The sequence below is a fragment of the Archangium minus genome (assembly GCF_044360475.1).
Lineage (GTDB): Bacteria > Myxococcota > Myxococcia > Myxococcales > Myxococcaceae > Archangium > Archangium minus.
This window is the reverse complement of record NZ_CP043494.1, coordinates 1-54,180: the sequence shown is the minus strand read 5'-3', so window position 1 is coordinate 54,180 and position 54,180 is coordinate 1. Positions and strand designations below refer to the sequence as shown.

The following is a 54,180-nucleotide window of genomic DNA, read 5'->3' as shown; positions in this document are numbered from 1 at the left end:
CAGACGTAGGACTGGCTTCCGTGCTCGAGGGTGCCTGTGCCTGGGGAACTGCTTCAGTCGTTGGGTGCGGTGGCGAGACGGACGCCACAGGAGAAGCAAGTTGCACCCTGGCCGCCAGAGGCATTCGCGTTGGTACGTCCTGTGGCGGCACCTCAGCGGGCGGGCGCTCCGACACAGGTGGCTGTGCTTGGGTCAGTGCCGGGTCGCGCCTCGCCTGCGCAACTTCCTTAACAAAGGACGGGGGCGCGGCCTCGGTTGCCTGGAGGCGCTGGGATGCGGACACGGTGGAAGGCTCAGGTTGCAACTCGGCGAGAGGCTGGTTCACTGAGAGGTCTTGCGGCTTGACCTTGACGGGCGAGTGGTCCGCTGCAGGGACCTGCGTGTGGGCTCCAGGGTTGCGCACTGCCTGCTTCGCCATTTCGCGCTGCACCTGTTGGCGCACAGACTCGAACGCTTTTTCAACCTTGGGTGCTACCTTCAGGGGCAGCTTCGCGTCAGGCTGGAGGAAGAGAGCCGCTTTGAAGGCTGCGGAGGATTCATCCGCCTTGCTGAGGTCTGCCAGGATGACCCCCTCATACAGAGAGAGGAGCACATCCTCCGCTTTGGTACGGGAGAAATGCTTGGCGCGGGAAATCTGCTCTAGCGCGTGTTCAAACTCAAGGTCCTCATAGAGGCGGCGCGCGGAGAGGATATAGATTTTTACCTCCTCGTGTTCCTGGGCGTGTGCCGCCAGCGGTATGAGAGAGAGACAACCCAACAGCACCAGTACGAGAAACACTAGCTGGCGCGAGGTTTCAGAGGAGCCCATAGGTAATGCGGGTGACGAATCTTTGTGCATGGGCTAGCCCCCTTAGCATCGCCAGACGCAAGGCCGGAAGTGACATCTGTTCGGGCATAGAGCTTGTTCCGACGGGAGCCAACGCGATCAAGCCACGTTTGGAGGGAACGGTCTGAAATCTAAGCGGGAACAGGTTCCAAGCGTGAGCAAGACATGTCGATCAGGACTCTGGGGCGCAATGTGCCTGAGGACCCACGCGTTCGGAGTTCGTGGTGCACACCTGCTGATCTCCTGTCGGTCGCAGGGGCTACGGATGAGCAGTTCGTGGAACCAGGTGGTGCACACGTCCTACCCTGGCGCCACGCAGTGCTACTCGGGACATGGCCGCCAGGAGCTGTAACTAGGAGTTGTAGAGCTGCATGAACAGCGAAGCGCAGGTGCTTCGGGCTCTCCTGCACCAGGAGCGCGAGTAGTCGGTTGTACTCGCGAACTCCTGCGTTGAACCACTGGATGTAACGGGGAACCTCGGGGGCTTGGACATTCGGGCGACATCTCGCGCAGCACGCGGCCGCTGCCACCATCCGGATTTGGATGCTTCACGCCCATGAAGTCGACGGTGGTTGCCATCACGCCAATCACCTTACCCCGAGCGATCCCTGGCCCGTGGAAGAGCAGCGGAATCTGCTCAGAGTCCTCGAACCCCCTTCTAATGACCCCATGAGACGAGGGGATTTCCACGGAGTTTGGAAGCGGACGCGGACTTCTGAGTGAAGTGGCGCGGGTCTCTGGTGACGGGTGTCACCACCCCGGTGACGCTTGTCATCGGTCAGGGCGAGGGCTCACGCTCACCAGGCTTCGTCGGAGCGTGACTCAACTCCTTTAAATCCAGGGGTTTGGAATGAGCCCGGTTCCCGCGGGGAGGTTGGAACGCCCCATGCAATGTCCCGCATCAGGCGCACACATTCCAAAGGACCCCGCGATGAAGCTCTCTCGCTCTTTCTCCAACCCCCTTTCCTCCCTCTCCCGGATCGACACCCCCTCGCTCCCGAGGTCCCCGAGCACGCCCAACCTGTCTCTCCGCTCCCCGAGCACGCCCCCTGCCATCCGGGACGGCTTCGACGCCCGGCCCAAGGCGCCCACGGTGGAGCAGCTCCAGCAGGGGCGCGCCAACCTGAGGCCCACCGACTACGGCATGGTGCATCCGGATCTGCCGGGGATCCGCACCCGCCGCGATGGGGCGTCGGCGGCTCAGTTCACCGATCTCACGCAGGACGCCCGGGCCTCCGTGCACGAGCTGATGGCGAAGGACAACGGCCGGCTCATGCTGCAGGACATCAACAGCCGCACCTCGCACCTCAACCCTGGCAGGGTCGGCACGCCGAACCAGCCGCTGACGGCGGTGGACATCTACTCGGGCCGCAATGCCCAGATGCCGATGGCCCACAGGCCTCGTCACGACGGCACCATGGACTCCATCCGCAACGCGTACCGCTACGACGGCGTCCCTGGCGCCGGGCAGGCCAGCCGCATCACCTACGACGAGACGGCCCCGAGCGCGAACCGGTTCAACAGCCTGGGCCACGAGGGAGTCCACGCCTGGCGCGCGGCCAATGGCCTCCAGGTCAGCCCGCTGGAGATCAGCCCGAAGGCCAATGCCCCCGTCATCCGGGACAATCCCCCGATCGTCGGACAGGCCATCGGCCACCACTCCCACATGCAGGAGGAGTTCGAGACCGTCGGCCTGCGCCCCACCCCGCACGCGCCCCACGGCTGGGCTCCCAACGAGAACCTCATCCGGCAGGAGCATGGCCTCCCGTTGCGCAACGACTACTCGGGACAGACCCCCGCGAAGACGAATGAGATCCTTCGTCCCATCGACGAGGGGACGGACAATCGCTCCTGGTTCGCGCAGAGGTTCGGGAATCAGCCCTCGCCCGTCGGCGACCTCATCCACCACCTGGAGGGCTAGTAGGTAGGACCCGTCTCCGCGGCGAGCTGCTGGAGCGCCTTCTCCCAGGTCGCTCCGCGCTCATCGTCCTGCCAGCTCGTCACGGCGCTGCCGCCGCGGCTCACCAGGCTCACGCGAGCGATGGCCTGCGCGTGCGCGGGGCTGCCGACGAACTGGTACATGGCTTCTTCGTCCTTCCAGATGGTGAACGTGCGTTTGACGTTGCAGCGCGTGGATTGAGCGAACTGGACCGCCACGAGCCCCTGTTGCTGCTGGAGGGTCTCGTCGATGGGGCCCATGAGCTGCTGGAACTCCGCTTGGGCTTCCTGTGAGTGCCCCATGCGCAGATAGGTGCTGCTCATGATGTAGGTACCGGGCGCGAGCTTGCCCTGGGCGTCGACCCCTGGGCCCTGGAGGGGACTGGATTGGAAGTCGGACTCCATTGTGTCGCGCGTGCAGCCTTCGTCACTGGGGAGCTCAGGGGGTGGCTCCTTCGGGGGCGGTGGGGACTCCGAACCACCACATGCGGCGACAGAGAAAGAGAGCAGCGCTGCTGCGAGGGTACGCTTCATGATGTGACTCCTTGGAGTGAATGGGGACTGCGGGACGTCAGGGAGTGGCGGGCGCCGCGGACCGGACGGTGCCGAACAGGAGCGGGGAGAAGTCGCGGCCCAGGCGCTTGGAGTGGAAGTCCTCGGAGCGCGCGAAGATCCGCACCTGGACCTCATCCGCCGCCGAGGCGGTGGAGCTCAGCGTGGCGACCCAGTGCCGCGCACCGGCCGGATCCCTCACGCGGAGATAGAGATAGGAGCCGGCGGGCAGGCGCTCCTCGACGTGACCGGTGAAGCCGAACCTCGCCGACGGCTCGAGCGTGTAGTGCTCCAGGGGATTGCCGGAAGGCTCCTCGGACCCGAGCGTGTGGGCCGCCGCGAGCCCTGTGGTGAGCAGGACCCCGCAGACAATGACCGTTCGTCGCAGGCCGAGGAAGCGACGGTCCCTCCCGTTCGCCTCCGGCCCGAGCTTCTGCGCTGCGTTCATGGTTTCGCCCCCAGGTGTCCTGCTTCAACACCCCGGGCTCGCGAAACTGTTACCCGACAGCGCTCTTTGGAGGTTCGGTGCGTCGTCTTCTCATGTCGCATGCCCGGGAAACTACGGTCCACGCCGTTCGTCTCCGGCTCGAGCCGACACACGGCACGCGCGAGCGGACGAGCGGCACGTGCTGGCGGATGAGTGGTCCGGCGCCTCGAGGAGGCCGAGCTACTCCTTGAGACCCAGCGCCGCCTTCACCGCGGACAGGGAGCGACGGCTCACACGCGCGGACTGGCCATCCTCGAGCTCGACCTCGTGGATGCCCTCGTTGCTGCGCAGGGCCTTCACGCTGCCGAGGCGGATCAACTCCCCCCGGTGCACGCGCAGGAAGCCATGGGAGCGCAGCCGCTCCTCAAGCAGGGACAGCGGCTCCTCGGTGCAGTGCTCGTCCTGGTCCGCGCGGAAGAGCGTGTATTTGTCGCTGCTCCAGAAGCGCGTGATGTCGCGGGCGTCGAAGAAGCGACTCACCCCGCGCGTGACGGTGATGATGCGAGTCGATGGTCCCCCGCGATGGGCCACCACCTCCAGCGCTCGGGCCGCCGCCTCCTTCGTCGCGAGGAGCCGCTGGCGTGCGCGCTCCACGGCCGCCATGAGCCGCTCGGGCCGCACCGGCTTGAGCAGGTAGTCGACCGCGCTCACCTCGAAGGCCTGTACGGCGTACTCGTCGTAGGCGGTGATGAAGATGAGCGGCGGCAGATCCGTGTAGCGCTGTGCGAGCGAGAGCCCATCCAGCCCGGGCATTCGGATGTCTAGCAGCATGAGCTCGGGGTGCAACGTCTCCACCTGCCGGAGCGCCTCTTCCCCATCTCCGGCCTCTCCCACGACCTCGGTGCCCGGGATGCCTCCCAACAGGCGGATCAGCCGCCTGCGCGCTGGTTCCTCGTCGTCGACGACCAGGATCCTCATGCCGCCACGCCCTCCACCGGAATGGCCATCCGCGCGAGGCAGCCTCCCCCCGGTGCCGTCTCCAGGGCGAGCACTCCGCGCTCCCCATAGAGCAGGTGCAGGCGCTCGCGGAGGTCCTCCACGCTCGTCTGGCTTCCGCGGTGCTCCGAGGCGCCGGGCCCCGGCCCATCATCGAGCACCTCGAGGGAGACCCGCTCCCCCTCGTGCCGCACGCGGACGAGCACGCTGCCGCTGCGCCGGTGGGCCATGCCATGCAGGATCGCGTTCTCCACCAGGGGTTGCAGGATGAGCGGCGGGACTTCGAGCCCGGCGGCCCGTTCGTCGAACTCGACCCGCGTGCTCAGGCGCGAGCCGTACCGCGCGGATTGGATCTCCAAATAGTCACGCACCATCTCCACCTCGCGCTGGAGCGTGACGAGCCGTGTCTTCGAGCTGTCGAGCGCATAGCGGAAGAGATCGGCCATGCGCTCGAGGGTGCGCTCCGCGAGCTCGGGGTTCTCGGGGATGAGGCTCGCCACCGTGTTGATGCTGTTGAACAAGAAGTGCGGGTTCGTGCGGCCCTGGAGCGCCTTGAGCTGGGCCTCGAGCGCGGCCTGCCGCTCCAGCTGCGCCATGCGCTCGATGTTCCAGGCCTTGTTCCTCAGGCGCTGCACGACGAGCGCCGGGAGGATGTAGATCCACGAGATGATGATGCACTCGATGATGAACGTGGGCCGCGCCACGCCCACCACCAGATCGGACATCCTCTTGGAGAGCAGCTCCTTGAGCTCGAAGATGCTCGGGGCGAGCAGGAGCGGAACCGCCGTCGTGACGACGACGTGCAGCGTGCCGCGAGCCAGGGGGGTGCTCAGGCGTGGCACCACCTTGGGCAGCACCCAGAAGTAGAGCGCGTGGAAGACGGCCGAGAGCAGGAGGAAGGGGACGTAGACCCCCGCGATGCGCAGGAGCGCGGTGTCCAGGGGCAGCTCGAGGAGGTTCTCGAGGAGCAGTGGCGCGGCCGCGAGCGGCGCGATCGGGTAGAGCCAGGGCAACTCGCGAGGCAGGAGGTCTCCCCCGCCCGGTGGGATGAGCTCGAGACGGCTGCTTCGGCTGCTGGCGGAAGGCCTCTCCATACGAGGCGGAGCGTAGCGGGCCTCGCTTCCAGGGACCAACCTGCCCCGATGGATGGTCCCTCCTGGCGGATGAGCGGTCGTGGACTGGCGCAGGAGCCTCAGCTGACCATCGGCGTCCGGGCTCCCTCGAGCTCGGGCGCTCCCGTGAGCCGCCGGGCGATGCGCCGACGGACGATGTCGATGTGCTCGCGGAAGAAGTAGAGGTTCTCAGCGTACGAGAGGGGAATGGGGATGCGGTTCACCTCGCGCTCCGTCTCGTCCAGCCGCTTCATCATGTCCTCGAGCATCGGCCGATCCGGATTCTCCTCGAGCTGGATTTCGAGCTCCTTCAGGCGCGCGTACCAGCGGAAGATGCGCGAGCGGACGCGCCACAGCAGCAGCGCCGGCACGGCCCGCCCCAGGGGGACCAGCACGGCGATGATGGGCACGAGCATCACCCAGAGCCGGTCGACCAGGTTCGCGGCCCAGAATGGCAGGTAGCGTTGCAGGAACGGGGCACCGGCCTGGTAGTAGCGGCGGGCTTCGCTACTGAGCGGGAAGCCCGTCTCGAGCGGCGCGGGGAACTCACCCGCCCGGTCGAGCAGCCCGGAGCTGCTGTGGATCTCACTCGCGGTGCGCATGAGCAGGTACGCGAGCGCGGGGTGCAGCGTGTCACGCGCCACCAGGTTCGCGGTCGGCGAGAGCAACACCACGTCATGCTCCGGGATGTCCGCCGCGAAGTCGAAGACGCCTCGGGGGAGCACGTGCTTGGTGAGGTAGGGGAAGCGGCGGGTGTAGGCATCCGCCCGCGTGAAGCTGAGGAGCCGCACCCCGGGCACCGCGGCGAGCTTTTGAATCGGCGGCGACTCCGCAGGTGCCACGAGGAACACCGCGTCGATGTGTCCTTCCTTGAGCTGCTTGATGGCCTCGTCACGCTCGAGCGGCAGGAGCTCCGTGGGAGCCTTGTCGGCGCCGTTGGCCTTGAGGAGCGTGAGGGCGAGCGCACGCGTTCCGCTCTCGGCGGGCCCGACGGCGATGCGCCGGCCGCGCAGTCCGATCACGTCGTCGATCGGCTCGCCCCGGTAGAAGATCCACAGGGGCACATACGAGAGGCTCCCGAGCGACACAATGCGTGTGTCCTTGTCCCCACTCAGCGAGCCGCTCTGCACGAAGGCGACATCGACCTGCGACTGGTCGTCGGCGAGCAGCTCGATGTTGGAGAGGGAGCCCTTGGTGGTGCGCAGCTCCAGCGTGACGCCGTGCCGCGCGAGGAACTCCTGGTAGCGCTTCGCGAAGTACCGGAAGCCACCCTCGTCCGGGGCCACCGCGAGGACGAGCGTCTTCGGAGGGGCGGGTTTGACGAAGTAGAACGTGACGGCGAACGCAGTGGCGATGATGAGGGCCACGGGCGCGAGCGTGAGCCACAGGTCGCGCCGCAATGCGCGCCGGAACTGGTCCCTGAACTTGTCCTTCTGCATGGTGGGCGCGGAGTATAGGCCCCACCCCCTCGAATCCGGGCATTCGTCTCATTTCGGTGAATAACCCGGAGGGACGCTCGTCTCCTGGGAATGCGTCACTTCAAGTCCTCGCGCATTGCGCGCATGTTGTCACTGGTCGCGGCAGTGTCCCTCACCGGGTGTGTCATTGAGGATTCGCACGACCCGAGTCCCGGTGTTCCCGGTGTGCAGACGTGGTGCCGCTCCCTGGAGGGCTCCTCCAGCGGGGTCATCCCCCTCTGGGACGAGCGGGGCTCCTTCCTCTCCCTGGAGTCCTACGCCTTCCCTGGCTACTACATCCGTCACTCCGGCGGCCGTGGGGTGCTCTCGGTCATCGTGTCCGATCGGGACGAGGATGAGGCCACGTTCCGGATCGTCCCGGGTTTGGCCGACGACCGGTGCATCTCCTTCGAGGCTCGGAGCCAACCCGGGTCCTACTTGACGCAGGACGATACGGACGTCGTCCTGGCCGCGTGGCGCTCCGACCCGCGCTTCCTCGAGGACGCCACCTTCTGCCCCAGGCCCGGTCTGGCGGACTCCGATCACATCAGCTTCGAGTCCTGCAGCTACCGCGGGGAGTTCATCAACCAGTACGAGGGCCTCTTGTTCGTCAACGAGGGGTACGGGTGGGAGTACGAGGAGGATGCGACCTTTACGCTCGATTACCCCTGGTCGCCTTGAGCCATTGATTCTCTCGGGGCTCGCATACCCTCACCCCGACCCTCTCCCAGGGGGAGAGGGAGGGAGGGAGGGACGTGGTTCTCAGTGGGGGTTGGCGCCGCTTCCCCCCGTGGCGCTCCCCGGCGGGGGCGGGGTGACTTCTCGCTCCGTGGGCTTCACCGTCGGCGTGGTGCTCGGGAAGAGGTTCGGCGTGTAGTCCGCCTGCCTCACCGCCAGCTGTCCCTGTCTCGCCATGTCCATCGCGATGCCCAGGATGCGCGCGGCCTCCTCCGGTGCGTGGAAGCCCATCGAGTTCTCCGCCTCCACGAAGTCCACCATGAACTGCGCGCGGCGCTGCAGCTCCATCGCCGTCTTCAGGTCCGCGTCCGTCTTGCCCGCGGCCCTCGCCGCCTTCATGTCCCCAATCAGCGCCACCACCGCGTCCATCGCCCGGTTGCGCAGCTCGAAGGTCCTGTCCTGGATGGTGTACACGCGCTGCGTCAGCTCCGCCTCCGTCCAGTTGTGGCACGTCTGGCAGGCGCGGTTCACGTTCAGCAGCGGGCTCTGCACGTGGTGGTCGCTGATCTTCAGCGCCCCTTCCCGCTTGTAGGGCATGTGGCAGTCCGCGCACGCCACGCCCGAGCGCGCGTGGATGCCCTGGTTGTACATCTCGAACTCAGGGTGCTGCGCCTTGAGCACCGGCGCCCCCGTCTCCGCGTGCGTCCAGTCCTTGTGCGGGTTCTCCGTGTAGTACGTGAGGATGTTCTCAATCTTGATGCCGTTGGCCCACGGGTACGTCAGCCGCTTCTCCGGGCCCTTGAAGTAGTACTCGACGTGGCACTGGCCGCACACGTACGTGCGCATCTCCTGGCGCGTGGCTTGCGCGTTCACGTCGTAGTTCTGGATCCCCTGGTTGGCCTTGAGAGCGCGGATGCCCTCCAGGAAGCCCGGCCGCGTCACCCGCAGCTGCAGGGTGCTCGGGTCGTGGCAGTCAATGCACGTCACCGGGTGCTCCACCAGCTTGCGCGCCTCCGCGTAGGGCATCTGGTTCATCTTCTCGAAGCCCTTGATGAGGTCGCCGTCCCCCAGCTTCTTGTACGGCACGTACAGCGAGGCGTGGCAGTGCATGCACGTGCCCGGCTGCTTCGTGACCTCCTGCCGCTCGGTGAAGGTCTGGTCCTCCAGCATGTACGCGTGGCCGCGCTCCTCGCGGAAGTCCACCGCGAAGGCATAGCCCGACCAGAAGGTCTTCAGGCGCGGGTCCTCCTCCAGCCGGGACTGGGCCGTCACCGTGCGCGGATCCTTCGCGGTGGGCGCGCGCGGCACTCCGTCACTGCCGCCGTACTTCGTGCGCGTCATGTCCACCGTGCGCTTGTAGTCGTCGTACTGGAGCGGGAAGTTCTTCCCCCAGATGGCCGGGTCCTCCGTCGTGTCGGTGAGCTCCACGACGCGGTAGAAGGGGTTACGGGCCTCCTGCTTGCGCTCGAAGATGTTCACCGCGAGGGCGGCCGCGCCCACCGCGGCGAGCGCGGCGAGAAACATCGCTCCTCCCAGGAGCATCAGGCGCCTTCGGGTGCGGGATTCATCCATACCGGTCGGGTCCGTTGTGTGTTGGGAATGGGGCTAGGGGTTGTGTCCGACGTCGCTGTGGCAGCGAATGCAGGAGAGCTCACCTTGGGTGTCCACCGCGTGCGCGTCAATGGCCTGGACGATGGGCTGGTGACAGGTGCGGCAGCGCTCCTCGGTCACCGCCCGGTTGCGCGGGCCGATCTGGATGGGCTCGTGGAAGTTGCCCGAGGTGAAGGCCACCGAGTGGTGCCAGCCATTGAGCGCCTTGGCGGTGTACTTGCCCACGAAGCCGTGCGGCGTATGGCAGTCATTGCAGACGGCCACCGTGTGATGGCTGGACTTGAGCCACCCGGAGTACTGGTCGTTCATCACGTGGCAGTTGGCGCACGCGGCGGGGTCGTCCGTCATGTACGAGGCCCCCTTCGCGTAGGCGAAGGTGAAGCCGCCGATACCAACGGCCAGGCCGATGACGACGCTCAACCCCAGGCTGAGCCATGCAAAGGTTGAGGGTCCTCGGCGCTTGGGGCCTGTGCTTGTTTCGGGAGGAGGTGTCTCCATCGCCACGCGTTCAGTCTCCGAAGCCCGTGATGGACAGGGTGTGGGTGCAGCCCTTTCCAGAAACCGCGTCCATTGTCATCAACGTGGCGGAGAGCATCCGGCGACCCTCGTGCAGGGACACTGAGCCCGAGGCGCTCACGTCCAGCGTCAGCGTCCGCTCGTCTGACGCGCTGGCGGCGCGGACCGTCCGGGTGTCGATCCGGAACGTGCCGAGCAGCTCCGGGTCCGCCCCCGGCGCCGGGGCGAAGACATCGCCCACCAGCGGCACCTCGAGCTGCGTGGAGGGATCGATGACCTCGAGCATCACCCTCCGGCCGTTGTCGGTCTGGAGGATCTCCACCGTGGGCGCGAGCAGGTAGGGGCTGAAGGAACACTGCCCCACCGGCGTGGCGTTCTCGATGGAATACACCCCGGAGATATCCGGGCAGGTGTTGGTACATGGCACCGGGTCGGTGCCGCAGCCGCTGGAGGCCAGGGCCAGGAAGACGACGGGAATGGAGAAGTGCCGGACCATGGGAAGGCCAAGCTGTGCATGTCTGCTCGTGAGGCCACCCTGGGAAGTGGCAAAGCGCACACGCCCCCCACGACTGTGAGCCGCCGGATAGAGTGAGGGCCGTCCACCCGACAATTCCCGGAGCCCTCCTTGAGTGAAACGATCGACTCCATCGGCACCGCGGGCGTGCGTGTGGTGCAGCGTCGGAGCGGTTATCGGTTCACGCTGGACGCGGTGCTGCTCGCGGCCTTCGCGGCCACCGAGGGCCGGGAGGTAGGAGGCCCCCTGCTGGAGCTCGGCGCGGGCAGTGGCGTGGTGTCCTTCCTCCTGGCGTGCCAGTTCGGCCTGGAGCCGGTGGACGCGCTGGAGCTGCAGCCCGAGGTGCATGCTCGGCTGGTGCGCGCCGTGGCGCTCAACACGTGTGAAGGACGGGTGCGGCCCGTGCTCGGAGACCTGCGCGAGGCACGCTCGCTGTTTCCGCCCGGAGCCTACGCGCACGTGGTGTCCAACCCGCCCTTCCGCCCGGTGCACGCGGGCGTGCGCAGCCCGGACGAGGAGCGTGCCCTGTCCAAGCAGGAGGTGGCGTGTGATGCGCCGTCGGTGGTGGCCGCCGCCCGGCACGCGCTGTCCCCAGGGGGACGGGTGAGCCTCGTCTACCCGGCGGCACGGGTGGCGGAGGTGCTTGGGCTGCTCATGGCGGCGAAGCTGTACCCGGTGGCCCTGCGCTTCGTGCATGCCCGGGTGGAGGCTCCGGCCACGCGCTTCCTGGTGCATGCGGTGCGGGACAGGCAGCGGGGGCTCGCGGTGCGCCCGCCGCTCATTGCTCACGGTGAGGGCCCGGGAGGCTACTCGCCCGAGGTGGCCTCGCTCATGGAGCCACCCCGGGCCGAGCGCCCGCCCTTCACCGAGCTCGAGCCGGAGGGCGGGGACTGAGAGGGATTACGGCGCCGACGAGGGGGCGGGGTACAGGTATTGGAGGACCTCGCCGAAGCGCGCGGCCCAGGCCTTCTCGTTGTGCTTGCCGCCCTGCACCTCGGTGTACTTCAGGTCGTTGTCGAGCACCCAGCCCTTGTTCACGAGCGCGTCGCGCAGCGCCTGCGCGTCCGCCACCGTCTCCGGGCTGTCGGAGCTCGCTTCCTCGGTGCCCATGTCCAACCAGATGCGCACCTGCTCCGGCTTGGCGCTCAAGGCGTTCACCCGCGAGAGGATGTCTTTCTCACCCCAGAACACCGAGGGCGACAGGACGCCCAACCGGGTGAACGTGCCCGGGTTGTTGATGCCCAGGTACAGCGACACGAGGCCACCCAGCGACGAGCCCGCCAGGCCCGTGTACTGCGCCTCCTTCTTCGTGCGGTACTTTTCGTCGACGATCGGCTTCAGCTCCTCGATGAGGAACCGGCCGTAGTTGTCAGCCTTGCCGCCGTTGGCTCCGTCCACCTTGGGGTACTTCGGGTCCGGGACCTGCGTGTACTCGTGGGCTCGTTTCGCCCCGGCGTTGTAGACGCCCACGATGATGAGCGGCTCCACCTTCCCGGAGCTGACGAGTGCCTGCGCCGTCTCGTCCACGCCCCACTCCCCCGCGAAGGCCGTGGTGGCGTCCATCAGGTTCTGCCCGTCGTGCATGTACAACACCGGGTAGCGGCGATCGGGGTTGTCCCTGTAGTCCGGCGGCAGCCAGACGATGACGTCACGCTTCTCCTGAGCGGCGTGGGTAGACGGCACGTCCCGCAGGTGCTCGATGTGGCCGGTGAGCACCGGCGTGGGCGGCTCCCCCCACATGGCCACCGTGACGGAGACGCGCTCGAAGCTGTCGCCCGTCGTGTAGGTCCGGTTGTCGATGTCCTCGCCCAGGGCGCTCTTCTCCACGTAATCCCACGAGCCGCGCGTCGCCTTGAACTCGAGCGACGTGCCTGGCGCAAAGGTGAGGGCCGTAGCATAGCTGCTGTTGACCGCCTTGTAGAGCCTCACGCCCGACGGGTTCCACTCGCCCAGCTCGGGCTGGTTTCCGGCCAGCCAGATGGTGGCGTCCGGCGGAGTGGCGTCCGGGACCGCGACGATGAAGACCGTCCGAGGCCCGGTGCTGCCGCTCTCCGGCCCCCAGCGCTCCACGGTGAATTCTACCTTCTCCTCGTTCTCGTGCACCGTGACGGTCCGTGCGGGCACCGCCACACCCGCCGCGTCGAGCGCCACGTGTGCGTCCGGCGAGGTCATCTGGATGCTGTAGGTGAGCGCCGTGTCCTTGGGCAGCCGCGTCTTCGCCGAGAAGGTGGTGCCGCCCTGGAAGACGAGCTCCAAGCCCTTTCCGGAGGGGCCGCTGAACCCTGGATCCGTACCCTTGAGCACCAAGACGGCGTCCACGGGCGTTTCGGGAGGCACCGTCACGTCGAACTGGACGTCGGAGTGGGTCTGCTCGGCCGGAGGCGTCGGGGTGGGAGGTTTGGGATCGCAGCCGGCCAGGGCCGTCAGCGCGAGCAGGAGGAGGAACGTGAACCGTGAGGGGGGTTGGGGCTTCATGTTCATGCGTGTGCCGCGGGTGGGGGGAAATCAGGTGAGGAAAATGTCCAGTGCAAGGAGGACGATCTGAATGCCCTCGCCGATCAGATCCAGGGTGGACGTCGTGCTCCGCTGCTCCTCGGATTCGGGAGGAGGAAGCTCGACCGGCGGTATGGCGTTCGAGCGGGTCTCTGCGGGCTTCAACTTCCGCCGGAAGGCTTCTGTCCCCAGATGGATCATCAGGAGCTGGGCGGCCACCTCGGGCGCCACGTCCCGGCGCGAGCCCGCCACCCTCTGCGCTTCCCTCACCGTGCTCTGCACGCACTCTGGATCCAAGATGGACACGGGCGCCTGGCAGCGAGCGCAGGCGGTCAGGCTCGCCAGCCGCACGGGCTCGCCGCAGTCCGAGCACAGCAGGGTGTCCACGTGCTTGCGCAGCTCGGTGAGCTCCTGGGGGTTCAGGCCGCGGGCGATGCCCTTCTCGCGCAGGAAGTGGAAGAAGGTGATGAAGTGCCCGTGTCCCTTCGCGCAGCGCCAGTACTGGAAGCGGTTGTTGTGCGCCAGGTCATGCGTCAGTTCCAGCTTCGAGTCGCAGCGCGGGCAGGACACGACCCGATGGCCTCCGAACTGGCGGCGGCGCTCGTTCCTGTGGCCGTGCATCTCCTGGAAGAGCCGCAGGGTGCCACTCGGAGAGAGCAGGATGCTCTCATTCCTGTCGAACCACATTCCCCGGCAGCCGTGGCACACGTCCAGCGTGACGTCGCCCCCCTGGAGTCCCTCGAAGGACTTCTCGGCCATCTGCTGCTTGCACTCCGGGCACTTCATCGCTCCTCCAATGCGCGACGCATGACGTGGAAGACGCTCTGCTTGTTGCCGAACTCGGCGATGACCTGCTTCACGGGCGCGAAGCCCAGGCGTGTCCAGAAGCGCAGGCCCGCCTCGTTGTGGTCGGACACCGCCAGGCGCAGGTACGCGGCCTCACGTTGCCGCAGCCACTGCGTCAGCGCGGAGAACAGCCGGACGCCCAGCCCCTGGTTGCGGTGGTCCGGATCCAACACCATCAGGCCCAGGTACCACTCGCGCTGCTCCGGGTAGTCGCGGATGACGTCGATGCCCCCCACCAGCCGGCCCGCGCCGTCGAAGACGCCCATGCCGAACTTGTCCTCCAGCGTCTTGTCGGGAGGCAGGTCCGAGAGCAGGTCACGAACCAACTGCGCGGGATCGGGCGGCGAGCCATAGTGCAGCTCGATGTGATCCAGACAGCGCTCGCCCAGCTCACGGATGATCGGCGCATCCTCCTCCGAGATGCGGTGCACCCGGTACTCCCCGACTTCGAACAGCGTGTCTCCCCTCGGAGCTCTCGTCCGCCACATTCGAGGCAACCCTAGCAGGAGGCGCGAGGCTCAGCCCACCCGGGCCCGGCGGGGCCGGCGCACCTTGTCGACACCACACGCCCTGGCATGGCGCGTCAGGGCCTCGTCGAGCGCCGCGTCGTCCAGCTTCACGCCCTTTTCCCTCCACAAGTTATCCACTCGGAGGACGCCGTCTCGCACCCGTGCCTCCAGCCGCCCCACGAGCTGGCCCCGGTGCAGCAGCGGACACACGTACCAGCCCCAGCGGCGCTGCTCCTCGGGCTTGTACACCTCCCACACGTACTCGAAGCCGAAGAGCTGATTCACCAGCGCGCGATCCCACAGCAGGGGATCCAAGGGGCCGAGGATGCGCATCCGCTCGTCCGGAGCCGTCACGGGCCGCGAGCGGAAGCCCGCGGGCGCCAGGTAGCGCCGGGGCGAGCCGGGCAGCGCCACCTCCTCGAGCACGCCCTCGCGTACCAGGGTGTCCGGCAGGGGCGAAGTGCGTACTGGAGACAGGGTGGACCAGTGCGGGCCACTCGCGCGGGAGAGCAGGCCCGCGGCCTCCACGCGCTCGGTGAGGGCCCAGCGCGCGAAGCCCTCTTCACCGGTGTAGCCCGGGAGGGAGCGAGCTACCTCGGGAAGAGCCCGGTGCGGCACGTCGTAGCGCTTGCCGCCGGGGCCTCGGCCACACACGACGATTTCACAGCGCGTCCACAGCACCTCGAGTGCCATGGAGGAGGCCTTCGCCGTGCCTTTCCACCCACTCCAGTCGAAGGGCTTCACGGCGCCATGGTCGGTGAGCTCGGAAGCGGAGAGGGGACCGTGGGCCTCAAGCTCTTCGAGCACGGCGCGCAGGACGTTCTCGGGCAGGCGCTCAAGGCGTGTAGCGAGACCCCTCCAGGGAGTTTCGAGCGAGCGCTCGCGGTAGTGGGGAAAGGCGCTGGCGGGGAGGATGCAGCGCTCCTTGGCCCAGTGCTCGAAGGCGTGACCCGGGAAGAGGTGGCGGTACACGTCACCCTTGGAGAGGCCCTCCACACGAGCGAGTGCCACCAGGTCCGCGTTGGTGCCGATGACGTCGAGCGGATCCAACTGGATGTGACGCAGGTGGCGCAGCAGCGCGCGCACGCCCTCGGCACCTGGTGGGTAAGGAGGAGCGGCGAGCCCGAGGTGGCTGACGAGCCAGGCGCGTGCCTCGTCGAGGGGCAACATCACGGCGGGAGGAAGGGTCTTCTTCGGCATGGCGGACGTCGCGGACTACTTGTCGAGCTGTGCGAACGGAGGGTTGTCTGTCATTCATGCCTGGAGCGGCGCAGTGCGTCCACGATGAATGTCTTGAGCGCCCGCGCCGCCGCCGTGAGGTACTCCTCGCCCCGGTGCACCAGCGCCACCTGGCGTCTCGGCCCTCCCTTCGTCACCTCCACCACGTCGAAATCTCGCGAGGCGTGATCTCTCGTCATCAGCGCCGGCAGCAGCGCCACTCCCAGTCCTCGCTCCACCATCCGTCTCAGTCCCTCCGCGCTGTCCATCTCCACTGCCACTCGGGGCTTCACGCCTTTTCCCTCGCACGCCGCCTCCAGCGCGTACGTGCCCGACATGCCTGGAATCACCACCAGCGGCTCCTCCACCACCTCCGACAACTCCACCGGACGCTTCAGTTTCGTCAGCCGGTGCCCTCGCGGTACCGCCAACACCAGCTCCTCCTCCCACAACTTCTGTGCCACCAGGTCCACCCGTCTCAAGGGCAGGGCCACAATGCACAGGTCCAGCTCACCGCTCGCCACCCTCCCCTCCAGCTCGTCGTGTAGACCCTCGCTCAGTCGTGGCAGCACCTCCGGGTAGCGGCCCTTGAAGGCCCGCACCAGCTCCGGCAGCAGGTACGTCCCCACCGATTGCAGTGCCCCCAGTGAGACCGTTCCTCTCGGTGTCGATGTCAGCGCTCCGAGCTCCGCCGTCCCTACCGCCAGTGCCTCCAGCGCTCGCCTTGCGTGCGGCAGGAAGCGCTCCCCCGCGTCCGTCAGCACCACCCCGCCCGGCGCTCGGACGAGCAGGCGCACTCCCAGCTCCGTCTCCAGCGCCTGCAGCTGTCTCGAGAGCCCCGGCTGCGACACCCCCAGCTGCTTCGCCGCCACCGTCAGGCGCCCCTCCCGTGCCACCTGCACGAAGGCCTTGAGCTGTTCCGTGTTCATGAGCTCCGCATGGACTCTATGCGCAGGATGCGGTTTTCGCATGCCTCCCGGCTCGCTCCTCATGGGGATATGGCTGTGAGTCTTCTGTAGATAGGCAGGAGATCATGTCATGCTCCGGTGAGCCAGCTTCCTACCTCAGTTGTTAGAATGGGGCTGCGAGGGCCGCATGTGCGCTAAGGTCGGAATCCACATGAAAGCGGCAGTGGCCACGAACGGCGAGGGTGTCCCCATTGCTGTTCCCGTCTGCAACGCCGGGTCATGACGGGGCTGGTCTTGAGTTCCCCTGTGATCCAGGCCCTTGGCATGAGCAGTCCGCTCGGTGCGCTCATCCAGGGTTGCGCCGCGCTTCGTGCAGGTATTTCCCGTGCGAGTCCCTCTCCCTACCTGACTTGTGCGACTGAAGGGGAGAGCCTCCCCCAGCCCATCATCACGTGCGAGATCGCTGTCTCAACGCTGGGCTTTTCGAATATCGGGAGGTTGGTGACGATCGTCACCGAAGCATTGAAGGACCTGGGGACGCGGGTGGACCTCTCCCAGATTCCCGCGGACACCCTTCTCTTCATGGCGCTGCCGGACCCATTGGAGCGTGCCATGCCGGTCAGCCCCGAGCTCGAGGAAGATGAACCCAGGAGGTTTCAGGTCCTCGGACGTCGGGTCATGGATCGGGCACTGAGGAGCCTGGGGATTCGCTGGACGGGCGGGGTCTGGCAATTCTTCGGCGGCGGGAATGCCGCGTTCGCCCAGGCCCTGAGGGCTGCCGTAGACGCTGTTTCCCATCGCCGCTGTCGCTCCTGTCTCGTCATCGCGGCCGACAGTCTGGCGGGGCCCGATGTCTTGCCGGAGCTCCTCGAGGCACGCAGGCTCAAGAAGGGGGACAGGCCAACGGGCTTCACGCCGGGCGAGGGTGGAGTAGCACTCTGGCTGACTTCTCGGAGTCATTCCTCCGCTTCTGGTGGAACGGAGCCGCGCATCGTCATCCGTGCCGTGGAACTCGGGGACGATTCGAGGTTTCGAGGTGCGGAGCTGTCGCCGGATGGGCGTGTGCTCGCGGGGTGCGTGGCCTCCGCGCTTAGGACCGCGGGGGTGGAGGGCAAGCACCTTGCCGTGATCGCAGACCTAAACGGGGAAGAATACCGGGCCAGGGAGTGGGGCATGCTGCTCGTGCAGCTTCAGGCCATGCATCTTGGCGAAAAGGTGTCCTCCTGGTTCCCCGCTGTAGGCTTTGGGGAGACCGGAGCCGCTTCGGGAGCGCTCGGGCTCTGTGTCGCGGTGCGCGGACTGCAGCGCCGGTACAGCCCTTCTCCGAGTCCTCTCGTCATCTCGATCTCGGACGGAGGAGAACGCGCAGCCATCCTCGTTTCGACGGAGACCTGAGCCCGCGGGAAAGGAATTGCTCGTGTCGAGCCTCAAGAGCCAGATCAAACAGGAGCGTAAGAAGAAGTGGAAGAATTCCAAGCCTCCGGAGGATAGCAAGTTCCCGGAGTTGAAGGCGGGCTACCCTGACTCCTTCATCAAGGAGCATTCCGACTCCAATTCCTTCCATATGGATGTATCCCAGCCCATTACCTCGATGCTCGCCATTGGAGACTACTATCAGTACCGAGGACCCAGGTTCATCTTCCAAACGGGCGCTCGGAAGAAAATATACAACGATTATGGCCGCTCGTTGTTCAAGTCCTTGGGAGTCTTCAATGGACAATCCTACAAGGAGAGCAAGCCGCCACTATACGTCTGGGCCAATGAAGTACAATGGAAACAACTGGCCATGTTTCCCGAAGCAGAGGGCAAGTTCCCTGGGGAGAAGGGAATCTTCTACTATCTGTCTGATGTTGGGCAGAGACGTCCATATCCATGGCAGGCGCATCACCTGCTGCCAGAGTCCACCTTTACCAAGGAAAATACCAAGTTCACCGACGAGCAGATGATGGTGCTTGAGCGCTCGTTCTACAACATCAACAACGGGCACAACATCATGATGCTTCCCGCTAATGATCGGTATGTCCCCGTCCACCGGTTGATCGCGCACTACTCAAGCCATCCCAATTATACCATTCGGGTCAAGTCGCGCATGGAGAGGGTTTCGGATGAGCTCCAGAAGGTCTTCGACAAGGCTAAGAAGGAGAAGGAGCACCTCGCCCCATTCAAGGCCATCCTCAAGCGGCTCTATCAGCTCGAGGACGAGTTCTGGGACTTCGTCCTCGCCATCAGCGATGCCTCTGTCGCGGCCGCTCTCGAGGATATGCAGGAAGAGGCTGTGAAGCAGCACGGCGGCACTTTCAGCTACGCAACGACCGACAGACAGGGCAATGTGATCCCGCGGCGCTTCGCAATCTTGAGATGACAGGAGGGGTTTTTGCCATGAGTTATTGGGTCCTGACCACGGGCGTGAATGGGGGAGCGGTGCTCGAGAAGCTGCCCAAGGGCAGTCCGAGCAAGCCCGACTTCTACGAGGCGATTTCCCTGAAAGACAACTTTCCCCATGGCGGGGTGATGAGTTTCTCCAATGATTATCCCGACTTCATCCGGGTCTTCGACTTCGTCACCAACACCATGAGTCTTCCCATCGTTTCGGGGAAGGTGAAGCAGGTGTTCACCTTAGTGGGGGTGGACCGGTGCGAGTTCCTGCAGGTGACTCTTCAGGACCACAAGGGCCGAGTGGCCTCCAATGACCACTTCATCGTGAACGCCCTGGATGTCCAGGATGTCATCGACATGGAGCGCTCCGAGTACGATCTCAGCCCCTTCGATGAGAGTCAGATATCCAGGATCAAGCGGTTGGCCGTTAAGAAGGAAGGGGTTGCTCCGAATGCGTTGTTCTTTCGAGCTCGGACCAGCATGAGAGAGTTGTTCATGCATGCCTCCCTCCACGAGGCTCTCGTTCAAGCTGGCGTTACCGGCCTCAAGGCCTTCCCCGCGGAGGGTTGGAATGGGTTCGATATATGATTCGGCTCGACCTGGCCAGCCAGGCAGAGCGCTCGGCCGACGCCCTCTCCTCCCTTCTTGGAGGCATTGATTCAGGAAGGGGCCGGGATAGGACGTTGAAGCAGTTCGAGGCGGTCTGCCTGCACCTGCACACGTTGGCCGCGGCGTTTTTGCTGGTCGAGGGTGAGCCCCAGGCATTCCATGAGGAGCTCTGCCGTGCGGCCTGGCAATGGCGCCGGCTGTTGCGGATCCAGCACTCCCAGGGTTGGCTTCCTCCTCCTGCCAGTCGGAACATGCCTCTGCTGGGGGCCGTCCTCGCCGGTCACTGGGACTTGGCACGCGATGTCGCCGCGTTGTCGACGACCACCTGGCAGCAAGGCGAGGAGTACGAGGACGATGCGTGTTGGGCCATCCTCCTTCAGGAGGTGGTGCTTGCCCGAGCAGATGGGCCCTCGCGCATCGACGCACTGCTCGCGAAGTTGGAGCAACTGGGCGGAGAGCAGAATGAGCACCGGTGTGCCTGGGTGCGGAGTCTATCGGCCCTCAATGCGAGTTCGCTCGCGGATTCATTCGTCGCGTTGCACGCCATCCACGGGGAGCAAATCGAGAGGCGGGTGCTCTCCATGACGGCTTCAGCGGAGAAGCTGGCTCCCTACCGGTACCTCTGGTTCGAAGGGCTCGCCTTGCTGAGCCTGTCGGCACGGGCAGGCCTTCCCGTCCGCGAGGGGTATTTCAAATATTGCCCTCCGCTCGCTCGGGTTCCCATGGAGAGGCCCTTCCGGGAAGACGAGCTCCAGCGGAGTTGAATCCGGCAGCTGGAGCTGTTCTGCGCTCATGCGATCTCCGCATGGACTCTATGCGCAGGATGCGGTTTTCGCATGCCTCCCGGCTCGCTACTCATGGGGACATGGATGCGAGTCTTTCCGAGGTTCAGCCCGCCGCTCGCCCCGGCCTGGCCCGGCGCGTGGCCACCACCGCCGTGATGCTCGGCCTCGTGGTCGCCGCCTTCGAGACCACCGTCGTCACCAGCGCCATGCCCACCCTCACCCGGGAGCTCGGCGGCCAGCACCTCTACTCGTGGGTCTTCTCCGCCTACCTCTTCGCCTCCACCGTCGGCGTACTCCTCTTCGGCAAGCTCGCTGACAACCTCGGCCGCAAGCCCGTCTTCTCCCTCGGCATGGGCCTGTTCCTCCTCGGCTCGGTGCTCTGCGGCATGGCCCAGTCCGTCCCCGCCCTCATCGCCTTCCGCGTCATCCAGGGGCTCGGCGCCGGTGCGCTCCAGCCCACCACCATGACCATCAGTGCCGACCTCTACACGCTGCGTGAACGCGCTGCCGTCCAGGGGGTCTTCACCGGGGCGTGGGGCGCCGCCAACGTCGTCGGCCCCCTCATCGGTGGATGGCTCGTCATGCACGCCTCCTGGCGCTGGGCCTTCCTCGTCAACGTCCCCGTCGGCCTGCTCGCGCTCGCGATGCTCCATGCCTCCTACCGCGACCCCGAGCGTCGCTCCTCCCGCGTCGACGTCTGGGGGCCTGCCCTCACCGGCGTCTCGCTCGGCCTGCTCCTCTTCGCCCTCGAGCACGGGGGCTCCAGCGGCTCGCGCCTGCCCTTCGCCGTCGCCGCCTTCGTGGGGCTCGTCACCGTCGCGCGGCAGCAGCGCACCTCGCCCTCTCCGCTCGTTCCCCTGGAGCTGCTGCGCGATCGCACCGTCCTCGCCGGGTTGTTCGGCAGCCTGCTCGGCGGTGGACTCCTCTACTCCTCTACCGCCTTCGTTCCCCTGTGGATGACCGAGCGCGGAGGGTACACCCCCCTCATGGCGGGGCTCGCCCTGGTGCCGCTGCTGGCCGGGTGGGCCTGCGGTTCCACCTTCGGTGTCCGCGTCTTCATGCGCGGTGGCCTCCGGGCCAGTGCCGGCGGTGGCTTCACCATCGCCCTGCTCGGTGCCTCGCTCTTCGCCCTCGGCGTCGCGCACGGCTGGGGGACCGTCGCTACCTTCGCCAGCCTCGGCCTGCTGGGGTTGGGGCTCGGGCCGGCGGCCTCCACGTCCCTCATTGGCCCCCAGACGCGCGCCCCCTGGCACTACCGCGGGATGATCACCAGCACCATCTACGCCTGCCGCATGCTCGGGGGCTCCTTCACCATCGCCGCCGTGGACCTGGTGCACGGGGGGTTCTCCTGGCGCTTCGCCCTTATCGCCGCCATTGCCGGAACCGGTGCCTTGGTGCTCTCCACCCTTGCTCCCGGTCGCGTCGTCACCGAGACGGGCGCTGCCGCCTCCTGAGCCTCCCGCCCGCTCCCCCTCCTTCCTCCCGGGCGGCGGCTCTTGGATGATGGGTTTCTTCGCACCCGGGCCTCGGACGCGCCATGATGCGCCGCCATGGGAAGTACGAGGCATTCATGGAAGCGGCTCGGGGCCCCCCTGGCGTTCCTGTTGGGGACGCTCGTCACGGGCACGGCCGCGCGCGCTCAGGAGGCGAGCACTCCGGACACCCCCGCCGCCGACGGTGCCAGCAAGGTCCAGGCGGCCCCAGCCGCGGCTCCGGTTTCCGCTCCAGCTCCGGAAGTGGAGATCACTCACTGTGGTGACAAGCAGGTCGGCACGGGCGAGGGCCAGCTGCGGCCGCTCGGGCATGGCTTCTACGCCGATGGGAACCGGGTGCGGCGCGGGTGCACGCTGCTCCTGCAGCGACCCCTGAAGAACCGTCCACCCGTGCCCTTCGCGCCGGAGTCCTTCCACCCCATCGGGTGCGGCTTCTTCCGCTACGCCACCAGCGTCTATTGGGCGCAGTCCTTGAGCGACGAGGACCACGTGAGCGAGAGCGATGGCCAGCGAGCCGACGTGCTCACCCGCTTGGACCTCGCGGATGCGGGGACCTTCGAGGTTGATGCGGACTGCCGGCCCCGGGACGCGCGCTTCCTCTATCTCAATCACACCTCCCGCCCCGAGCTCCCCGCCTTCGTCGCCGTGCCGCGCGGGGATGGGCAGGGGTACGAGGAGCTCGGGTGTGGCTTCGTCCGCTACGAGGGCCGAGTCTTCTTCGGTACGCGGAGCGTCGAGGGGGTCCATGCGCCCTCGTTCACCTCGGTGTTGGGCCGCCTGCCCTATCTGGAGTGCGGCGCCGGCATGTATGGGAAGGACAGGGCCAAGGTGTGGTGGCAGCACCAGTTGGTGCGAGGGGCCAGGGCGAAGATGTTCCGCATCCCCAAGGACGAGAACCCCGAGTACCGCGTGTCCTGCAATGGGCGCCGCTCGTTCCAACTCGCCATGCTGGACAAGAAGCCGAACCCGCTCTGCCTCGGGGCCAAGAAGCCTGGGAAGAAGCGCAAGTAGGCCTAAAGCGGATCCTCGAGGGGCTCCGGCATCACCCAGAGGGCCGTGGGCTCGCGGTAGCCTCCCTCGAACGAGTCGAGGATCGGCGGCCACCTGTCCCAGAACGTCGCCCAGCCGTAGTCCGTGGGCGGTGCGGTGAGGGGATTCCCATCGCGGTCTGGATGGGCATACGCGTAATCCGCCAGCGTCCACTCCAGCGTGCCGAAGTGCACCACGAGCATCGGCGTCATCGCCCGCATCACCTCTGGACGCGACACCTCGCCCGCGTGCGCCTCGGCCGGCATGAAGGCTGTCTGCACCGCTTCGTGCTGCTCGCGCCACGCCAGGTAGTTGTTGGCCATGGCGATGATGGCTTCTCGCTCCGAGGACTCTGGAGTGAGCCGGGCCCGCTCATAGAGCGCGAAGGCCGCCACCACCAGGCTCCTGCCATTCATGCCCGGGAAGAGTGTGTCGAAGGCGTGGGGCCTCGGCGTGTCGTGCGCACGGGAGAGCGCGTAGTCATAGGCGAGCCGCGTCTCCTCGGGCCTCGCGCCAGGCAAGGAGAATTCCGCGAGCACGCGCCCGGGTGTCACCGCTCCGGCCGACTGGCGCCACGCCAGGTACGCGTTCGCCGCGCCGCCGATGTCCGCGAAGATGGCCACATTGCCCCCGTGCAGCGTGCGCTCCAGCGTGAGCACCACCGCCTCCGCCTTGTCGAGCGGGCTCACCGCCGGTGCGCTCCAGTAGAGCGACGCCAGGCGTGCCGCGGTGGTGGTGAGCGTGCGCGGATCCGCGAGCGCCCCCACGTTCATCGCCGTGCTGAGCGCGCCGAGTGAGGCCGCCGCATCCGTGGGCAGGCCGTGGAGCACGAGCTCCAGGGAGAGCTGCTCCACGGACAAGCGCAGGACGCCCGTGAGGCCCAACCGATCGAGCGCCTCCAGGATGGACAGCGACGGCCGTCCCCGAGCCGCGTCGAGGAGGTGCCGGGCCATGGCGGCGCCGAGCATTCCCTTGCCGGCCTCGTGCGAGGCATGAGGCGCGAAGACGAACCAGTTGGGGCGCACACCGCTCGTGCCCCCGGGCTGGAAGTCCGGGTCGAGCAGCGCCTGGAACGCGTGGGCGAGCTGGATATAGCCCTCGGTGATGCGGCGGTTGTCCTCCAGCGGTGTGGCGCTTTCATCGGCCCGAGCCGGTGCGGCGGACAACACGGTGCTCAGCAGAAGCGAGGCGAGCACGTACCCGCGGTGTGGATCGCACGAGGAACCTTCGGTCATGGGGGTGCTCCCAATGGGATTCAGGGGGGCACCGACGGTATTCATCGCGAGGAGCGCTCCAAGCCACCCGGGCCGGGAGCCTCCATCAGGACGTTCAACGGACAACACGGTGGCCCTCGACGTCAGCGGGGGCCACGGGTGCTGCCGGCGCGCTCGTCACCAGACGAAGCTCTGGCAGCCGTACGCCTTCACCTGATGGCAGTTCTCGGGGTCCTCGGCGCAGGGGCCGACCTGCTCGGCTCTCGCGATGTACGTCTTGCCCGTGACGAGGGGCCGCGCGTCATAGCCCTTGCGGTCGCTCGCTGGCGTCACGCCGTATTCGACGGGTGACTCGATGAAGGGCTGCGCGAGGGCCACCTCGTGGAGCGGCTCGGAATCGGCGGCGCCCAGTCCCCACACGAGCTGGCCGGAGCACCCGCAGGCCGCATTATCCAGATCAGACGGAGGCTCCGTGCACTCGATGACCGCGAAGCGGTGGATCTTGCCTCCCTCCCAGGAGAAGAGAGCCGAGTTCGCCCCGCGCTCCATTTTCAGCGAGAGCTGCGCGAACTCGGGATCGGAGCCGAGTTGGCAGGCCGTCGCCAGGGACAAAGCAAACAGCGCGCCGAGGTTGCGGAGGACGGAGGACTTCGGGGTGTGTCGTGCGTTCATGGTTTCGCTCCCAGAGTGTCCTGCTTCAACACCACGGGTGCGCGAAACTGTTACCCGACACTGACGCGCGGACCCGAAAAGGCCCGCGCGCCGGTCACCTCAACGGCCTCTACCCGAGGATGAGGGTGCAGACGCCCTCGGAGCACTGGAGCCCGTTGCAGCACGGCAGCTCCTCGCTGCACTCGTAGCCGGAGGGCATGCACGCGCCCCCGCCGTCCTGGTCTCCCGGGTCGGTGCCCGCATCCGGCTGCGGATCCGGATCCGTCCCAGCATCCGGCTGCGGACCCGGATCGCCCGCGTCGGGCTCCGCCGTGCCGCCATCGTGGTCCGGAGGCGTTCCCGCGTCGCTTCCCTCACAGGGGCCGAGCTTGTCTCCATGCTTCAGGTGCGCCTTCACCGCCGGCTGCCCCACGGTGATGGTGTGCGCACGGGAGTGATTGCCGGGAGGAATGTGGCAGATCGTCACCCACCAGTCGTCACCCGGACGGCCCTCGCTTCCACCCCCACCGCCCGTCGATTCACCCGCACCCAGGTTGTCACCCTGGAGGTTCGGAGCGTCATCCTCCTGGGGGAGCTGGGTTCCGCCGCAGCCTCCCGCCAGGGCCACGCAGAGCGCGGCGGCGAGGAGGGTCGAGGGGATCATCGCTTTCTTCAGTGTCATGCGGAGCCTCACGCGTGGAAGTGCTGCTTTGGAAAACAGGACTCCGTGACAAAGCGGGCGGCCACAGCGCTCACTACGTTCTCACTCCGTGAGAGGATGGGCCCATGAATCGAACGGATTTCCTACAGTGGGCCGCCACCGAGCTGGCCAAGAGGCACCCGGGCCACCCGGTTGACGAAGGAGAGGGCACTCGGGCTGTTCGCTGCGCGCGGGACATGTATCTGGGCGTCGAGGCGCTGCTCGACGGCGAGATGCGGGTGCACGTCTTCACGGACCGGGCGCAGTTGATGCTGACCACGGCGGCGCCGACCCTCTTGCTGCCTCCGCCGGGGATGGCCTACTCGGTCCAGCGCGGCGCGAACCCGCCGGGCCGGCTGTATGCCAGGCTCACCTGGAGGCGCGGTGGAGAGAGCTATGTCGCTGAACAAACCCAGACGCGCGTGGCGCTGGATTGGCTCCATGCGACGGTGATTCCGGTCCTCATCCCGGATTGAGCACGTAGGTCGCGCCGGGGTCGGGTCGGGCTCAGTGGCAGGTGCCCCGGCCCTGGTCGAGCACGCTGCCTCCCACCTGGATGAACTCCCACGTGTAGGCGCCGTCCTCCAGCGTCAGCTTCATCAGCCCGAAGGTGTCGGCGAAGCGCACCTCGCTGTTCGCGAGGATGGGGCCGAAGACGTAGGGGTCCTTGCCTCCCGTCCCCACCACGAACTCCCGCAGGCCGCGCTCCGCATCCGCCACGCCCTCGGGCGTCTGGGGGGCGAAGCGCTCGTAGAAATGGTCGTGGCCCGCCAGCACCACGTCCGCTCCCGCTTCGTACAGGGCCTCCCAGGCGCCCTTCACCACCGAGTTGTCGCGGCCCAGCCCCGAGCTGAAGAGCGGCCGGTGCATGTAGGCCAGCGTGCAGCGCGCTGGGTGCGCCTTCAGGTCCTCGCGCAGCCACCGCTCCTGCTCCCGCAGTCCTTCCTCCGGCAGCTCGCTGTTGAGTGCCACCACGTGCCAGGCCCCCAGGTTGTAGCTGTAGTAGCCCTTGCCCTTCTCGCCGGCGGCCTCTCCGAAGTAATCGAAGTACGGGCCCGCCTTGGCCGAGTGGTACTCGTGGTTGCCCGGCGTGGGGCGCGTGCGGTGCTTGTGCCTTCCCCAGGACGGGGCGTAGCAGCGCTCGAAGTCCTCCGCGGTGCCGTCCGGGTAGGCGTTGTCGCCAAACGTGACGACCGTGCCCGCGATGCCGTCCAGCATCGCCGCCGTGGCCTCGTCCCGGTCCGAGTCACAGCTCGCGATGTCCCCCGCTCCCACGACGACCTCCGGTGTCGTCACCCGCGGGCCCGTTCCTGGGGCGGTTCCCGAGGAGGCTCCTGGGGTCTGGCAGGCACCGAGTGACAGCAGCAGGGTCGCGTTCCCCGCGCGGCGCAGGAGGTGCGTGAGGTTCATGGGGCTTCACTCCATCTCAGGGTGGTTCGAGCAGAAAGACGAGACGGAGCGAACGTACTCCTGGGCTCAGAGGGTCGTTCACGGCCTGGAGCGTCGCTGCCCGTGCTCGTGCTGATGGGAGCGATGACGGCGGCGGTGGCTCAGTCTGGCAGGGTGAGTGTCACGCTCTGGGAGTGGACATGGCACTTGCCATCGCTCACCGAGACGGATTGCCTCGCGGTGTGCTGGCCGTCGGCGCTCGTGGCCGTGATGACGTACTCGCCCGGCTGCTCGTACCCGGTCACCCAGGTGTCGCAGTTGCCCTGTCGCTGCTCGCTGCCATTGCACAGGGCCTGCTGCTCGGGACCGTCATCCCGCGTGAAGGTGACGCGTGCATCCTGTTGCGGGTTGCCCTGCGGATCCACCACCCGCACCTGCACCGAGGCGCGGGCCTCGAGCGTGCAGTCGGTCTGGTTGAAGTAGCCGCAGGCGGAGAGCACGGTACCGGCGGCGAGCAGCGCGATGCGGGAGAGGTGGCGCATGAGGGTCCTCATCCGAGTGGGAGAAGACCCCTACTTTAGGCCAAACGAATTCCAAGAGCAGGAGCCCCCCCTCCGGGCGCGTTTCTCGGCGACTTGTCCGACAGTCGGACAGGTTGGAGAGAAATGCGGCCGGAGGTGGCGGCACGGCCTTACTTGCAGGTGTAGTCCACCGGAGGAGAAAGCGTGAAATCACACAGCCGCGCCGAGAGCTCACCCGTCACACGGTCGTTCTGAGCGCCGAAGGAGATGTCGTAGCGCAGGTGCGCGAGGCCGTTGGCATCGGGCTCCTGGAAGGCGATGTGGCCCGAGTAGCCCAGGGCCCGCTCATCCTCCACCTGCTCGTTGCAGCTCGCGTCCCGCTTGTGGAAGTACGCCTGCGACAGCAGCGCGCCGGGCTCGAGCTCCATGTCCCGGAGGCTCCGCACGGAGTAGACGCCCGTCGGCGCGCCCAGAGGCTCCAGCTCCGGGCCCACCTTGAAGAGCGCGAAGGACAGCTCCGTCGAGCTGCTCGCCTGCTGTTGCTGCCGCAGCCGCTCGCACACCCCCTCCTGGTCGCTCATCACAACCATGAGGGTCGAGCCCGTCTCATCTCCCACCCTCACCACGGCGGCATCGCGCACGTTCAACGTATGTCCGTCCACCGAGCCGTTGAACGCCACATTCGCACCACCGAATCCCACCAGAGCCGTCGTCGCCAGGGTCGCCATCATGTGCATCTTCATGAGTCTTCTCCTCGTGGAAGGTTGTTTGGATTTGCGCTCCTTCCGATAGGAAAGACGCGGCGCCCCTTTAAAACCGGCCACGTTTTTAATTAGAAGGCCACCCCCAGATTGAATTGCAGGTCGAAGTCGAATGCCTCCTTCTTCGTATCGACTCCGTTTTCCTTCTTGAACGTCCAGGAATAGCGCTCCGCGATGCCCCCGGAGAGCACCAGCCAGTTCCACACCAGCAAGGAGTAGCCCACGCCGATGCCCACGCTGGTCATGAAGGTCTGCTCTTTGTTCACGAAGGTCTGCTCCCTCATCTCCAGCGCGATGGACGACGACGACGAGGTGACCGACACCCGGGGCATCACGAAGATGCCGCTCGGAGCACGGCCAAGGGGAAAGTACCGCCCCCCCAGCATCAGCTCGGCGAACGTCCTGCGGTCGATGTCATTTTTCACGAGCGACATGCGCGGCGAGGCGAATACAGACAGCTGCGGCAGGAGCACCCGCTCGTATTCCAGCCCATAGATGGAATGCGTGGCGATGAGCACCGGAAGGAACGTCAATGTGTTGCGCGGGCGTGACGGCTCTTCCTCCTCCAGGCCCTTGCGCTGCAACCGCGCGGTCTGCAGCGGCTCGAGCGAGGCTTCATCCAACACCTCGCGCTGGCCGGCCTCCAGCGTGAACTCGCGGGAGAAGGTGCGACCGGACTCCTTGCGCACCAGCAGGTACTTGCCCGGGGGCAGCGCCACGTACAGGGAGCGCTTGCCCGCGGGCACCTCGAGCACGCGCGTGCCCGAGGACGCGAGGATGACGGAGAGCGGGCCCGTGGTCTGCTTGAGCTCCACCCAGCTCGCGCTCGTCTTCACCCGGGCCAGCGGGAGATCCGCTCGGCCGCGCAGGTTCATGTCGAAGCTGGGGTGCTGCAGTCCCTCGCCCAGCAGCGCGGTGTCACGCAGCGTGAGCTGGCGCGCGTAGGTGAAGGCCTCCACCACGGACACCTCGCCGTCGCTCCCCTGGTCCGCCGCGCCGCGCAGCCCCGCCACCAGGTGGTGGGTGAAGAAGGAGCCCTGGAGGATGCTCGTCTCGTGCGCGTTCTCCAGGCCGGAGCTGGACGCGATGAACACCGAGCCCTCGCTCTGGAGCGTGAGCGGGATGTTCACCTCGAAGGGCGCCTCGGGTTGCAAGCCCTTGGCGCGCGTCCAGCCGCCACCGCGACATGCGTCGATGATGCCCAACCGTACCGTGGCGTCGGGGGTGTCGATGCGCCGGCGCAGCTCCTCCAGGGGCAGGGCGTGGCCACCCGGATAGAGCGCCTTCTGGTCGGCGTGCCCCGAGTAATAGAAGAGCAGCAGCGTCTCGCCCGGCTGGCCTCGCAGCGCGCCCAGCTGGGCATCCATCACGGACAGCAGCTCCTCGGGCTTGGGGTCCAGCAGCACGCGCACGTCCTTGGGTGCGAACTCGCCTACCTGCACGAGCACGTCCGCCAGGTTCCGCGCGTCGTCGTGCGCATAGCGCAGCCCGGAGCGCCCCACCGCCGGAGCGTTGGAGCCCACCACCACCGCCACCCGCTTCGGACGCCGCTCCTCCGCCGCCTGGCTCCGCCCCGCCAGCAGCAGGGCCATCGCCGCCAGCATTCCGTGCCACCACCGCACACCCCTCATGGGACAGCCTCCTTGGGAAGTACCAGCCGCGTCGTCCAAAGGGCGTCGTCCTGGGGCTCTCGGGCCGCCAGCTCGTCCAGCTCCTCCTCGGCCACCGCGGCCTGGCTGAAGATGATCAGCAGCTCCTCACGCTCCCCTCCGGATGCATCCACGCGCCAGCTCGTGGGCAGCAGCAGGTCCGTGCTCTCCAGGGGCGCGTCATAGAGAGGGACCCAGCGCGAGTCCTCCGCTCGCGTGCCCACCAGGATGTGACGGTAGCCAGCCGCCGACACGTGCAGCCGCAGCCGATCCCCCGGCAGGATGGGACTCCGCCCGTCCCACGGCTCCACCTGCTCCCCGTGCTTGATGTACACGGTGATGACCGGCGCGCCCTTCACCCCGATGTAGGGGTTCTCCGTGGGCGGCGGAGTGTTCGGGAACACCAGGAGCAGGCCCACGAACGCCGCCGCCACCGCGAACGCCGGTACCAGCAGCCACGGTTGGGGTGCCCACCAGGGTCGAGCCGGTGGAGGGGCCCGCAGCTCTCGGACCCACGTGGGCATGGGTGGTGCCAGTCGTGCCCGCTCTACGTGGGCGCGGCAGCGCTCGCAGCAGGCCAGGTGCTCGCGCAGCCCGGGCGAGTCGAGCCCCAGCACCGCACGGTCCAACTCCAGATAAGACGGGTGCCCGGTCTCCGGGTTCATGCCAGCCCTCTCTTGCGCAGTTGCTCCACGCGCTCGTCGAAACGTGTGAGGAGTCGCCTCACGGTCCGCTCGGACACCTGCGCCACCTCGGCGATCTCAAGCTGAGTCAGTCCGTCCACGCGGCTCAGGAGGACGATCTCCAGCTCGTCCGCGGGCAGGTGGCGGGCGAAGCGCTCCAGCTCCTGACGCGCCTGGACGCTGCTCTCAAGCGAGCCGACCTGCGCCACCTCTGGCATCACCTCTGGGCGCTCCGGGGCCGCCCCCGACTGCCGGCGCCGGAGCCGATCGATCGCCAGGTGCGTGCTCGTGCGGTACACCCACGCCGTCACCTGGCGCGGATCCTCCACCCTCAGCCGGCTCTGCCACAGGCGGATGAAGGTCTCCTGCGCGACGTCCTGGGCCTCGTCCGGGTCGCGCAGCATGCGACGACACTTCTCCCGGATGATGGGAAAGTACGTCGCGTAGGCTGTCTGTACGTCCATGTCCACCGAGGGGTCTCTCCGCCCTGCTACATCCGTGCGTAGCGGGAGGACGACCCCGGCGGGAAAAACCGGCCACGAAATCGACTGGGAGTGCTTCTTCACCGGGACGCGTGTTCGAAGCACGCTCGCCCGGCTGCTCCGCCGTCGAGCGCCAGACGCTCGCCCACGCATTCCTCCTGCTCACCGCCCCGCTCCCCTTAAGATGCGCGCCCTCATGCGCTCCCGCTCTCTTCTCCTCTCCGTGCTCGCGCTCTCCGCTCTCGGAGGCTGCGCGACCGCTCGCGGCCCCGTCTCCTCCGAGTCCGAGACCGCCTCCCGCTCCTCCTCCACCGAGGCCGGCGACACCACCGCCTCTGCACCCGCGGCACCCGCTGCCCCCCCGGCTCCGGCGGCGCCCGAGGCTCCAGCCGCTCCCTCCGCTCCCGCTGAGGCCGCTGCTCCTGTGGCTCCGGCCGAAGCCCCCCAGCCCCCTGAGGGCCAGGCGCCCACCGAGGATGCCGCGACCCTCTATGCCCGCGGCGTCGAGGCCCTCAAGGCGAAGGACGCCAACGCGGCCATCGCTGCCTTCTCCGCGTGCACCCGCGCCGCTCCCTCTCGCATCGACTGCCACTGGGAGCTCGGCTGGGCCTACTCGCTCGTCAACCGCTGGTCCGACGCGCTCACCGAGTGGACCCAGGTGCAGAAGCTCGATCCCAACTACCCGGACCTCGAGGACGCCCTCACCCAGGCCCGCGGTCAGTCCTCCCTCCAGAAGAAGCTCTCCACCCGTGAGCCGGCGACTTCCCGCCCCGCTCCTCCCTCGGACGCCCGCGTGCGCATCCGCGCCGTCGGTGACGTGATGCTCGGCACCGACTTCCCCGAGGGCCTCCTGCCTCCCGATGACGGTGTCGCCAGCCTCGCCGCCGTCGCTCCCCTGCTGCGCGACGCGGACCTCACCTTCGTCAACCTCGAGGGCCCTCTCTGCGACAACGGCGAGACCAAGAAGTGCCGCAAGGGGGGCAACTGCTACGCCTTCCGCTCTCCCACCCGCTACGGCAAGTACCTCCAGGATGCCGGCGTTGACCTGGCCTCCACCGCCAACAACCACTCCGGTGACTTCGGCGAGCTGTGCCGCCGCGAGACCGAGGCCACCCTCGACGCGCTCGGCATCGCCTGGAGCGGCCCCGCTGGCACCGTCGCCACCGTCGAGCGCAATGGTCTGCGCATCGGCATGGTCGCCTTCCACACCTCGGCCAACTGCAACTACGTCAACGACGTCCCGAGCGCCGCTGCCTTCGTGCGCACGGTGAAGCAGAACCACGACCTCGTCCTTGTCTCCTTCCACGGCGGTGCCGAGGGCGCCAAGGCCCTCAACATCCCCAAGGGCCCCGAGATGTTCTTCGGCGAGAACCGCGGCAACCTCCGCGTCTTCACCCACGCCGTCATCGACGCCGGCGCGGACCTCGTGCTCGGCCACGGCCCCCACGTCGTGCGCGCCATGGAGTTCTACAAGGACCGCCTCATCGTCTACTCCATGGGTAACTTCGCCACCTACGGCTCCTTCAACCTCAAGGGCCCTCAGGGGCTCGGCTTGATTGTCGACGTGGAGCTCGACTCCCAGGGCCGCTTCCGCTCCGGCCGCATCCTCCCCACCCGCCAGGAGGGCCGCGGCATCCCCCAGCCTGACTCCTCCGCCGAGGTCATCCCCCTCGTGCGCCGCCTTACCAGCGAGGACTTCCCCGAGACGGGTGCCCTCGTCGGCGCCGATGGCACCCTCTCGCCTCGCAAGGCCGTGGCCACGGGCGCGCAGTAGGACGCGCGGGACGGATACCCTCACCCCGACCCTCTCCCAGAGGGAGAGGGAGTTCTTGGGCGCCCTGGGTTTCCCCGGGCGCTTTCGTTTTTCTGGCGCTTGTCATGGTGCGTCAGACTTCCGCGTCTTCTTCCCTTGGGCCGAGCCACTCAGACACTCCGTGTGGTTCGTGGCTTGTTTGTATTCATAGGAGTCCGTCGGCATTGAATTGATGGCCAGGTGCTCGTCGGGCGAGTTGACGGACATGCACTGAGGGACGTGTGGGCGGGTGCCCACCGAGCGCGCGTCACCCGGGTGCGTTACAAGGGAATGGCCGTGCGCGCCCTCCATTTGTCTCGCTTCTCTTCGCTCCGGGCTTTCGGGCATCGGGACTTCGTTCATGTCTGGTCTGGAGCGCTCGTCTCCAACATCGGCACGTGGATGGAGACGCTCGCGCTGGGCGTCTTCGTCACCACCGTGACGGGCCGCGCCGAGGCCACCGGCAGCATCGCCGCCCTTACCTACCTGCCCGCCGTGGTGCTCTCCCCCGTGGGCGGCGCGCTCGCGGACCGCTTCGACCGCCGCGCCTACCTCGCCGTGGGCACCCTCGTGCAGGCGCTGCTGGCCGGCATCCTCACCGTGCTCGCCTTCACCGGCACCCTCTCCGTGCCCGCCGTCGCCGTCATCTCCTTCCTCAACGGCTGCACCAACACCCTCGTCAACCCCGCCTTCTCCGCCCTCATCTCCCAGGTCGTCCCCCCCGAGGACCTGCACAGCGCCGTCAGCCTCAACTCGGCGCAGTACAACCTGGGTCGCATCATCGGCCCGTCGCTCGCCGCCGTGGTGCTCGCCACCGGGGGCCCCGCCTGGGCGCTGCTCGTCAACACCCTGTCCTTCCTCGCCGTGCTCGTCGCCCTCTGGCGCGTTCAGCCCCAGGGTCGCGTCAGCACGCAGCGCCCCGAGGAGCTGTGGCCTGGCATCGTCCGCGGCGCTCGCGTGGCTCGCGATGACGCGGGCATCTTCCTCGTCATGGTGGGCACGTTCGCCGTGTCCGCGCTCGTGGCCCCCTTCATCGGCCTGGTGCCGGTGTTCGCCATCCGCGTCTTCAACCAGGGCGCCGCCGCCACCTCGCTGCTCGTCGCCGCTCAGGGCGTGGGCGCGGTGTGCGCCGCGGTGATGCTCGGCCCTGTCGTGGAGCGGCTCGGCCGTCGGCGTGTGATGGAGTGGAGCCTGCTGCTCATCGGCCCCGTGGCGGCGCTGTACTGGCTCGCCCCCACCCTGCACCTGGCCGCGCTCGCCATCGTCGGCCTCGGCGCGCTCTACATGGCCTCGCTCACCGGCCTGAATACCTGCACCCAGCTGCGCGTCCCCCGCGAGCTCCAGGCCCGCATCAGCAGCCTGTACAGCATGATGCTCGGCGTCGGGTACGCCGTGGGCGTGTGGTTCCAGGGCACCCTTGCCGACCGGATTGGGGTGCGCTTCGTCACCGCCTCGTGCGCTGTGTTCTTTCTTGCCCTGGTGCTCACGCTGCGCCTGCTGCGCCCGCGCGCCTTCGAGGCCACCGAGGCTCCCAGCGCCTTCTTCCACCCTGGGCGCCAGAGCCCCTCTGTTCATATCGAGGGCTCTGGGGACTTCTGACCTCCGCTCCCCGGCTCGCTTCCCCTCTCGGGGTGGAACACGGGGGCGGGTACCCTCACCCCGACCCTCTCCCAGAGGGAGAGGGAGGAGTGGGACGCGCGTTACTTCGAGTCCACCGTGAGGACCATCCAGCGGTCCGTCGCGTGGTCAATCTTCACGTTCGCCGCGCCCGCCTCCTGCAACTGCTGCAGCACTCGCTCCAGGAACTGCAGCTGCTCCTGCGTCGCGTCCACGAACACGTTCCTCGCGCCCGGGCCCTTCGCCTTCGGCTTCTTCGCCGCCGGCTGCGCGCTCGCGCCGTTCGTCAGCTCGGGCGCCGTCGCCACCGCCTTCAGCTTCGACGCCGCGTCCTCCACCACCGGCTCCGTCTCGGGCTCGGGCGAGGTCTCCTCGGCCTTCTCCTCCTGGCTCTCCACGTCCCGCAGCGCCTGCTCGCGCAGCTCGTTGAACGTCTTCGCGTTCAGCGACGCCCCGAACTTGTCCTTGTAGGCCTCCATCGCCTCGTTGCGGCTGATGTCCGGCTGGTTGCGGAAGAGGTCGAGCAGAAACGCGTGACGCTCCTGGGCCTGGTCGTGGGAAATCCGTGCCATCGTTGAGATCCTCGGTGTGCTGCGTACTGCGGAACTGCGGAACGCAGGGCGGCGCAAGGTACCCGAGCCCGGCGTGGAGCGGAAGTGGCCCCCCTGCCTCCCCTCGGTGCAGCTCCCCCACCTGGCGCCGCATGCGAAAAGGGCCAGTCTCCCTCGGTAAAGGAGACCGGCCCTTCGTGCTTCAATTCCTCAGCACCCGGAGGTGCCGCGCGGAATTACTTGCAGACCTGGGCGCACACGTCCGGGCGCTTGTTGGCGAGGAAGTCGGCGCACGCCATCTCCAGGACCTGGTCCGAGCAGTCCGACGCCTTGCCCAGCTGGTACTCCTTGCCGTTGTTCGTACCGTCGTTGCACAGCTCGTCGTAGTTCTCGATCGTGCCGCACTTGAGCGCCGCTTCCTGCTTGCCCTGGCACTCGTCCACGTTGGCGCCGTAGCCGGCCTTGAACGCGTCCGAGGCCTTCACCGCGTCCGGCGTGCACTCGAAGACCTTCTTACAGGCGGTCTCCGCCTTGGTCTGGCACACAGATTCCGGCGAGGGGCAGCCCATAGCGAACATCGACACGGCGGCGGTGGCCACAAGGAAGAACTTGCGCATGTGAATCTCCTGATGGGGTAACGGCGGGAAGTGGCTCCCTGGTTCACCTCGTCCCCCCCTCCAAAACGCGGGTGACCGTGTGACCGGAGAGCGGCGCCTTGTTATCATTTTGTGATGCTTCAGGCGAACTTCCCGACCCTACAAGCTATTCTTGCGCTGTGCGTCATTTCGCCCAGCTCTACTTTTTCAAGCTAGCGAAAACCAGACAGGAATTAGCGGCTCGGAGGGAACACCGCCGCCATCTGGCGCAGCTGCGCGAGCAGTTGGCCATCTGCGCTCCACAGCTCGGCGAGGTCATCCGCGTAGCCCTGCGCGGCGTGACGGGAGTGGCCGGTGCGGAGGTAGAAGGCGTCGGGCGAGGCCGAGGCGAGCGGCAGCGGCGCGTAGAAGTGCGCGGTGTAGTCCACCGTAGCGCCGTTGCAGAAGCCGTTCACCCGGGCGAGCGCCGCGGGCGGGTACGCATCCAGCAGCCCCACCACCAGCGGCGCATCGAGCGGCGTCGGGACACGCGGGCGAATCCATCCCCCCACGCGGGCCTCGTCGGCGCCCGAGAAGGGCACGGCCCCCACGCACCAGCGGTAGTCGAACTGCGCGCCGAAGGTGGGGAGCATCGAGCTGGGCACCGGGGGCACGTCGAAGGGAGGCGGCACCTTCGGGGCGCGTGCATCCGTGTAGACGAGCGGCGTCTCGCGCGAGGTCGCGAAGGTGGCGCTCGCGAGGCAGGCCACCTGACCCCCCTGCTCCAAGCGCGCGGAGAGGTGCGTCACCTGGCGGCCGGCGCGCTCAATGCGGACGGTGAGCGAGGCCTCGCCTTCGGCCACGGGCGCGCAGAAGTGCACGGTGAGCGAGCGCGGCGCGCGGGTCGGGTCGTTCAGCTCGCTCATCATCGAGCGCAGGAGGGAGCCACCGAGCATCCCGCCATAGGCACCTCGCCCCTGGAACCACTCTGGGCGGATGTGGCCGAGGTAGCGCCCCTCCCCGAGCGGGCTCCAGGTGGTGGCGGTGACGAAGGGGGACTCGGAGGTGTTCGCGGACATGGGCGAACCCTAGCCAACGTGGGCAGAGGGGGCACGCCCCGAGGCGCGTTGCTCCTGGGGTGTGCGTACGGCGTGTCTCAGTGGAATGGGCGGGTGCGTACGCGGTGTGGCAGTGAGAGGGGGTGGAGGGGCCTCTCAGCGAGGGCTTATCGTGGACGGTGGCCGTGCATGAGGGTTGCACGAGGCTCTGCGGGCTTTGCGAGCGTCCTGACTGGGATGGTGGCATGCACGGTGTCGTGGGAGTGATGACGGCTCTGGTGATGACGGTGGCCGCGGCTGAGGAGGGCGCGGCCGATGGCGCTTCCCGGAGCGCTTCGTCTTCCTGGGAGGGCCGCACGTTCGTGGGCGTGGCGGTGCCGCTGATGCCCGGTGGGTTCGCGCTGGAGGGAGAGCAGGAGCTGGATGATGGCTTCACCGCCACCGTGGGGCTGCGGGCGTCATTCAACCTGGGGCAGTGGAGCCGCGTCTTCGGCAATTCTGAGCCCGCATCCCTGCAACTGGGAATCGAGCCGGGCGTGCGCTTCTACGTGAGGGGCTCGGCGCTGGAGGGGCTGTGGTTCGGTCCCCGGTTGGAGCTGGGTCGCACGTGGAGGGACGAGCGGGGGCGGAGCTGGAACGTGGGGGGCGCCGTGCTCGCGGGCTACAGCTTGATTCTGCGTCAGGGTTTCACCGTGCAGGGCGCGCTGGGCGTGGGCGCGACGTACCGGCCTCCCCTCGCGGGGTTCAACCTGTGGACGGTGTCGATGGACTACCGAGCCCAGCTCTCCGTCGGCTGGTCTTTCTGAGACAGGGCGCCTTGAGTCCATTCAGGGGGGTGACGTTCAGACTTCCTCGTCGGGCAGGAGCGTGCGCAGCAACTCGTCGTCGGGGCCGAGCGGGCGCCAGCCGGGTGGCGGCGGCGAGGCGCGGAGCGCTTCCCTGGCTCGTTTGACGCGCTCCTCATGGGTTTCTGGGGTGTACGCGGCCCAGCGGCCAAGCGCCATGGCGACCTCGAAACGGTTTGCATCGTCCATCACTGTCGGCCAACCACTAGGGAGCCCATCGGCGAGCTCGCGCACGAGAACATCGCGCACCAGGCGCGTGACTCGCTTGCGCTGCTCCGCCTCGGCGAGTAACCCGCTGAACACCTGCACTGCGGCGATGTCATCCTCGCCAAGCTCCTCGGCCAGCAAATAGAGCGGAACGGCAGGACGCGCTTCAGCGAAGGCGGTGAGCGAATCAAAACCCAGCTCGCGGACCCGATCATACAGGCGGGCCTTCCAATTGCCCTCCCAGGAACGGTCCTCGTTCATTTTCCTCTCCAAGGGGTGAAATCCACCGGGAGCTTATAGAGCCTCATTCGATAGGCGGCGATCTTGAGGATTTCATTCCGCGTCAACATCCGGCCAGCATCGATCTCGGCTTCGAGTAGCGCCTTCATGAGCATCTGATTCCACTCGCCGGGCCATTGGCGGCCCAGGCGCCAGTTTCCACCGACATGGATCGCCTCGTGCTTTGTATTAGGCGAGAGCCAGCATTGGCTCTTAAGGGCGGAGCCGAGGCCCAAGTGACGAGCTCGGCGAGCCCGGAGCAGTGATAACGTGTTGGATATGCCCGACTTCCAGACGACGCGGTTCGGCAGGTACGAATTGCTGAAGCGGTTGAACGTGGGGGAATTGTCGCTGGGGTTCCAGGCCCGCGATACGGCGGCGTTCGGTGTTACCCAGGATGTATTCATCAAACGGGTGTACGACTACAACGCTCAGGATCCCACGTTCGTCGAGATGTTTCTCGAAGCGGCCCACATCGCGGTGAGCTTCAGCCACGACAACCTCGTGCGGGTTCTCGACTTCGGACGGGTGGCGGGCGAGTACTTCCTGGCCCTGGAATGGGTGGATGGCCATTCCCTGTGCCATGTGCTGCATCAGGCCAGGAGGGCGCGAGGCCTCAAATGGTTGCCCGCGCCCATCGCCGTGGGCATCGCCATCGAGATATGCCGGGGCCTGCACTATTTGCACACGCGGCTGGATGCGCGGGGAGCGCCTCTGGGCTTCGTCCGCAGGAACGTCTACCGCGGTGGCGTGCTGATGAGCTTCGAGGGGGAGGTGAAGATCGCCTACTTCGGCATGGACAGGGAGTGGCCGCAGTTGGCCACGGGGGTGATGCGGGGTAAGCCCGTGTATTTCTCTCCCGAGCAGGCGCGCGGACACGAGATGGACGCCCGCTCGGATATCTATGCGTTGGGCGTGTTGCTGTATCAGATGTTGTGCGGGGGCCTCCCGTTCGGTGACGCTGACTCCGATTTCGGGCGGATATCCTCAATCGTGGAGGGGCGGCTGGTTTCCGCGCGGGAGTTCAATCCCTCTCTGGATGTGGCCCTCCTGGCGATCCTCCAGCGTATGTTGGCCAGGTCACGAGATGACCGGTACCCGACCGCCGAGGCGCTTCAGCAAGCCTTGTCGGATTGGATGAGCACCCAGGCTCCGATGTCCCCCGCCGACATGCGCAAGCAATTCATGGGCGAGCTCTTCCCACAGGGACTCGACACCCACGAGCGCGTGCCGGTTCTCCCGGTTCCGGGGTTCCCCTTTACAAGGGATTGAGGGGGAGCCCGAGCTTCAGCCGCACCAGGACATACGTCCAGCCCAGCAGGCTGAGGACTCCGAGCCCCATGGCCTCGAGGGCCTGGAGCTTCTTGCCCACGGGCGGGTGCGCCTCCGGGTTCACCCGACGCAGAGCGACCCAGCCGAGCAGCACCGCCACAGGTGCCACCACGGGCAGCACGAGGCTCACCATTGCGCAGACCAGGGCTCGGCTCGCGAGCGGGTTGTTCGCTCGCGCGTCCCACAGTCGGCGGAGCGCTCCGGGTGCAGGGCGCAGGGCACGGTTTCCTGGAGGGCGGACGGAGAGGCGGAGACACTCATCGAAGGAGAGATTCGCATGAACGGGCCCCTCGTTCGTAGGCCGGGCGGGCGGGCGTTGCTCGGGTCGGAGTTCCAGAGAGCGGTCGTCCCAGGGTGCCCACCATCACCCGGCGTCTCCACCTTATGAGGTGCGGCGATTGCCACCGCGAACTGGGAGGACGGCGATGAAACGGCTCTTCTTGTTCTCCACCCTGGCGGCCTCTCTCGTCCCCGCCCTGGTGCACGCGCAGGGCGAGGGGACGTCTCTGGAGCGGCTCTACACCGTCGAGGGTGTCGTCTCCCGGGTCGAGTCGAATGAGATCGAAATCAGCACGGACGAGGGCGATCTGGACTTCGTGCTCGATGACTCGGTCCGCATCTTCCGCGACGGCAAGCGGGTGCAGCGCTCAGCCATCCAATCAGGAGACCGGGCGCGGGCCTCCTACCAGGAGAGCCAGGACGGCGCGCTGGATGATGAGGTGCTCGTCCGGCTGGACCTGAAGTCGAGTCCCACAGAGTCACCTCCCTCGGAGCCGCCCCCCTCGGAGTCGCCCTGAGCCGCTCGTGCACCGGCCGGGCGAGCCAGGGCCCGACCTTCCCTCGGGAAGCTTGGAGCGCCCCGAACGCACCCCACATTGAGTCGAGTAGGGACGCGCACCCTCGCGCGTCCGCATTCCACGAGGAGCCTCACCATGGCCGACAAGGACAAGGACAAGGGGAGGAAGTACAACCCCGTCCACCCGCATGAGCACGAGGAGGGCAAGCCCCCCTTCGCGAAGGATCGGGTCGAGCGCGGTCTCGAGGCCGATGACACCCGGCCCCTGTATGCCGCCGACTCCATCCACGCCACGAGCGAGCAGAAGTTCGCGCTCGACAGCGATGGTCCCGTGGGCGGGTACGTGCCCGACATCCGCAGCCCCATCGACGAGGCCGATGAGGAGATCCGCCTGCTCCGCGGTCAGGAGGAGCGCGACAAGGATCGGGACTGATACGGCTGGAAGGGAGGGCCGGGGACACGGGCCCTCCTTTCCGTGTCACTGCTTCCGCGTCACTTCTTCGGCGGGGCCACCGGCTCCTTCGCGGTCAGCTTGCCGAGCTCCATCGGGCCCACCTGCTGCTGGATGACCTCCGGGTCTCCCACCAGCACCACCTGCATCGCGTCCGGGCCCAGGTAGGTCTCCGCCACCCGCTGCACCTCGGCCGGCGTCGCCTTCTCCAGCCCCGCCACCGTGCGGGCGAACTCGTCCATCGGCCGGCGCAGGAAGAAGAGCTGCGCGGCGCTCGAGCCCAGTCCCTCCACCGACTCGAAGCCGCCCGGAATCGCCCGGATGAGGCCCTCGCGTGCCGCCTCCAGCTCCTTCTGTGTGATGGGGCGCTCGCGGATGCCCTTCATCTCGCGGAAGAACTCGGTGAGCGCCGGGCCCGTCACGTCCTTGCGCACCGCCGACGAGGCCGTCAGGGGCCCCACGCCCAGCCGCGCGTCCGTGCTCGCCCCCGCTCCGTAGCTGTACCCCTTGTCCTCACGCAGGTTCATGTTCAGCCGGCTGCCGAAGAAGCCGCCGAACACCGTCGTCGCCAGCTCCAGCGCGTACTCGTCCGGGTGCCCCACCGCCACGCCCGGCCGGCCCAGCACCATCACCGTCTGGTCCAACCCCGCCTTGGGCACGTACACCACCTGCTGCCTCGGCGGCGTGGCCGGCGTGGGCGGAATCGGTGGCAGCGTGGCGCTCCCCTTCCAGTCGCCGAAGTACTTCTTCGCCAGCGTCACCGCCTCGTCCAGCGTGACGTCTCCCGTCATCACCAGCGCCGCGGCCTTGGGGCCCACGTTCTTCTGGTAGAAGCCCTTCACGTCCTTGAGCGTCACCGTGTCCACGGTCGCCGGCAGGCCGCTCACCGGGTGCCCATAGGGGTGCTCCGGGCCGAACACCGCGTCCAGGTACGCCTGCTGCGCCAGGAAGCCCGGGCTGCCCATGGCGCGCACCAACTCGGCCAGCTGCAGCTTCTTGCGCCGCTCGAAGTCCTTCTGCGCGAGGTTGGGCCGGCGCACCACGTCGGACAGCAGCGCCAGCGCCGCATCCGCGTTGCGCTTGAGCACCCGTGCTCCCACGAAGGCCCCGTCCGGGCTGACGCTCACCGAGGGGGACACTCCAAGGTCCTGGAAGGCCTGGTCCAACGCCTGCGCGTCCTTCCCGGCCGCGCCCTCCACCAGCATCTTGTAAGAGATATCCGCCAGGCCCCACTTGCCCTTCGGGTCCTGCGAGCCTCCCGACGCGAAGGCCACGCCCACGAAGACGAGCGGCAATTCCTTGCGCGGGCTCACCAGCACGGTGAGGCCGTTGTCCAGCTTCGTCTGCTCGAACTTCGGCAGCACCAGCTCGGGCGGCTCGCCCGGCTTGGGGGGCTGGTTGCGGAACGCCTCGGCGTCCTCCTGGGGCGGTGTGGCGGGAGCCTCGGAGGCGGGCGGCTGCGAGGGCTCGGGGGTGGGCTCCGGAGCCGTCTTACACGCGGCGGCGAGCGCCAGGACGGACACGGCGACAAACAGACGGCGCATCAGTGGGTCTCCTTCGCGGCGGGGGCGGGGTTGTTCTGCGAGGGCACGGCGTGCAGCACCACGCGGGCGTCAGGCTTGAGGTACTCGCGGGCGAAGTCCCGCACCTTCTCCGGCGTCACCGCGTCGTAGCGCTCGAGGTCCTCGTCGAGGAAGCCCGGGTCTCCCTGGTAGTGGTTGTAGCTCTGCAGCACGTCCGCCTTGCCGCCGAAGCCGCCCACCGACTGCAGCCCCGCCAGCATCTGCGTCTCGAAGCGCGTGCGCGCCCGGTTCAGCTCCTGCTGCGCAATCCCCTCGCGGCGCACCTCCTCCAGCACCGCGTCGAGCTCCTTCGCGAGCGCGTCGCTGGTGACGCCGGGTCGGGCCACGGCCTCCAGCGTGAAGACGGACTGGGCGCCGAGGCTCTGCTGGTGGGCGCTCACGCTCTGGGCCAGCTCCTTGTCCTGCACCAGGCGCTTGTAGAGGCGGCTGGACTTGCCGGTGCCCAGCGCGTTGGCCAGCACGTCCGCCGTGGCGTCCCCTTCGGAGAGGTACGGCGGGGTGAGCCAGGACATCACCACCATGGGCAGCGTGCCCACCTTCTCGTCGTGGCGGATGACCTTCTCGCCGGACACCTTCACCGGGGCCACCTGGGGCTTGTCCGGCCGAGGGCCGCTCGGCAGCGTGCCGAAGTACTTCTCGATGAGGGCGCGCGCCTCCTTCGGGTCGAAGTCCCCCACCACCGCCAGCGTCGCGTTCGAGGGCGCGTACCACGTGCGGAAGAAGCTCTTCACGTCCTCCACGGTGGCCGCGTTCAGGTCCTCCATGGAGCCAATCACCCTGCCGTGGTACGGGTGCGACGCCGGGAAGAGCGCCTTCCACAGCTTCTCCTGCGCCAGCCCGTAGGGGCGCGTCTCGTAGCTCTGGCGGCGCTCGTTCTTCACCACCTCCTGCTGGGTGCGCAGCTTCTTCTCGTCGAGCGCGTCCAGCAGGAAGCCCATGCGGTCGCTCTCCAGCCACAGCGCCGTGGCCAGGTGGTTGCTGGGCACCGTCTCGAAGTAGTTGGTCCGGTCGAAGTTCGTGGTGCCGTTCAGGTCGTTGGCGCCCAGCTGCTCGAGCATCGCGATGTGCACGTCATCCGGCACGTGCTTGGAGCCCTGGAACATCATGTGCTCGAAGAGGTGCGCGAAGCCCGTGCGGCCTGGCTGCTCGTTGTAGGCCCCCACGTGGTACCAGACGTTGACGGCCACCACGGGCAGCTTGGGGTCTCGGGCGAGAATGACCTCCAGCCCGTTGGCCAGCTTGTACTTGTCGTAGGGGATGGCCAGTGCCTCGCGTCCCGGCCCCAGTGGCTTCGCCTCCTGCTGCTGGGCGAAGGCCGGAAGGCCGAGGGCGAGGACGGCGGCGGTGATGAGCGCTTTCATGCGGAGCGGTTGCCTCCTCGGGTGTGTCAGAGGCAATCCGCTTAGCACGCACCTTGTTCCCGACGGAGCGCGAATCCCCTCGGAATTCGGGTGAGGGGCACGGTGCGTTCGGCTTCGGACGGGCCCTTTTCTTGGAATCTGAAGAGTGGTTCGCTCCGCGGTTTCATGCGAACCGTCCTGTGGGGTCGCCTGGACGACGGGTTCCTGGTGGGGCTCACGGGCGAGCTCGGGGACGACCCTCACCCCAGCCCTCTCCCAGAGGGCTGAGGATTGCACACGCTAGGCAGGCGGGGGGGCGGCGGAAAGGAACTGGGCAAGGGAGAAGCCCGCGACGTAGTCGCGCAGCCGTTCGTAGCCGCGCTAGAGGACGAGCCAGCCCGGAGGGCGCTTCTGCGGGTTGGCCATGTAACCGCCCAGGGCGGCGATGAGCAGCAGGGCCTGACGAAGCGTCAGCGCCCCTTGCAAGGGCATGCGTGGAGAGAGTTGGGGTGCCATGGCTTGGAGCACTTGCACCTCGGCCGGAGCCAGCACTGCGTCGGCGGGCTCATCCGGGAGGGTACGGCTCAGGGTGCGCAGGCGCAGCAACTTGACGGAGGTCAGCAGGGTGAGGGCGAGCAGGTTCTCCAGGTGCTCGCGTGCCTCGTGCTGACGCCCCTCCAGTCGGCAGCCCGTCTTCAGGGCCTTGTGCAATTCCTCAATGCCCCACCTCTTCTGGTAGGCCGTCACTGCGCCCCAGGCCGCCTCCTCACTTTCAATGGGCGCGTTGCTCAGCAGCAGCCACTCCACGGCTTTCTGTCCCTGTGGCGGCGCCTCTTCGCGCACCAGTACGCCCCACACCCGCACCGGCTGCCCACCCTGGCGCCCGGGGGCAGCAGCGTGAGGGGGGCATAGCGCAGCGACAGCGTGGCGTCGCGTGCCGTGCGCGCCACCCTGTCGGCCCGGGCTGGCTGGGCCGACACGTGCAACGGCCGGCTGCCCACCACGGGTAACCCTTCCAGGGTGGCCCACAGCTTCCCCCCTTCCCCCTCCACTCGCCTGTCCTGGCCGGCGCGCACCAGCAGCTGAAAGCCCTCGCCGGTCGCGCGGGAGAGCAACTCGAAAATGTCTCCTTCGGCGTCGATGATGTGCAGCAGCCGCCCTGGCTCTCCCACGCGCTCTTCGGCCTCCACCAGGGCCCGCCACCACAAGACGCTCTCCTTCTGCTCGAAGGGCCGCTGCTTTCTGCTCTTGGCCTTGCCCCTTTGCGCGGCCGGGCGCTCCCAGGTGCACGCTCCCAGCACTCCAAAGGCGGCGCCGTCCGTCTGCACCACCAACGCCGTCTGCACGAAGAAGCCCTGACAGACGGGGTTGCCCACCTGTCCTACCCCGCTCATGGACAGGTGACTGAGTTCCACCTCGGTCCGGTCGTGCACGCACAGCGCCACTTCTCCCGCCAGCCCTTGTGCCACCGCCTTGCCCACTGTCTGGGCCGCCGGCTCCAGCAGCCTCTGGAAGCTGACGTCTTCATTCTCCACCATCCGGTAGGCCCCCATTCGCTCCGCCCGGCTGGTGCCCAATCGATTGAGGGTGACCCCAGGCTGCCCCTCCATCAGGTGAAGGGTGTGCAGCAGCCTGTCCCTCAGCCACACCTCGTCCTGGGGACCGAAACTCCCGGCCGGATAGAGAACCTCGTACGTCAGATACAATGCGGCAGCGTCCATGGGCTGCCTCCCTATCGGACCCTACCGCTCAAGTCATGCGCCTTCCTGCTTGCCCACCCCTTGCTCCCTCTCTCCCTCTGCGTGTGCATTCTTCAGCCCAGAGGGAGAGGGGGCAGACACGGGTTCAACCCCAGGGTCAGGTACCCTCACCCCGTCCCTCTCCCAGGGGGAGAGGGGTGTTTGTGTCTGTGTGTGTGTATTTGTTTTGAGTTGGCGTGGGGTCGTGCACCGGCAGCTCGAGCTTCAGTCTCGCTCCTCCCTCCGGCCGGTTCTCCGCGCTCAGTGTTCCTCCAAAGCGCTCCACCAGCTCTCGCGAGATGGACAGCCCCAGCCCCGTCCCCTTCTCCGGCCCCTTCGTCGTGTAGAAGGCCTCGAACAGCCTCGGCAGCGTCTCCGGCGGGAATCCCGGGCCGTTGTCCTCTACCAGCAGCGTTACCCGCCCCTCCCCCGCCTCTCCCCTCACCCTCACCTCGCCCCCCTTCACCTTCGCCTCCTCTAGCGCGTCCCCCGCGTTCACCAGCAGGTTGAGGATGACCTGCGCCAGTCTGCGCCTCGTCGCGAATACCTCCGGCAGCCCCGTGGGCACCTCCACCTTCAGCTTCGCCACGTTCTTCAGCCTCACCGCCGCCAGCCTCGCCGCGTCCGTCACCACGTCCGCCAGCGCGCACTCGCACGGCTCATCCGCGTCCATCCGTGAGAAGCCCCTCAGGTCCATCACGATCTGCCGGATTCGCTCCACCCCCGTGCGCGTCTCGTCGAACACCTCCCGCAGCTCCTCCTTCGACTCCTCCGGCAGGGGATGCGCCAGCACCTCCGTCCTCAGGAACTCCAGGTTCGAGCGCACGAAGGCCAGCGGGTTGTTGATTTCATGGATGACGCTGGCCGCCAGCCTCCCCACCGTGGCCAGCTTCTCCGACTGCATCCGGTGGCTCTCCGCCAGCGCCAGCTTCTCCAGCGACTCGCGCCGGGCGCGCTCCAGCCGCGCCTCGTTCTCCGCGGCCTGCACCTTGCGCAGCTGCTCCGAGCCGTACACCCCGAAGAACGTCGTCACCCCCACGATGCAGATCCACACCAGCGCGTTCGCCACGTGGCCGTTCGTCAGCAGCAACACCCCCGTGACGCCCACCGCACAGACGGTGCCGGTGATCAGCACCGGCTTCGCGTCCCGTGTGTGCACCAGGGCCATCAACAACGGCAGCGTGGGCACCATGTCCAGGTACGGGCTCTCGCTTCCTCCGGTGAAGTAGACGAGCAGCAGGAAGAAGACGCTGTTGATGCCGCTGTTGATGTGCATGAGCAGCAGCGCCCGCTGCTCTTCCAGCCGCTCCCACACCCCGAGGTAGAGCAGCAGCTCCGCCGTCCACGCCACCCGTGTCAGCAGGGTCGGCAGGTGGAGGGTCTGCCGCAGGATGAGCAAATCCATGGGATACGTCAGGAGGATGGTCGCGGCGAACACCAGCGCCGTCTTGCGCCGCTGGAGGTCCCCTCTGCTCAGGACCCGTGTTGACAGCAAGGGTTCCTTCGGAGCGGCTAACAGGCGGTGCATGGGCGCGACGGGACTCCAGACGAGATGAGGGCACCCGGGATGATACGACGTTAGCGGTAGGGCCGCACAGCCAGATCTGCTCAGCGCCGGGTGGCAATCACCACGCTCAACCCGTATCGCGCGTACGGCTCGGGCAGGGTGTCGCGCCGGGCCTCTACGGAGAATCCCTGAGCCTCCAGCAGCGCCCGAGCCCGCGGCAGCAGGAAGGTGAGGTAATACATGACGAAGGGCGGCCTCCAGAGCGCGTTGCGCACCCGCATGGCCGCGTTGAAGGCCCGCGCCACCCAGTAGCCGGGGCTTAGCCGCGAGGGCTCGTCCCCGGTGATGAAGAGGAAGCGGCCTCCCGGGCGCAGCGCCCGGTGGATGCCCTCCACCAGCCTCGGCTCGTCCTCTTCCAGGATGTGGCCGAAGGCGCCGAAGCTCGTCACCAGGTCGAACTCCTCGCGCCAGGGCAGGTCCAGCGCGTCACCGCGCACGAACTCGAACGCGGCCTCGCCCGGGGCGTCGGCGAGCAGCCTTCGCGCCTCGTCCAGCATGCCCTGGCTCATGTCCAGCCCCACCACGCGCCGGCGGCACAGCGGCCTGAGGTGGCGCATCGCCGCCCCCGTGCCGCAGCACACGTCCAACCCGCTCTCCACGCTCCCCGGCGGCCCCACCAGCTCGAGGCTCGCCTTCACCAACGCCTCGGGTGTGCGGAAGGGTGTGTACTCGAACTTGGGGGCGAGCAGGTCATACCCCCGCTCCACGGAGCTGAGGCCTTGCTGGAGGAGCTCCACGAAACTCGGTCCCTTGGGATGGAACATGCGGGGGGGCTTTCAGCGGGAGCGGGGCAGCTCGAAGAAGAAGGTGACGCCGGGGCGGCCGGGCGGGTGGCCGAGGACGCCGAGCGTACCGCCATGGCGCTCGATGATTTCGCGCGAGATGTAGAGGCCCAGGCCCAGGCCCGGCTGATGGATGGAGGAGGAGAGCCGGTGGAAGCGCTGGAAGAGGCGGGCGTGCTCCTCGGCGGGGATGCCCGGGCCCTCGTCGGAGACGGAGACGCGGAAGGTGCCATCCCAGCAGGAGAGCTGCACGGCCACGCGGGCCTTCGGCGGGGTGTACTTCATCGCGTTGTCGAGGAAGTTGGCCAGCACCTGCTCAATCCTGTCCCGGTCCGCGCCCACCCAGGCGACGCCCTCGGGCAGCTCCACCTCCACCTGGCGCTCGGGGTACTGCTGGCGGAAGTCGCCGGCCACGTCGGCCACCAGGGAGCGCAGGTCCACGGGCCTGGGGCGCATGTGGAGCTGGCCGCGCTCCAGCCGTGAGGCGTCGAGCAAGTCCCCCGCCAGCCGGGTGAGCCGGCCGGTGTAGCGCTCCATGCGCGAGACGAGGGTGACGTCGGAGACGGGCTCGTTGCGCTCGAGCTGGCGCCGGGCCTGGGTGAGCACCAGGTGCAGGGAGGTGAGGGGCGTGCGCAGCTCGTGCGAGGCGATGTTGAGGAACTCGGTCTTGGTGCGGTCAGCGGCCTCGGCGGCATCCTTGAGCTTCTGCAGCTCGGCGGTGCGCTCGCGTACGCGCTCCTCCAGCTCGTCGCGGGCCTTCTGCAGGGCGGCCTCGGCGCGCTTGCGGTCCGTGATGTCCAGGACGATGCCCACCAGGCCCGCGGGCTTGCCCTGCGCGTCGGTGTAGGTGGCCTTGTAGAAGATGACGTCGCGCACCTCGCCCGTGCCGAAGCGCACGGAGGACTCGTACGTCTGGATGCCAGGGCGGTCGAAGAGCTCCTGGTCCTTGGCGGCGTAGCGCGCGGCGAGCTCGGGCGGGGCCATCTCCCAGACGGACTTGCCGATGATGTCCTCGGGCGACTTGTTGTGCATCTCCGCGAAGGCGCGGTTGCAGCCGCCGTACCGGCCGTCGAGCGTCTTGTAGAAGATGGGGTTGGGGATGCTGTCGATGAGCGTCTGGAAGAACCGGACCTGCTCGCGCAGGGCCCGGTCGTACTCCGTCATCTCCACGCCGGTGAGCACGAGCAGGTCCTCGGCGCCGAACAGCCCGGGGGCGAGCCGGGAGGTGCTCCACGCGAGCAACCGCTCGGAGCCGGCACGGGTGCGCCAAGGGCCCTCGTGCTGCGCGGGGTGAGGGCCCTCGACGAGCCGCACCAGAGCCGCACCCTCCGTCCCCTGCCCGGGGGCCAGCGCGGCGAGCTCCTCCAAGCGCAGGCCGTGGACCTCGTGGTGGGAGTAGCCGAGCAGCCCTTCCCCATGGCGGTTGAGGTAGAGGATGTACCCCTGGGCATCGAGCACCAGGACGAGCGCGTGGATGGCGTCGAGGAGCGCGGCCGGGCCGGGTCCAAGCATCACTTCGGAGCCGGTCGGGTCTCGTGGGGGCATCAGCGAGGCCATGCTCCGCAGCATAGCGATATCAATCCCCAGAAACGGGGTGGGTTTTCTCGAAAGTGTGAGCCCGCACCGGGGCCAGGCGGCCGATTCCCCTGACGCTCAGTGCATCGTGGGGATGATGGGCTCCTCGTGGACGTAGCCGCCGACGCCCGTCCGGGCCTCGAACTCGTTGCAGCCGCTCATGCCGGAGACCTGGAGGTCGAATTCCCGCAGCTCGGGCTCCATGCATTGGGCGACGTCGGTGTCCTCGGGTTGGGGATTGTGGCTGCCGAAGTAGCGGCAGCCCTTGCAGTTGCCCCAGTTCTTGTCGGCCATGGCTTGCTCCTCTCAGGTGGGACTCTTCGGTGGGATGATTCAGTCAGCGTCTCCTTCGAGGGTGGAGGTGAGGCGCGGCGGCAACAAGCGGCGCCTGCCCTGTCCATCGAGGGAGGAGCGGGCGACTTCGTGAGAGACTGGCGCTCATGGCCTTCGCCGATGTCCCAAGCGCTGTCAGTCCCCGCTGTGCCGTCCACCCGGACGTGCCCGCGGGGGGTATCTGCGGGCGCTGCGGCGGCTTCTTCTGCGACGCGTGTGCCACCTGGGTGCTGGAGGCCGTCTATTGCACCGCCTGCTCGGCCCTCCCCGAGGTGAACTACCTGGAGACCTTCCGGCAGAAGCTGTGGGGCCGGCGGGACACGTGGGCCTGGATGCTGGGCTTCTGGGGACTCGTGGCGCTGGGGGTGGGTGCCGCGCTGCTGGGGAGCGGGGCGACCGTCGCCGGTGGGCTCGCGCTCGCCTGCTCGGCGTTGGGCCTGGGGTGCTTCTTTCGCCAGAGGTGGGCTCGCAGGGGCCTTCCCCTCCTGGCCGTGGGCCTGGGAGTGGCTGGCCTGGTGCGCGAAGGCCTCGCGCTCCTCCTTCCTGCCCTCTTCCTCTTCGGCGTCGCCCTCACCCTCCACCAGGATCCCCGGCACAAGCTCTTCTTCCGCGAGCCCCTCCCGGATGCCGTCCTGCTCCGGTTGTGGGACCGGTACGAGAACAACCCCCTGGCGAGGCTCGGTTTGATGCTCGGGCTCTACGGGGTGGTTCTGCCGGTCTTGGCGCCCGTGGCGGTGGGGCTCGGCATCGTCGCCTTGCGGCGCGTGAATCCCGAGGCCCGGCCGCCCATCGGACGCAGGGGCCAGGCGCTCGCCGCCCTCGGACTGGGGCTGGGCTCGCTCGTGCTGTGGGTGGGGTTCTTCTGGCCGCGGCTCTCTACGCTGGTGCGAGCGCTGTTCGCCGTGGGCTGAGCGGATTCCGCACGGCCCCCTCGCAGGCTTGGAGGTCCCTGGAGGGGGCCCGGGCCCGAACGGAGTGGGAAGCCACCCACCCTGTGCGGACCGGACCGCCTGGCGCGAGGCTGAGAACGCGCCAGGCGTGCCGGTTCGGGCTACTCCTTGGCCTTGCGCAGGTCGCCGCTGTTCTTGATGTTGCGCTTCACGGTGTCCTCGGCGCCGCTGCAGTCGCCCTTGGCCTGGTCATCGAGGTGCAGCACGTTGCTGGTGATTTCCAGGTCGCCCTTCTCCAGGCAGGTGGCCACGGGCAGACCCTCGAGCCACGCCTGGGGCTTGAGCAGCGCGAGCAGCGCGTCATCCGCGCCGACCTCGACACCGGTGGCGGATTCGAAGCGCGCGTCCTCACTGAAGCCGAGCTTCAGGTCCAGCGTGTTGTCGGTGTTCTCCCGGGTGAAGCGGGCCTTCACCAGCAGGCTGTAGTCCACGAGGGGCTCGCCACTGGCCACCTCGTCGGCCTTGGCCTTGTCCAGACGGAAGTCGATGCGCTTGTAGGTGCCCGCGGGCAGGCGCAGGCCGGACAGGTCCGGAGTGGTGGTGCCCGTCATCAGGTCCACGATGAGGGGGCCGGGGATGAGCACCGTCCCCGAGCCGCTGCCGGACTCGCCGCCCTTGCAGGTGGCGCCCGAGAGCAGGCCACGCACCTCGGCGCACTTCGTCCCCTGGGGAAGATCCAGTCGGATGTCCTTCAGGTGGATGCGGGCTTCGGTCAACGTGAAGGTGACGCCGTCGCTGGAGCGGAACGTGGGGGCCGTCTCGGCGGGTGCCGGCGTCTCGGCGCCCCGGACGAGCGCACTGGCGGCCGTGGACTGGGACTCGTTGACGGAGAAGCGCAGCGAGGCCCCTTCGCCACCACAGGCGGTGACGGCCAGGGCCGCGGCGGACAGCAACGTCTGACGGAGCGTAAAAGTGCGAAGGTTCATGGGCGTGGGCGGTGCCCGGGACGTCCGGCCAAGTCTTCAGGGGACCGCACCTGGATGACCCCTGAGGTCGAAGAGCGGCCACACGCTCGGGGTCCTCGTCCCCCGCCCGGGGGCGGAGGGCTCAGTCGCCGACGATGCCCACGCGCACGCGGTGGAGCTCGTTGCTGGCGGCCACCTTGAGGGTGAAGTCCGCCACGTCCTCGGGGTAGACCTGACGGCCGCCGGCGGGCAGCGCCTCCACGGCGGTGCGGTACTTGCCTGTCTTCACGCCGCTGGGCATGACGGGCGGGCACACCACCACCCAGTCCAGTCCGCTCTCCTGGAGCACGAGCAGTGCGTTGCGGTGGTCCTCGAAGGCGTAACGCAGGAAGGGCGGCAGGCCGTGCTCTCCGGTGAGGCCCCCCGCCGGGTGGGGCAGCAGTCCCGCCGCGCCGACCGTCACGAGCCGCTGGACGCCCTCGGCCTTCATCGCCGCCACGATGGCGCGGGTGGCCTGCGTCACCACCGTCACCGCATGTGTCGCGTCGCGCGCCCCAATGGCGCTCACCACGACCTCCGAGCCGCGCACCGCCTCGGCCACGGCGGTGCCGTCCTCCAGGCTGCCCTTCTTCACGAACAGCCGCCCATGCTTCACACCCAGCCGCTGCGGGTCTCTCACATAGGCCGTCACCTCGTGCCCCTGTGCTACCGCATCGTGCACCAGCGTGTGCCCGACCCGCCCCGTCGCTCCAAAGACCGTCAACCGCATGGGTGTTACTCCTCCGTGACCCGTTCCCTGTGCAGGGGCCGGTCCGGTGGGTGTCGCGGAGCCCGTACGGGCTCCGTTTCCCTCGGCCCTGTCAGGAACGAGCGCGGCTCGTCATATAGCGCTCCTGATGCCGGGTTGTCCGCAAGAGCCTCTAGGGGGTCGCGTGGCCCTGGAGGGCCTGCGTGTTGTCACGGATGCGCTCCCCGTGCTGCTCGAGCGTCTTCTCCACGGTTTCCAGGCGGGCGTTGTGCCGTTCGAGCCGCTCGGAGAACTCGGTCCGGAGCTTGTTCGTCTCGAAATACAAGGTTGTGAGCATCGACTCCTGCGTCTTCTGCAGGGATTGTTCGAGTTGGCCCTGGAGATTCTGGAGATCCGAGGCCAGCTGCATGTCTCGGATCCTGCTGGCGGTGCCCTTTCGCTCCGCCCTGAGCTCCAACTCCTTGAGCTGCTGGCCTTGTGCGTCCAGCTTGTCTTCCAGCAATTGCAGGCGCTGCTCCAGGCGCTGCTGGCCCTGCTCCATCAGGGTCAGGATCCGCTGCTCGCCCGGCGTGAGGGAATGCGCTCCCTCTCTCGTGGGAACCGACGTGGAATGATCCATTGACACACACCTCCCGTGGTGACTTCGCGAGTAGGTTGACTCATGAGGTCAACCCGCGTCAAGCCACCAGTCAGGTTAGGTGTACGGACTTCAGCTCGGGGGCGCATACCCTCACCCCGTCCCTCTCCCAGAGGGAGAGGGTGAGGCGGGGGCTCACTCGCCCGTCAGCCTTGCTTCCAGCTCGTCCAGCTCGCGCTTCACTGCCGCGTCCGTCTCCCGCAGCTTCTCCACCTTGCGCACCGCTGAGATTACCGTCGAGTGGTCCTTGCTGAACCTCGCGGCGATCTCCGGGAATGAGCCCTTCGTCAGCTTGCGGCTCAGGTACATCGCCACCTGCCGCGCGTGTGCCAACGCCTTGTGCCGCCGGTCCTCCTTCAACGCCTCCACCGGCACCTTGTAGTAGCGGGCCACTTCCTTCTGGATGCTCTCCACATCCACGACCTGTCGCGTCGGCAGCACGTCCTTGAGCACGTGCGAGGCGAAGTCCACCGTCACCGGGTGCCTCGACAGCGAGTGGATGGCGCTCACCTTCACCAGCGCCCCCTCCAGCTCCCGCACGTTCTTCTGGAAGCTCCGGGCGATGAAGTGCGCCACCTCGTCCGGCAGGTCCAACCCCTCCATCACCGCCTTCTTCTGGAGGATGGCCACCCGCGTCTCGAAGCTCGGCTCCTGGATGTCCGTGATGAGCCCCATGCTGAAGCGGCTGCGCAGCCGCTCCTCCAGCCCGGGCACCTCCGCCGGCACCATGTCGCTCGTGAGGATGATGGCCTTGCCCTGCTCGTGCAGCGTGTTGAACGTGTGGAAGAACTCCCGCTGCGTCTCTTCCTTGCGTCCCAGGAACTGCACGTCGTCGATCATCAGCACGTCGCACTCTTCGCGGAACTTCCGGCGGAACTCCGGCATCCGCTGCTCGCGCACGCTCTCGATGTACTCGTTGGTGAACTGCTCGCTCGACAGGTACACCACCCGCTGCGTCTGGTCGCGCTCCCAGATTTTATTGCCGATGGCGTGCAACAGGTGCGTCTTGCCCAGCCCTGTCCCACCATAGATATAGAGCGGGTTGTAGGCCCGGCCCGGACTCTCGGCCACGGCGTGCGCGGCCGCCGCGGCGAGCTGGTTGCTGTCGGCCACCACGAAGCTCTGGAAGGTGAAGCGGGCGTTGAGCCGGGGCGGCCGGGCCCCCGCGGATTTGACCTCGGGTGCGGGTTTGAGCTCCGGCGGGGGCGCCATGCCCGGCACCACCTCATAGGCCACCGTGGTCGGCGAGTCCGTCACCCGGGCGAGCGTCGTTTCCAGCAGCCGCCGGTAATGGTTGTCCACCCAGTCCTGGTAGAACCGGTCCGGCACCGCCAGCACCAGCTTCTCCCCGCGCACCTCCAGGGGCTGCATCTTGCCGATCCACCCGAGCGCGTAGTCCCGCTTGTCCTGCCTCAGGCAGTCCAGCATCCTTTCCCAGAGATTCTCGGCACTTGGCGGTGGGGGCAGGGTTTGGGCGAGCGCGTTCACGGTAGGGCTCCGATGCGCTGGTGGATCACCAGGCAGGGGGCCGTCCGTGCTAACAGCCCCCCCCTGGGCGATCAAGTTTGCGGCCCC

The 54,180-nt window shown here is 67.7% G+C and carries 58 protein-coding genes (1 of these 58 only partly in view); 17 read left to right on the top strand and 41 right to left on the bottom strand.

Annotation, left to right across the window (positions count from 1 at the left end; all coding sequences use genetic code 11):
• Nucleotides 1–838 carry the 5' portion of a hypothetical protein gene (locus tag F0U60_RS00290; RefSeq protein WP_395812687.1) on the bottom strand. The gene continues 350 nt to the left of window position 1, outside the view, so 838 of the gene's 1,188 nt are visible here — the first part of the coding sequence; the start codon lies at nt 836–838; its stop codon lies beyond the left edge, outside the window.
• A gap of 919 nt (nt 839–1,757) precedes the next feature.
• On the opposite strand from F0U60_RS00290, the gene F0U60_RS00285 reads away from it, so the two are divergent.
• Nucleotides 1,758–2,747 (top strand): M91 family zinc metallopeptidase, encoded by a 990-nt coding sequence (locus F0U60_RS00285; protein ID WP_395812685.1) that lies wholly within the window; start codon nt 1,758–1,760, stop codon nt 2,745–2,747.
• On the opposite strand, the gene F0U60_RS00280 is transcribed toward F0U60_RS00285, so the two are convergent.
• From F0U60_RS00280 to F0U60_RS00260, 5 genes are all read right to left on the bottom strand, one after another.
• Nucleotides 2,744–3,298 (bottom strand): antibiotic biosynthesis monooxygenase, encoded by a 555-nt coding sequence (locus F0U60_RS00280; protein WP_395812683.1) that lies wholly within the window; start codon nt 3,296–3,298, stop codon nt 2,744–2,746. The genes F0U60_RS00285 and F0U60_RS00280 overlap by 4 nt on opposite strands.
• Before the next feature lie 37 nt (nt 3,299–3,335).
• A complete protein-coding gene (locus F0U60_RS00275) occupies nt 3,336–3,764 on the bottom strand; it encodes a hypothetical protein (protein ID WP_395812681.1) in 429 nt (142 codons plus the stop codon).
• 219 nt (nt 3,765–3,983) lie between these two features.
• A complete protein-coding gene (locus F0U60_RS00270; protein ID WP_395812679.1) occupies nt 3,984–4,721 on the bottom strand; it encodes a LytR/AlgR family response regulator transcription factor in 738 nt (245 codons plus the stop codon).
• Nucleotides 4,718–5,833, bottom strand: coding sequence for a sensor histidine kinase (locus tag F0U60_RS00265; RefSeq protein WP_395812677.1), 1,116 nt, complete (start codon nt 5,831–5,833; stop codon nt 4,718–4,720). The genes F0U60_RS00270 and F0U60_RS00265 overlap by 4 nt, the downstream gene beginning before the upstream one ends.
• 98 nt (nt 5,834–5,931) lie before the next feature.
• Nucleotides 5,932–7,290: a TAXI family TRAP transporter solute-binding subunit gene (locus F0U60_RS00260; RefSeq protein WP_395812675.1), complete on the bottom strand. Its 1,359-nt coding sequence runs from the start codon at nt 7,288–7,290 to the stop codon at nt 5,932–5,934.
• Between the two features lie 90 nt (nt 7,291–7,380).
• On the opposite strand from F0U60_RS00260, the gene F0U60_RS00255 reads away from it, so the two are divergent.
• Entirely contained in the window at nt 7,381–7,989 is a 609-nt protein-coding gene (locus F0U60_RS00255) for an AbfB domain-containing protein (protein ID WP_395812673.1), read from the top strand.
• A gap of 81 nt (nt 7,990–8,070) precedes the next feature.
• Here F0U60_RS00255 and F0U60_RS00250 read toward each other — a convergent pair whose 3' ends face one another.
• From F0U60_RS00250 to F0U60_RS00240, 3 genes are all read right to left on the bottom strand, one after another.
• Nucleotides 8,071–9,558: an ammonia-forming cytochrome c nitrite reductase subunit c552 gene (locus tag F0U60_RS00250; RefSeq protein WP_395812671.1), complete on the bottom strand. Its 1,488-nt coding sequence runs from the start codon at nt 9,556–9,558 to the stop codon at nt 8,071–8,073.
• A 33-nt stretch (nt 9,559–9,591) separates the two neighbouring features.
• Complete coding sequence (gene nrfH, locus F0U60_RS00245; protein WP_395812669.1) at nt 9,592–10,017, bottom strand: cytochrome c nitrite reductase small subunit; 426 nt, start codon at nt 10,015–10,017, stop codon at nt 9,592–9,594.
• Nucleotides 10,018–10,105: 88 nt separating this feature from the next.
• Complete coding sequence (locus tag F0U60_RS00240) at nt 10,106–10,609, bottom strand: hypothetical protein (RefSeq protein WP_395812667.1); 504 nt, start codon at nt 10,607–10,609, stop codon at nt 10,106–10,108.
• A 129-nt stretch (nt 10,610–10,738) separates the two neighbouring features.
• On the opposite strand from F0U60_RS00240, the gene F0U60_RS00235 reads away from it, so the two are divergent.
• Complete coding sequence (locus F0U60_RS00235) at nt 10,739–11,521, top strand: tRNA1(Val) (adenine(37)-N6)-methyltransferase (protein WP_395812665.1); 783 nt, start codon at nt 10,739–10,741, stop codon at nt 11,519–11,521.
• Nucleotides 11,522–11,527: 6 nt separating this feature from the next.
• Here the strand turns inward: F0U60_RS00235 and F0U60_RS00230 are convergent, their stop codons facing one another.
• From F0U60_RS00230 to F0U60_RS00210, 5 genes are all read right to left on the bottom strand, one after another.
• On the bottom strand, nt 11,528–13,102 hold the full coding sequence (locus tag F0U60_RS00230) for an alpha/beta hydrolase-fold protein (RefSeq protein ID WP_395812663.1): 1,575 nt from the start codon (nt 13,100–13,102) through the stop codon (nt 11,528–11,530).
• A gap of 30 nt (nt 13,103–13,132) precedes the next feature.
• The gene (locus tag F0U60_RS00225; RefSeq protein ID WP_395812661.1) at nt 13,133–13,906 is read right to left on the bottom strand and encodes a zf-TFIIB domain-containing protein; all 774 of its coding nucleotides are present in this window, start codon (nt 13,904–13,906) and stop codon (nt 13,133–13,135) included.
• The gene (locus F0U60_RS00220) at nt 13,903–14,397 is read right to left on the bottom strand and encodes a GNAT family N-acetyltransferase (protein WP_395812659.1); all 495 of its coding nucleotides are present in this window, start codon (nt 14,395–14,397) and stop codon (nt 13,903–13,905) included. Before F0U60_RS00220 ends, F0U60_RS00225 begins: the two co-directional genes overlap by 4 nt.
• A gap of 87 nt (nt 14,398–14,484) precedes the next feature.
• A complete protein-coding gene (locus tag F0U60_RS00215) occupies nt 14,485–15,675 on the bottom strand; it encodes a winged helix-turn-helix domain-containing protein (protein WP_395812657.1) in 1,191 nt (396 codons plus the stop codon).
• Between the two features lie 50 nt (nt 15,676–15,725).
• The gene (locus tag F0U60_RS00210) at nt 15,726–16,622 is read right to left on the bottom strand and encodes a LysR family transcriptional regulator (RefSeq protein ID WP_395812655.1); all 897 of its coding nucleotides are present in this window, start codon (nt 16,620–16,622) and stop codon (nt 15,726–15,728) included.
• Nucleotides 16,623–17,102: 480 nt separating this feature from the next.
• On the opposite strand from F0U60_RS00210, the gene F0U60_RS00205 reads away from it, so the two are divergent.
• The 6 genes from F0U60_RS00205 (at nt 17,103) to F0U60_RS00180 (ending at nt 22,875) form a co-directional block, all read left to right on the top strand.
• Nucleotides 17,103–17,996 carry a hypothetical protein gene (locus F0U60_RS00205; protein ID WP_395812653.1) on the top strand — a complete coding sequence of 298 codons (894 nt, stop codon included), beginning with the start codon at nt 17,103–17,105 and terminating at the stop codon, nt 17,994–17,996.
• 22 nt (nt 17,997–18,018) lie between these two features.
• A complete protein-coding gene (locus tag F0U60_RS00200) occupies nt 18,019–18,963 on the top strand; it encodes an AHH domain-containing protein (protein ID WP_395812651.1) in 945 nt (314 codons plus the stop codon).
• Nucleotides 18,964–19,022: 59 nt separating this feature from the next.
• On the top strand, nt 19,023–19,565 hold the full coding sequence (locus F0U60_RS00195) for an imm11 family protein (protein ID WP_395812649.1): 543 nt from the start codon (nt 19,023–19,025) through the stop codon (nt 19,563–19,565).
• A complete protein-coding gene (locus tag F0U60_RS00190) occupies nt 19,562–20,350 on the top strand; it encodes a hypothetical protein (RefSeq protein ID WP_395812647.1) in 789 nt (262 codons plus the stop codon). Before F0U60_RS00195 ends, F0U60_RS00190 begins: the two co-directional genes overlap by 4 nt.
• Before the next feature lie 101 nt (nt 20,351–20,451).
• A complete protein-coding gene (locus tag F0U60_RS00185) occupies nt 20,452–21,825 on the top strand; it encodes an MFS transporter (protein WP_395812645.1) in 1,374 nt (457 codons plus the stop codon).
• A gap of 96 nt (nt 21,826–21,921) precedes the next feature.
• Nucleotides 21,922–22,875: a hypothetical protein gene (locus F0U60_RS00180; RefSeq protein ID WP_395812643.1), complete on the top strand. Its 954-nt coding sequence runs from the start codon at nt 21,922–21,924 to the stop codon at nt 22,873–22,875.
• Between the two features lie 2 nt (nt 22,876–22,877).
• Here the strand turns inward: F0U60_RS00180 and F0U60_RS00175 are convergent, their stop codons facing one another.
• The 3 genes from F0U60_RS00175 to F0U60_RS00165 all read right to left on the bottom strand — a co-directional run bounded on the left by F0U60_RS00175 (nt 22,878) and on the right by F0U60_RS00165 (nt 25,440).
• The gene (locus F0U60_RS00175) at nt 22,878–24,128 is read right to left on the bottom strand and encodes a hypothetical protein (RefSeq protein WP_395812641.1); all 1,251 of its coding nucleotides are present in this window, start codon (nt 24,126–24,128) and stop codon (nt 22,878–22,880) included.
• Nucleotides 24,129–24,284: 156 nt separating this feature from the next.
• Complete coding sequence (locus tag F0U60_RS00170) at nt 24,285–24,779, bottom strand: hypothetical protein (RefSeq protein ID WP_395812639.1); 495 nt, start codon at nt 24,777–24,779, stop codon at nt 24,285–24,287.
• 109 nt (nt 24,780–24,888) lie between these two features.
• Complete coding sequence (locus tag F0U60_RS00165; protein ID WP_395812637.1) at nt 24,889–25,440, bottom strand: hypothetical protein; 552 nt, start codon at nt 25,438–25,440, stop codon at nt 24,889–24,891.
• Between the two features lie 104 nt (nt 25,441–25,544).
• Between F0U60_RS00165 and F0U60_RS00160 the strand changes: the two genes are divergently transcribed.
• A complete protein-coding gene (locus tag F0U60_RS00160; protein WP_395812635.1) occupies nt 25,545–25,934 on the top strand; it encodes a hypothetical protein in 390 nt (129 codons plus the stop codon).
• 31 nt (nt 25,935–25,965) lie between these two features.
• Here the strand turns inward: F0U60_RS00160 and F0U60_RS00155 are convergent, their stop codons facing one another.
• The 6 genes from F0U60_RS00155 to F0U60_RS00130 all read right to left on the bottom strand — a co-directional run bounded on the left by F0U60_RS00155 (nt 25,966) and on the right by F0U60_RS00130 (nt 30,925).
• A complete protein-coding gene (locus F0U60_RS00155; RefSeq protein WP_395812633.1) occupies nt 25,966–26,868 on the bottom strand; it encodes a metallophosphoesterase family protein in 903 nt (300 codons plus the stop codon).
• 140 nt (nt 26,869–27,008) lie between these two features.
• Complete coding sequence (locus F0U60_RS00150) at nt 27,009–27,389, bottom strand: hypothetical protein (protein ID WP_395812631.1); 381 nt, start codon at nt 27,387–27,389, stop codon at nt 27,009–27,011.
• A gap of 149 nt (nt 27,390–27,538) precedes the next feature.
• Complete coding sequence (locus F0U60_RS00145; RefSeq protein ID WP_395812629.1) at nt 27,539–28,111, bottom strand: hypothetical protein; 573 nt, start codon at nt 28,109–28,111, stop codon at nt 27,539–27,541.
• Nucleotides 28,112–28,200: 89 nt separating this feature from the next.
• Entirely contained in the window at nt 28,201–29,760 is a 1,560-nt protein-coding gene (locus F0U60_RS00140) for a caspase domain-containing protein (RefSeq protein ID WP_395812627.1), read from the bottom strand.
• Nucleotides 29,757–30,443 carry a hypothetical protein gene (locus F0U60_RS00135; RefSeq protein ID WP_395812625.1) on the bottom strand — a complete coding sequence of 229 codons (687 nt, stop codon included), beginning with the start codon at nt 30,441–30,443 and terminating at the stop codon, nt 29,757–29,759. The genes F0U60_RS00140 and F0U60_RS00135 overlap by 4 nt, the downstream gene beginning before the upstream one ends.
• Entirely contained in the window at nt 30,440–30,925 is a 486-nt protein-coding gene (locus tag F0U60_RS00130; RefSeq protein WP_395812623.1) for an RNA polymerase sigma factor, read from the bottom strand. The genes F0U60_RS00135 and F0U60_RS00130 overlap by 4 nt, the downstream gene beginning before the upstream one ends.
• Before the next feature lie 214 nt (nt 30,926–31,139).
• Between F0U60_RS00130 and F0U60_RS00125 the strand changes: the two genes are divergently transcribed.
• Nucleotides 31,140–32,717, top strand: coding sequence for a CapA family protein (locus F0U60_RS00125; protein WP_395812621.1), 1,578 nt, complete (start codon nt 31,140–31,142; stop codon nt 32,715–32,717).
• 315 nt (nt 32,718–33,032) lie between these two features.
• Entirely contained in the window at nt 33,033–34,334 is a 1,302-nt protein-coding gene (locus F0U60_RS00120) for an MFS transporter (protein ID WP_395825906.1), read from the top strand.
• A 101-nt stretch (nt 34,335–34,435) separates the two neighbouring features.
• On the opposite strand, the gene F0U60_RS00115 is transcribed toward F0U60_RS00120, so the two are convergent.
• The 3 genes from F0U60_RS00115 to F0U60_RS00105 form a co-directional block, all read right to left on the bottom strand.
• Complete coding sequence (locus F0U60_RS00115; RefSeq protein ID WP_395812619.1) at nt 34,436–34,924, bottom strand: hypothetical protein; 489 nt, start codon at nt 34,922–34,924, stop codon at nt 34,436–34,438.
• Between the two features lie 215 nt (nt 34,925–35,139).
• Entirely contained in the window at nt 35,140–35,520 is a 381-nt protein-coding gene (locus F0U60_RS00110) for a hypothetical protein (protein WP_395812617.1), read from the bottom strand.
• Between the two features lie 212 nt (nt 35,521–35,732).
• Nucleotides 35,733–36,557 (bottom strand): acyl-CoA thioesterase, encoded by an 825-nt coding sequence (locus F0U60_RS00105; protein WP_395812615.1) that lies wholly within the window; start codon nt 36,555–36,557, stop codon nt 35,733–35,735.
• Between the two features lie 224 nt (nt 36,558–36,781).
• Between F0U60_RS00105 and F0U60_RS00100 the strand changes: the two genes are divergently transcribed.
• Entirely contained in the window at nt 36,782–37,342 is a 561-nt protein-coding gene (locus F0U60_RS00100) for a hypothetical protein (protein WP_395812613.1), read from the top strand.
• Between the two features lie 36 nt (nt 37,343–37,378).
• Here F0U60_RS00100 and F0U60_RS00095 read toward each other — a convergent pair whose 3' ends face one another.
• Together F0U60_RS00095 and F0U60_RS00090 are read right to left on the bottom strand one after the other, a co-directional pair.
• Entirely contained in the window at nt 37,379–37,849 is a 471-nt protein-coding gene (locus tag F0U60_RS00095) for an NUDIX hydrolase (protein WP_395812611.1), read from the bottom strand.
• Nucleotides 37,846–37,977, bottom strand: a complete 132-nt coding sequence (locus F0U60_RS00090; protein WP_395812609.1) for a hypothetical protein — start codon at nt 37,975–37,977, stop codon at nt 37,846–37,848. Before F0U60_RS00090 ends, F0U60_RS00095 begins: the two co-directional genes overlap by 4 nt.
• A gap of 169 nt (nt 37,978–38,146) precedes the next feature.
• Here F0U60_RS00090 and F0U60_RS00085 point away from each other — a divergent pair, with 169 nt between their 5' ends.
• The gene (locus tag F0U60_RS00085; protein WP_395825903.1) at nt 38,147–39,139 is read left to right on the top strand and encodes a serine/threonine protein kinase; all 993 of its coding nucleotides are present in this window, start codon (nt 38,147–38,149) and stop codon (nt 39,137–39,139) included.
• Here F0U60_RS00085 and F0U60_RS00080 read toward each other — a convergent pair.
• Nucleotides 39,126–39,332, bottom strand: a complete 207-nt coding sequence (locus tag F0U60_RS00080) for a hypothetical protein (RefSeq protein WP_395812607.1) — start codon at nt 39,330–39,332, stop codon at nt 39,126–39,128. The genes F0U60_RS00085 and F0U60_RS00080 overlap by 14 nt on opposite strands.
• A gap of 292 nt (nt 39,333–39,624) precedes the next feature.
• On the opposite strand from F0U60_RS00080, the gene F0U60_RS00075 reads away from it, so the two are divergent.
• Both F0U60_RS00075 and F0U60_RS00070 read left to right on the top strand, forming a co-directional pair.
• Nucleotides 39,625–39,996 carry a hypothetical protein gene (locus tag F0U60_RS00075; RefSeq protein WP_395812605.1) on the top strand — a complete coding sequence of 124 codons (372 nt, stop codon included), beginning with the start codon at nt 39,625–39,627 and terminating at the stop codon, nt 39,994–39,996.
• A gap of 135 nt (nt 39,997–40,131) precedes the next feature.
• Nucleotides 40,132–40,428, top strand: a complete 297-nt coding sequence (locus tag F0U60_RS00070) for a hypothetical protein (protein WP_395812603.1) — start codon at nt 40,132–40,134, stop codon at nt 40,426–40,428.
• A 59-nt stretch (nt 40,429–40,487) separates the two neighbouring features.
• On the opposite strand, the gene F0U60_RS00065 is transcribed toward F0U60_RS00070, so the two are convergent.
• The 8 genes from F0U60_RS00065 to F0U60_RS00030 all read right to left on the bottom strand — a co-directional run bounded on the left by F0U60_RS00065 (nt 40,488) and on the right by F0U60_RS00030 (nt 49,326).
• Entirely contained in the window at nt 40,488–41,990 is a 1,503-nt protein-coding gene (locus F0U60_RS00065) for a M16 family metallopeptidase (protein WP_395812601.1), read from the bottom strand.
• Nucleotides 41,990–43,390, bottom strand: a complete 1,401-nt coding sequence (locus F0U60_RS00060) for a M16 family metallopeptidase (RefSeq protein WP_395812599.1) — start codon at nt 43,388–43,390, stop codon at nt 41,990–41,992. Before F0U60_RS00060 ends, F0U60_RS00065 begins: the two co-directional genes overlap by 1 nt.
• A gap of 360 nt (nt 43,391–43,750) precedes the next feature.
• A complete protein-coding gene (locus F0U60_RS00055; RefSeq protein WP_395812597.1) occupies nt 43,751–44,176 on the bottom strand; it encodes a transposase in 426 nt (141 codons plus the stop codon).
• Nucleotides 44,158–45,090, bottom strand: a complete 933-nt coding sequence (locus tag F0U60_RS00050) for a hypothetical protein (protein ID WP_395804456.1) — start codon at nt 45,088–45,090, stop codon at nt 44,158–44,160. The genes F0U60_RS00055 and F0U60_RS00050 overlap by 19 nt, the downstream gene beginning before the upstream one ends.
• A gap of 136 nt (nt 45,091–45,226) precedes the next feature.
• Nucleotides 45,227–46,603, bottom strand: coding sequence for a sensor histidine kinase (locus F0U60_RS00045; RefSeq protein ID WP_395812595.1), 1,377 nt, complete (start codon nt 46,601–46,603; stop codon nt 45,227–45,229).
• A gap of 113 nt (nt 46,604–46,716) precedes the next feature.
• Nucleotides 46,717–47,439 carry a class I SAM-dependent methyltransferase gene (locus tag F0U60_RS00040; protein ID WP_395812593.1) on the bottom strand — a complete coding sequence of 241 codons (723 nt, stop codon included), beginning with the start codon at nt 47,437–47,439 and terminating at the stop codon, nt 46,717–46,719.
• A 12-nt stretch (nt 47,440–47,451) separates the two neighbouring features.
• Nucleotides 47,452–49,026 (bottom strand): PAS domain-containing protein, encoded by a 1,575-nt coding sequence (locus tag F0U60_RS00035; RefSeq protein WP_395812591.1) that lies wholly within the window; start codon nt 49,024–49,026, stop codon nt 47,452–47,454.
• Nucleotides 49,027–49,110: 84 nt separating this feature from the next.
• The gene (locus F0U60_RS00030; RefSeq protein WP_395812589.1) at nt 49,111–49,326 is read right to left on the bottom strand and encodes a hypothetical protein; all 216 of its coding nucleotides are present in this window, start codon (nt 49,324–49,326) and stop codon (nt 49,111–49,113) included.
• A 146-nt stretch (nt 49,327–49,472) separates the two neighbouring features.
• Between F0U60_RS00030 and F0U60_RS00025 the strand changes: the two genes are divergently transcribed.
• A complete protein-coding gene (locus F0U60_RS00025) occupies nt 49,473–50,276 on the top strand; it encodes a hypothetical protein (protein WP_395812587.1) in 804 nt (267 codons plus the stop codon).
• Nucleotides 50,277–50,416: 140 nt separating this feature from the next.
• Here F0U60_RS00025 and F0U60_RS00020 read toward each other — a convergent pair whose 3' ends face one another.
• The 4 genes from F0U60_RS00020 to dnaA all read right to left on the bottom strand — a co-directional run bounded on the left by F0U60_RS00020 (nt 50,417) and on the right by dnaA (nt 54,093).
• Complete coding sequence (locus F0U60_RS00020) at nt 50,417–51,241, bottom strand: hypothetical protein (protein ID WP_395812585.1); 825 nt, start codon at nt 51,239–51,241, stop codon at nt 50,417–50,419.
• 121 nt (nt 51,242–51,362) lie between these two features.
• Nucleotides 51,363–51,989 (bottom strand): NAD(P)-dependent oxidoreductase, encoded by a 627-nt coding sequence (locus F0U60_RS00015; protein WP_395812583.1) that lies wholly within the window; start codon nt 51,987–51,989, stop codon nt 51,363–51,365.
• Between the two features lie 151 nt (nt 51,990–52,140).
• Nucleotides 52,141–52,587 carry a hypothetical protein gene (locus F0U60_RS00010; protein WP_395812581.1) on the bottom strand — a complete coding sequence of 149 codons (447 nt, stop codon included), beginning with the start codon at nt 52,585–52,587 and terminating at the stop codon, nt 52,141–52,143.
• A 153-nt stretch (nt 52,588–52,740) separates the two neighbouring features.
• Nucleotides 52,741–54,093: a chromosomal replication initiator protein DnaA gene (gene dnaA / locus F0U60_RS00005; protein ID WP_395812579.1), complete on the bottom strand. Its 1,353-nt coding sequence runs from the start codon at nt 54,091–54,093 to the stop codon at nt 52,741–52,743.
• Between the last annotated feature and the right edge of the window lie 87 nt (nt 54,094–54,180).

Bases quoted from the DNA above. Each gene is read 5' to 3' on its own strand.
- F0U60_RS00285 (WP_395812685.1), top strand. From the start codon at position 1,758: ATGAAGCTCTCTCGCTCTTTCTCCAACCCCCTTTCCTCCCTCTCCCGG.
- F0U60_RS00280 (WP_395812683.1), bottom strand. From the start codon at position 3,298: ATGAAGCGTACCCTCGCAGCAGCGCTGCTCTCTTTCTCTGTCGCCGCA.
- F0U60_RS00275 (WP_395812681.1), bottom strand. From the start codon at position 3,764: ATGAACGCAGCGCAGAAGCTCGGGCCGGAGGCGAACGGGAGGGACCGT.
- F0U60_RS00270 (WP_395812679.1), bottom strand. From the start codon at position 4,721: ATGAGGATCCTGGTCGTCGACGACGAGGAACCAGCGCGCAGGCGGCTG.
- F0U60_RS00265 (WP_395812677.1), bottom strand. From the start codon at position 5,833: ATGGAGAGGCCTTCCGCCAGCAGCCGAAGCAGCCGTCTCGAGCTCATC.
- F0U60_RS00260 (WP_395812675.1), bottom strand. From the start codon at position 7,290: ATGCAGAAGGACAAGTTCAGGGACCAGTTCCGGCGCGCATTGCGGCGC.
- F0U60_RS00255 (WP_395812673.1), top strand. From the start codon at position 7,381: ATGCGTCACTTCAAGTCCTCGCGCATTGCGCGCATGTTGTCACTGGTC.
- F0U60_RS00250 (WP_395812671.1), bottom strand. From the start codon at position 9,558: ATGGATGAATCCCGCACCCGAAGGCGCCTGATGCTCCTGGGAGGAGCG.
- F0U60_RS00240 (WP_395812667.1), bottom strand. From the start codon at position 10,609: ATGGTCCGGCACTTCTCCATTCCCGTCGTCTTCCTGGCCCTGGCCTCC.
- F0U60_RS00230 (WP_395812663.1), bottom strand. From the start codon at position 13,102: ATGAAGCCCCAACCCCCCTCACGGTTCACGTTCCTCCTCCTGCTCGCG.
- F0U60_RS00225 (WP_395812661.1), bottom strand. From the start codon at position 13,906: ATGAAGTGCCCGGAGTGCAAGCAGCAGATGGCCGAGAAGTCCTTCGAG.
- F0U60_RS00215 (WP_395812657.1), bottom strand. From the start codon at position 15,675: ATGCCGAAGAAGACCCTTCCTCCCGCCGTGATGTTGCCCCTCGACGAG.
- F0U60_RS00210 (WP_395812655.1), bottom strand. From the start codon at position 16,622: ATGAACACGGAACAGCTCAAGGCCTTCGTGCAGGTGGCACGGGAGGGG.
- F0U60_RS00190 (WP_395812647.1), top strand. From the start codon at position 19,562: ATGATTCGGCTCGACCTGGCCAGCCAGGCAGAGCGCTCGGCCGACGCC.
- F0U60_RS00185 (WP_395812645.1), top strand. From the start codon at position 20,452: ATGGATGCGAGTCTTTCCGAGGTTCAGCCCGCCGCTCGCCCCGGCCTG.
- F0U60_RS00180 (WP_395812643.1), top strand. From the start codon at position 21,922: ATGGGAAGTACGAGGCATTCATGGAAGCGGCTCGGGGCCCCCCTGGCG.
- F0U60_RS00175 (WP_395812641.1), bottom strand. From the start codon at position 24,128: ATGACCGAAGGTTCCTCGTGCGATCCACACCGCGGGTACGTGCTCGCC.
- F0U60_RS00170 (WP_395812639.1), bottom strand. From the start codon at position 24,779: ATGAACGCACGACACACCCCGAAGTCCTCCGTCCTCCGCAACCTCGGC.
- F0U60_RS00165 (WP_395812637.1), bottom strand. From the start codon at position 25,440: ATGACACTGAAGAAAGCGATGATCCCCTCGACCCTCCTCGCCGCCGCG.
- F0U60_RS00160 (WP_395812635.1), top strand. From the start codon at position 25,545: ATGAATCGAACGGATTTCCTACAGTGGGCCGCCACCGAGCTGGCCAAG.
- F0U60_RS00155 (WP_395812633.1), bottom strand. From the start codon at position 26,868: ATGAACCTCACGCACCTCCTGCGCCGCGCGGGGAACGCGACCCTGCTG.
- F0U60_RS00150 (WP_395812631.1), bottom strand. From the start codon at position 27,389: ATGCGCCACCTCTCCCGCATCGCGCTGCTCGCCGCCGGTACCGTGCTC.
- F0U60_RS00145 (WP_395812629.1), bottom strand. From the start codon at position 28,111: ATGAAGATGCACATGATGGCGACCCTGGCGACGACGGCTCTGGTGGGA.
- F0U60_RS00140 (WP_395812627.1), bottom strand. From the start codon at position 29,760: ATGAGGGGTGTGCGGTGGTGGCACGGAATGCTGGCGGCGATGGCCCTG.
- F0U60_RS00135 (WP_395812625.1), bottom strand. From the start codon at position 30,443: ATGAACCCGGAGACCGGGCACCCGTCTTATCTGGAGTTGGACCGTGCG.
- F0U60_RS00130 (WP_395812623.1), bottom strand. From the start codon at position 30,925: ATGGACGTACAGACAGCCTACGCGACGTACTTTCCCATCATCCGGGAG.
- F0U60_RS00125 (WP_395812621.1), top strand. From the start codon at position 31,140: ATGCGCTCCCGCTCTCTTCTCCTCTCCGTGCTCGCGCTCTCCGCTCTC.
- F0U60_RS00115 (WP_395812619.1), bottom strand. From the start codon at position 34,924: ATGGCACGGATTTCCCACGACCAGGCCCAGGAGCGTCACGCGTTTCTG.
- F0U60_RS00110 (WP_395812617.1), bottom strand. From the start codon at position 35,520: ATGCGCAAGTTCTTCCTTGTGGCCACCGCCGCCGTGTCGATGTTCGCT.
- F0U60_RS00105 (WP_395812615.1), bottom strand. From the start codon at position 36,557: ATGTCCGCGAACACCTCCGAGTCCCCCTTCGTCACCGCCACCACCTGG.
- F0U60_RS00100 (WP_395812613.1), top strand. From the start codon at position 36,782: ATGCACGGTGTCGTGGGAGTGATGACGGCTCTGGTGATGACGGTGGCC.
- F0U60_RS00095 (WP_395812611.1), bottom strand. From the start codon at position 37,849: ATGAACGAGGACCGTTCCTGGGAGGGCAATTGGAAGGCCCGCCTGTAT.
- F0U60_RS00090 (WP_395812609.1), bottom strand. From the start codon at position 37,977: ATGAAGGCGCTACTCGAAGCCGAGATCGATGCTGGCCGGATGTTGACG.
- F0U60_RS00085 (WP_395825903.1), top strand. From the start codon at position 38,147: ATGCCCGACTTCCAGACGACGCGGTTCGGCAGGTACGAATTGCTGAAG.
- F0U60_RS00080 (WP_395812607.1), bottom strand. From the start codon at position 39,332: ATGGTGAGCCTCGTGCTGCCCGTGGTGGCACCTGTGGCGGTGCTGCTC.
- F0U60_RS00075 (WP_395812605.1), top strand. From the start codon at position 39,625: ATGAAACGGCTCTTCTTGTTCTCCACCCTGGCGGCCTCTCTCGTCCCC.
- F0U60_RS00070 (WP_395812603.1), top strand. From the start codon at position 40,132: ATGGCCGACAAGGACAAGGACAAGGGGAGGAAGTACAACCCCGTCCAC.
- F0U60_RS00065 (WP_395812601.1), bottom strand. From the start codon at position 41,990: ATGCGCCGTCTGTTTGTCGCCGTGTCCGTCCTGGCGCTCGCCGCCGCG.
- F0U60_RS00060 (WP_395812599.1), bottom strand. From the start codon at position 43,390: ATGAAAGCGCTCATCACCGCCGCCGTCCTCGCCCTCGGCCTTCCGGCC.
- F0U60_RS00050 (WP_395804456.1), bottom strand. From the start codon at position 45,090: ATGGACGCTGCCGCATTGTATCTGACGTACGAGGTTCTCTATCCGGCC.
- F0U60_RS00040 (WP_395812593.1), bottom strand. From the start codon at position 47,439: ATGTTCCATCCCAAGGGACCGAGTTTCGTGGAGCTCCTCCAGCAAGGC.
- F0U60_RS00035 (WP_395812591.1), bottom strand. From the start codon at position 49,026: ATGCTGCGGAGCATGGCCTCGCTGATGCCCCCACGAGACCCGACCGGC.
- F0U60_RS00030 (WP_395812589.1), bottom strand. From the start codon at position 49,326: ATGGCCGACAAGAACTGGGGCAACTGCAAGGGCTGCCGCTACTTCGGC.
- F0U60_RS00025 (WP_395812587.1), top strand. From the start codon at position 49,473: ATGGCCTTCGCCGATGTCCCAAGCGCTGTCAGTCCCCGCTGTGCCGTC.
- F0U60_RS00020 (WP_395812585.1), bottom strand. From the start codon at position 51,241: ATGAACCTTCGCACTTTTACGCTCCGTCAGACGTTGCTGTCCGCCGCG.
- F0U60_RS00015 (WP_395812583.1), bottom strand. From the start codon at position 51,989: ATGCGGTTGACGGTCTTTGGAGCGACGGGGCGGGTCGGGCACACGCTG.
- F0U60_RS00010 (WP_395812581.1), bottom strand. From the start codon at position 52,587: ATGGATCATTCCACGTCGGTTCCCACGAGAGAGGGAGCGCATTCCCTC.